A 56,182-nucleotide genomic window follows, 5' to 3' on the forward strand; every position below is an offset into this window, starting at 1 on the left:
TCGTACTCGGCGTGCAGATGCAGTCTGCCGGGCGCGCCCTCCTCGCAGGCGGCCAGCATGCGCTCCAGCCAGGCGTCGATCTGGACGCTCGTCGCCCGGTCCGGGTCCGGGTGCGGGCCGGCCGAGAACTGGTTGACCTCGTTGCCGAGGGTCATACCGAGGAAGTTGGGCCGGTCGGCGAGGGCGGCGGCGAGGGTGCGCAGGTAGGCGGCCTGGCCGTCGAGGACGGCCGGGTCGGTGAAGAGGTTGCGCCGATGCCAGGTGCGGGTCCAGGCGGGCAGGAAGTCGAAGCTGCTCAGGTGCCCCTGCAGACCGTCCACGTTGACGTCGAGTCCGCGTTCGGCGGCCGCGTCGACGAGTTGTGTCAACTGGTCCACGGCCCGGGGGCGGATCAGCGTCCGGTCGGGCTGGAAGTACGGCCACAGCGGGAAGACCCGGATGTGGTCCAGGCCCAGCGCGGCGATGGAGTCGAGATCGGCGCGTACGGAGTCGAGGTCGAAGTCGAGCCAGTGGTGGAACCACCTTTCGCTGGGGGTGTAGTTGACGCCGAAGCGCACGGCTGGAGGCATGCGGTGTCCTCGAGGATGAGTGGGGGTTCAGCCCTTGACCGCTCCCTCGCCGACCCCGCGGAAGAAGTACCGCTGCAGACAGGCGAAGAAGGCGATCAGGGGCGCCACGGCGATGACGGTGCCGGCGGCGACCAGGCGTTCGTCGTTGGCGAAGGTGCCGTGCAGGTAGTTCAGGCCGATGGTCAGGGTGAACCTGGACGGGTCGCTGAGCACGATGAGCGGCCACAGGAAGTCGTCCCAGGCGCCCATGAAGGCGAAGATCGCTACCACCGCGAGGGTGCCCTTCACCGAGGGCAGCGCGATCCGCAGAAACCGCTGCCAGACGTTGGCGCCGTCGACGAAGGCCGCCTCCTCGATCTCGTACGGCAGGTTGAGGAAGGCGTTGCGCATGAGCAGGACGTTCACCGCTCCGATGCAGCCTGGCAGCACCACGCCGATCAGGGTGTTGTTGAGGCCGAGTTCCCGCATGGTGGTGAACTGGGCGATGATGATGCCCTCGACCGGCACCAGCATGGCGAGGACGAAGGCGAGCGTCGCCACCCGGCGGCCCCGGTAGCGCAGGCGGGCGAGCGCGTAGCCGGCGAGGGCGGAACCGACGCAGTTGGTGACGACGTTGGCGGCGGCGACCTTCAGCGAGTTGAGGGCGTAGTCCCACACGGGAACGGTGTCGGCGACCCGCGCGTAGTTGTGCAGGGTGGGTTGGCCGGGCAGGAAGCTCGGCGGGGAGCTGTAGATGTCCTCGGTGGGGCCCTTGAGGGACGTGGACAGCTGCCACAGGAACGGGCCGACGGTCAAGGCGAGGACGGCGAGCAGCAGGGAGTACCGCAGGGCGAGTTCCCGGACCCGGACGCGGCGGCCGTGCTCGTCGGTGACCCGGGGTTCGCGGGCGACGGCCGGCTGCTGTTCGGGCCGTACCTTCTCCAGCACGCTCACGCCCGCTCCTCCTTCCGGTCGGCGCGCAGCACGAGCAGCATCAGCGCGACAGTCACGACGAAGACGACGACCGAGAGGGCGGAGGCGTAGCCGACGCGGCCGGTGAGGCCGGTGCCGGTGCGCTGGACCAGCATGACCAGGGTGGTGTCCTCGCCCGCCGGGCCGCCGCTGGGGCCCGCCATCAGGTACACCTCGGAGAACACCTTGAAGGCGGCGACGGAGGAGAGCGCGCCGACCAGGACCATGGTGGAGCGGACGGCGGGCACGGTGACCGTCAGGAAGCGGCGCACCGCGCCCGCGCCGTCCACCGCCGCGGCCTCGTGCAGTTCGCGCGGTACGCCGGCGAGCGCGGCCAGATAAATGATCATGTAGTAGCCGAGGCCCTTCCACACGGTGACGGCCATGGCGCTCAGCAGGAGCAGCCACTGGTCGCTGAGGAAGCCGACGCCGCCCACACCGACGGTCTCCAGCAGCGAGTTGACCAGGCCGCGTTCGTCGAGCAGCCACACCCAGACGAGTCCGACGACGACGATCGAGGCGACGACCGGGGTGTAGAACGCGGACCGGAAGAAGGTGATGCCGGGGATGTGCTTCTGCACCAGGAGCGCGAGCAGCAGCGGCAGCACCACGAGGGCGGGGACGACTACGACGACGTACAGCGCGCTGTTGCGCAGTCCGATCCAGAACATGTCGTCGTGGAGCATCTCGCGGTAGTTGGCGAGGCCCACGAACCGGCCGGGGATCAGGGTGCGGCGGTCGGTGAAGGAGTTGGCCAGCGTGGAGAGGAACGGGTAGAGCACGAAGACGCCGGCGATCAGGAGTCCCGGGGCGGCGAACAGCCAGGGGCTGGTGGGCAGTTGACGCCGTACGCGGGAGTCGGTGGAGAGGGTGGATCCTGCCATCGCGCTATCCCTGCTGCTGAAGCAGCGTGTCGCAGGCCTTGACAGCGTTGTCAAGAGCTTCCTTGGGGCTCTGCTTGCCCTGCAGCGCCTTGGCGACCTCGTTGCGCAGGGCGGTCTTCATCTGTTCGCTGAACAGGACCGGGGTGTAATTGACCGCGTCCTTCAGGGACTTGGCGGCGGCGACGCGGACGCGTGTCTCGTCGCTGCCGTCCTCCTTGGTGAAGTACGGGTCGTCCAGCGAGCCGGCGGTGCTCGGGAAGATGGCGACCTGCTTCGCGAACGACATCTGGTGCTCGGCGTCGGTGACGTGGTGCGCGAAGGCGACGGCGGCGGGCTTCTTCTTGCTCTGGGCGTTCACCATCACGCCCATCACGTACATGTTGACGTGGCCGGTGCTGGTGATCTGGTCGGTGATGCCGATGTTCTTGTAGAGGTTCGGCGCCTGCTTCTTGAAGTTGCCCAGGTCGAGCGCGCTGCCGGGGTTCATCGCGACGGCCCCGGTGAGGAACTTCTTTCCGGAGGACTCGGGGGTCGCGGTCAGCGCCTGCGGATCGAGGGCCTTGGCGTCGTACAACTCCTTGTACCTGGTGAGGAGTTCGACGCCCTTGCTGTCGTTGAAGCGGAAGGCGGTGCCCTGGTCGTTCATGAGGGGCACGCCGTAGCGGCCGAAGTCCTCGATGGTGGGCACGTTGGCGAGCGTGGCGACCTTCCCGTCGCTCTTCCGCGCCAGTTCCAGGGCATCGGCGAAGAGTTCGTCGTACGTCTTCGGCGGCTGGTCGGGGTCGAGTCCGGCCTCCGCGAAGAGCGACTTGTTGTAGAAGAGCGGCCCGGTGTTGAGGTACCAGGGGAAGGCGTACGTCCCTGTCATGCCCGGTATCCGATGGCTCGCCCAGGCTCCCTCCAGATACTCCTTCTCGTACTTTCCGGCGGCTTTGTCGAGGTCGAGGGCGAGCCCGGCCTTGGCGAGCGGGGCGACGAGGTCGGGCGAGACGTTGACGACGTCGGGCAGGGTGCCGCCGGCCGCGTCCGCGCTGATCTTGTCGGCGTAGCCCTCGGCGGGCTGGTCGATCCACTTCACGTGCGTGCCCGGGTACTCCTTCTCGAAGTCGGCGATCACGCCCTCGAAGTAGGACTTGAAGTTGGCGCGCAGGTTCCAGGTCTGGAAGGTGATGTCGCCCTCGACCTTGCCCGAGGCGTCGGCCGAGCCGCCGTCGTCGCTCCCGGAGCCGCAGGCGCTCAGCGGCAGGACACAGCAGACGGCGGCGGCGAGGGCTCTGCGGGAAATACGCACGGTGAAACGGCCTCCCATGGGGGTGGAGTTGGTCAACGACGCAGACCTTGCACGGCGGTTGACCGGCCCGTCAATGGAGCAAGCCCAGCTAATTTCATTAGTTACTTATGCGCATTAGGGTGGTTGAGCTGAAGCGCATTAGTGCATACTGGCCGGAAATTTCTCGCGGGAATGGGGAAACTCCTTGTCGGACAGGCGGTCACCGGCGCGTCGGCCCACCATGAAGGACATCGCGCAGCGCGCCGGTGTCTCCCAGAGCGCGGTCTCCTTCGCGCTCAACGGGCGTCCGGGAGTCTCGGAGGTCACCCGGGACCGGGTGCGCCGGGTCGCCGAGCAGCTGGGCTGGCGGCCCAGTACGGCGGCCCGCGCGCTGTCCGGGGAGGGCGCGGCCACGGTCGGCTTCGTGCTGGCCCGCCCGGCGGACACGCTCGGCGTGGACTCGTTCTTCCTCCAGCTCGTCTCGGGCATCCAGGAGGTGTTGGCGGAGCGGCACCTCGGCCTGCTGTTCCAGATCGCGCGGGACCTGCCCGACGAGTGCGCGGTGTACCGGCGCTGGTGGGCCGAGCACCGGGTGGACGGCGTCCTGGTCGTCGACCCCTGCACCGACGACCCCCGGCCCGAGCTCCTCGAGGAGCTCGGGCTGCCCGCGGTGGTGATCGGCGGCGCGCCCGACGAGCGGCACCCCGGCCTGTCGACGGTGTGGGCGGACGACGCGGGGGCGATGGCGTCGGTGGTGGACGAGCTGTACGCGCTCGGCCACCGGCGGATCGTGCACATCGCCGGTCTGCCGGACCTCGCCCACACCCAGCGCCGGATCCGTACCCTGCGCACCGAGGCGGAACGGCGCGGGCTGACCGAGGTGCGGTCGGTGCCGACCGACTACTCGGACACGGAGGGCGCGGCCGTGACCCGCCTGGTTCTGGGCGGCCCCACTCCCCCGACCGCGCTCATCTACGACAACGACGTGATGGCCGTGGCCGGCGTCGCGACAGCGGCCGAACTGGGCTTCGCCGTACCGGCCGACGTGTCCGTGGTGTCCTGGGAGGACTCGGCACTGTGCCGCATGGTCAAGCCGTGGCTGTCCGCGCTGTCCCGGGACAGCGTGGAGTTCGGACGCACGGCGGCGAGGGAACTGGTGGCGCTGCTGGACGGGGGGCCCGCGGGGACGGTACGCGTGCCGGTGCCGGGGCTGATCGTGCGCGGCAGCACCGGGGCGATACGGGAGAAGGGCTGACCCGCCCCGGTCGTCGCGGTGAACCACGCCGGTACGTCCACGCCGGGTACGCCCGCGACGGGTGGCCGCGTCCATGCGGGTGGCAAACGCGGTCGCGGCAAGCCGACTCCGGCATGAGCGGCGTTGTACAGAACATCTCCTCCGCCCCCTAGGGAAAGGCAGTCTCATGCGCCGTACCGCGCTGCTCGCCGTCTGTGCTCTCATCACCGCCGCCGCGACCGGGTTCCTCGCCACCACCGCGATCCGCAGCCGCTGACCGCCCAGCCCACTCATCCGACCGGTGTCGGCCCTTGCACCAGGGCCGGCACCGGCCTCCGAAAACCGGTTCCGGCATTGGCATAGACCTGACACGCCAGTCGGGGCTAGGCTCAGCCGGGCCACACCTGAGAGCGCTCTCACCCATCCGCTGTTCCACCCCACTCACTGGAACGACGAAGGGCTACTCCCATGAGACGCACGAGGCTCAAGCACTTCTGCCTGGCCACACTCCTGACACTGGCCGGACTCGGCGGCGCGGGCGCCCACCCCGCGGCGGCGAGCGGCACCGAGGCCCCGGCCTCCCCGGCGCCGGCCGCCGACTCCGCTCCCGCCTCCGCCGGACTGCTCCAAGCCATGCGAGAGGAGTTCGGGCTCACCGAGGACCAGGCGGAAGCCCGGCTCAAGGCCGAGCGGGAGGCCACCGCGATCGAACCGGCGGCGCGCCGCACGGCGGGCGCCGCGTACGCCGGGTCCTGGTTCGACGCCGCCGACGGGCGCCTCACGGTGGCCGTCACCTCGAACTCCTCGCAGCCCACACGCGCGGCGATCCGCGCCAAGGGGGCCGACGTACGGGTCGTCGAGCACAGCGCGCGGCAGCTCGACGCGGTGACGTCGCGCCTCGACAAGCTCTCCGCCCCCGCGGCGGTGGGCGGTTGGCACGTCGACCCGAAGGCGAACACCGTCGTGGTCTCGGTCGTCCGCGACCACCGTTCCGACAACGATGTCCAGAAGTTCCTGGCGCGGGCCCGGGCCACCGGACCGGTCAGCGTCGAGACCGTCGCCTCGACCCCGCGCACGTTCGCGGCGGGCACGGTGGGCGGCGACCCGTACTACACCGGCAACGTCCGCTGTTCGATCGGCTTCTCGGTCTACGGCGGGTTCATCACCGCCGGTCACTGCGGTCAGGCCGGGGCGAGCGTCCGGGGCTGGGACGGCACGTACGTCGGCAACTTCCAGGGCTCCTCGTTCCCGGACAACGACTACGCCTGGGTGAACGTGGGCAGCGGCTGGTGGACCGTTCCGGTCGTGCTCGGCTGGGGCACGGTGTCCGACCAGCTCGTACGCGGCTCGGCCGAGGCCCCGGTGGGCGCCTCGATCTGCCGCTCGGGGTCGACCACGCACTGGCACTGCGGCACCGTGCTGGCCAAGAACGAGACCGTCAACTACAGCCAGGGCGCGGTGTACCAGATGACGAAGACCAGCGTCTGCGCCGAAGGCGGCGACTCCGGCGGCTCGTTCATCAGCGGTGACCAGGCGCAGGGCGTCACCTCCGGCGGCTGGGGCAACTGCTCCAGCGGCGGCGAGACATGGTTCCAGCCGGTGAACGAGATCCTCAACCGCTACGGGCTCACCCTGCACACCTACTGACCGTCCACGGCCACACCGAGGGGTTCCGGACGCCCCGCGTCCGGAACCCCTCCCGCCACTCGGTGGTGCGCGGCTGGTGTGGGGCGGTGCGTGAACGAGACGAGGTCACAGGCGGGAGCGTCCGGGCCTCCCGCGGCCCTCACCCGTAGGCCGCCGTGTCCCACTCGCGGTCGAGGGGCGCTCCCGTCAGCCAGGTCGGGTCGGCCAGGCGGATCTCCAGGACGGCGGAGGGGACCCGGTCGGGGTTCCGCCACAGGTCGCGCCACGCGTCCAGGAACGCGTTCTGCCAGGCCGCGGCGTCGGCCGGGTCGAGGCCGCGGTTGCGCAGTTCGTCCTCGATCCGCCGCCGGGCGGCCTCTTCGTCGAAGGGCATGTTGCGCCGGCCGGTCACCGAGACGGCCGTGATGACCCGGTGGGCGTACCGGGCCAGTGCGTCCGGGTCCCAGTACGCTCCCTTCCCGGCCTCGCGGTCCAGCCGCTCCAGGTCGGTGTCGGCCAACAGCCGCATGGCGAAGGCGGCCGAACCGGACGGCTCCCCGGAGTCGGGGTGGATCGCCACCAGCGTCAGCTCGACGGTGTCGTCGGTCACGCGTGTCACGCGCACCCGCCACAGACTCGACAACGAACGTCCCTTCCTCGTTTCCACCCCTGCCCGCCACGCCGGGGCGGGCGGCCCGTCAGGTACCGATCTTGCCGGTGGCGATCAGGCGGGCCAGGGTGTTGAGCCGCGTGTTGCTGTCGATGCGCTCGGCGAAGCTGACCGCTCCGGTCTGCCGGCCCCGGCCCCGGCCCTGCCGCGGAGGACGGAAGGGCATCTGCCAGAACGTGTGGACCACCGACTCCTCGGGGCCCGTCGAGCCGTAGTGGTCCACCAGGCCCTGGAACTCGGCGCTGCGGCTGCCGCCGGCGCCGATCGACTGCAGGAAGCCGACGTCACCCGTGTCCCAGCGACGGCTTCCGGTGAGCTGCACCAGGTCCGGCAGGGTGATGGTGGCGGCCGGCACCGCCGCGCCGAGGTCGGTCGGCTGTTGGTCCTGGAAGTCGAACCGGGCCCCGGGGAAGTGGGACGTCCACTGGCCGGTCGCCGGGTCGTAGCGCTTGAGGTGGACCGTGAGGGAGTCGACGAAGTACGGGGCGAAGGACTGCTGGTACTGCGAGGTCCCGGACCTGGCCGTCGCGTAGTGCACGTCGACACCGAAGTAGACGTAGTGGAGCGGAGAGCCCGCCGGCAGCCGGCTGTTGGTGGCGTCGACCAAGTCCACGAGGTCCTTCAGCGGTCTTTCGACGATGACCTCGTACTGGCTGTTGTCCCGCTTGGACGCCGGGACCAGGTTTTCCTGCGTTCCGGGGCCGCCCGCCAGCTGGTTGATGAGGTGGAAGCGGATCCAGAAGTTGGTCAGACCGAGCTGGCGGATGTAGTCGTAGCCGGTGGGGTCGGCCGCCGGCGGTGTCCCGTACAGAGAACCGTCGGTCATCATCTCGATGGACGCCGTCCGGCGCAGGCCGTCGGGGAGGGCGCGGATGAAGGGACGTGTCGGAGCGGCGCGGGTGTTGTACACGACGCGCTGGACGTGCCGCTGCCGCCCGGGCACGTCGCTCGTGGCACGCTGCGCATGGCCGTTCGGGTGCGTCTCGGCGTGTTCGGTCTCCTCCTCGGCCCTCTTCTGGACGGGCACGGGCCCGGACATCACCCGGGCGGCATTCGTCTCGGCGGCCCGTTCGAAGCTGTCGCCGGGGTCGCTGACCCGCAGTCCGTCGCCGGTGTCGGCGCCCGCGACCGGGCCGCTGCGCTGCTGGATGACGTGGGTGAGTTCGTGGGCCAGGGTGTGTTTGTCGCCGCCGCCCTCGCCGATGACGACATGGCTGCCGGAGGTGTAGGCGCGGGCACCGAGCTGTGCGGCCGACTGACGGGCGGTGGTGTCGTCGTGGACCCGTACGTCGCTGAAGTCGGCGTCGAGGCGGGCCTCCATCTCCTGCCGCAGCGGTCCGGCCAGCGGACGGCCCGGGCTGCTCAGCACCGCGTCGACGTCGGTGGCCCGCTGCACGACGGGCGTGGCGGAGTGTCCGCAGCCCGGCCCGTGCTGGTGCCCTTCGTCCGCGACGAGTTGGGCCAGCGCCCGGTTTCCCAGCGTCCGCTGGAGGACCGCCAGGGCGGTGGCGGGCAGTCCACCGGTCCGACCCGCGGCGGCGGCAGCGGCAGCGGTGGTGGCGACGGGCGTCGGCCGGGTCGCCGGACGCCGGTGAGGCCCTTGCTGCGGGACTTGCCGCTGCCCGTCCTGCCCGCGCGCCTGCATCGCAGCTCCTTCACCCTCGGCCATGCACGTCCGCGGGACGACGCTTTCGCGCGCCCGGCGCGGACACCAGGGCGTTAGGGGCAGACATCAGGGCACCCTTGCGGTCCGGCGTGGGCAAAACCCGGATCTCCGCGGCGGGCTGCTCTCAGGAGGGGGAGAACTGGCGTACGAGTTCGTCGGCGACGGCGCGCACGGCCGGTGACCGCCAGCGTCTGCGCAGACGCACCAACTGCACCGGCACGTCCGGGATGCGGGGCCCGGCCACCTCCGCCAGGCTGCCCTCGCGGATCGCGCCCTCGACGGTGACGCGGGGCAGCAGGGTCAGGCCCAGGCCGGCGACCACGCAGGAGCGGGTGGCCTCGATGCTGCCGAACCGGGTCAGCCGGGGCCGTGCGCCGGGGACGGCCAGCAGGTGCCGGGCGAGGCGGTCACTGTAGGAGCATCCCTCTTCGTGGAGGAAGAAGTGCTCGTGGGCCAGCTCCGTCCAGTCGGCCGCGGGACTTCCTCCGGCGGTGAGGGGATGGTGGTGGGCGGCGACCAGGAGCAGGGGTTCGGCGGCGATGCGCTCGGCGGTGAGGTCGGCGTACTCGGCCTGTTCCTCCAGCAGCAGGGCGAGGTCCAGCCGTCCGGAGCGCAGGCCGTCGACCGCTTCCGCGGTACCTGTCGGGTGGAGGTGGATCTCCACCCCGGGATGGGTGCGGCGCAGGGCGGCGACCGCCCCGGGCAGCCGGGCGGCGCACAGGGTCTCGCCCGCGCCGATCACCACCCGGCCGGTGATCTCTCCGCCCCGGTTTCCGGTGGCCGTGGCCCGTAGCCGCTCCTCCGCCTCCAGCATGGCCTCGGCGTCGGCGAGCACGAGCCGCCCCGCGTCGGTGAGCACCGCCCCGCGCGGCAGCCGGTCGAAGAGCCGCGTGCCCAGGTCCTTCTCGAGTGTCCTGATGTGGACCGTCACGGTGGACTGGGCGAGATGCAGGTCGTCGGCCGTGGCGGTGAAGTTGCCCCTGCGGGCGAGGGTGACGAAGGTGCGCAGGATCCGGGTGTCCACGGGACCGACTCTAGCCGAGCGATCGGATTACTCGATCGACTTGTGCACGAATCATCATTTCCCTGCATGGCCTGGGGATGGCAGCGTAGAGCCCATGAACATCGAAACCAGCCTGGATGTCCTGCGCTACGCCGCGTTCACCCCCGTCCCTTCCCTCGGCGCCGGCCCGCGGAGCGGCAACCCGGCCGGCGTCGTCCTGGACGCGTCGGCCCTCGACGAAGCCGCGATGCAGGCCGTGGCCGCCGAGGTGGGGTACTCCGAGACGGCGTTCGTGACGGCCCGGGACGACGCGCAGAGGCGTTTCCGGTTGCGCTACTTCAGTCCGCTCGCCGAGGTGCCGTTCTGCGGCCACGTCACGATCGCCACCGCGGTGGCGCTGGCGGAGCGGATCGGCCCGGGCGAGCTGCTCTTCGACACCCCGGCGGGACAGATCCCCGTGTCGACGACCACCGGCGCCGACGGGGCGCTGCGGGCCACGCTCACCAGTGTGCCCACCCGCACCCGGCCGGCCCTCCCGGAGGAACTGGACGGCGCGCTCGCCGCCCTGGGCTGGTCGAGCGGTGACCTGGATCCCGGACTCCCGCCCCATGTCGCCTTCGGAGGGGTCCAGCACCTCGTCCTGGCCACCGCCGACCGGGCCCGGCTGGCGGACCTCGACTACGACTTCGACGCGCTCGCCGAGTTGATGCGACGGCATGACTGGACCACCCTGCAGCTGGTGTGGCGCGAGTCCGCCGACCGGTTCCACGCCCGTGACCCCTTCCCCGTCGGCGGGGTCGTGGAGGACCCGGCGACCGGCGCGGCGGCGGCCGCCTTCGGCGGATACCTGCGCGCGCTCGGCCTCGTGACGCGGCCGACGGCCATCACCATCCGGCAGGGGGAGGACATGGGCCGGCCGAGCGAACTGCTCGTCGACATCGATCCGGCGGACCCCCGGGTACGCGTCACCGGCCGGGCACACCCCATCGCCGAGGCGCGGTGACCCAGGTCAGCCCTGCGTGCGCGGGCCGGCGGCGAGCAGTTCGAGGGTGTCGATGACGCGGTGGGAGAAGCCCCACTCGTTGTCGTACCAGGCGACCACCTTGATGTGGCGGCCGTCGACGCGGGTGAGGGCCGAGTCGAAGATCGACGAGGCCGGGTTGCCCGTGATGTCGGACGACACCAGCGCGTCCTCCGAGTACTCGAGGATGCCCGCGAGGGGGCCCTCGGCGGCGGTGCGGTAAGCGGCGAGGACGTCGTCGCGGGTCACGTCGCGGGCGACGGTCGTGTTCAGCTCGACGATCGAGCCGACCGGGACGGGTACACGGATCGAGTCGCCCGACAGCTTGCCGTCGAGGTTCGGCAGCACGAGGCCGATCGCCTTGGCGGCGCCCGTGGTCGTCGGCACGATGTTGACGCCGGCGGCGCGGGCGCGGCGGGGGTCGCGGTGCGGGCCGTCCTGGAGGTTCTGTTCCTGCGTGTAGGCGTGCACCGTCGTCATGAAGCCGTGTTCGATGCCGGCCAGGTCGTCGAGGACCGCGGCCAGTGGCGCGAGCGCGTTGGTCGTGCACGAGGCGTTCGAGACGACCGTGTGCAGATCGGGGTCGTAGGCGTCGGTGTTGACCCCGTAGGCGAGCGTGACGTCGGCGCCGTCGGAGGGCGCGCTGACCAGCACCTTCTTCGCGCCCGCGTCGAGGTGGGCGCGGGCGGCCTTGGCGGAGGTGAAGCGGCCGGTCGCCTCCAGCACGATGTCGACGTCGAGCGCGGCCCACGGCAGCCGTGCCGGTTCGCGCTCGGCGAGCACCGTGATGCGGTGGCCGTCGACGACGAGGGCTCCGTCGTCCACGGTGACCGGGCGGCCCAGCCGGCCCGCCGTCGAGTCGAAGGCGAGCAGCCGCGCGAGGGCGGCGGGCTCCGTGAGGTCGTTGACGGCGACGATCTCGAGGTCGCTGTCGCGTTCGAGGAGCGCGCGCAGCACGTTGCGTCCGATGCGGCCGAATCCGTTGATGGCGATGCGAGTCATGAGTGGTGTCCCTTCCTGTTCGCCACCAGCCTCGCGTGCGGCGGCCCCTCATGGCCGAGGCGTGAGCGCCATGGTTCGCAAGGATCTCGCCAGGCGGCTCGGCCGGCTATTCGCCGCGGGTGAAGGTGCGCCGGTACTCGCTCGGGGTGGTGCCGAGGATCTGCTGGAAGTGCATCCGTAGATTGGCGCCCGTGCCGAGCCCGACGTCGCCCGCGATCTGCTCGACGCCGCGCTCGGAACGCTCCAGCAGCTCACGGGCCCTGTCGATCCGGGCGCGCATCACCCACTGCATGGGCGTGTATCCGGTGTCCTCGACGAAGCGGCGCGAGAAGGTGCGCGGCGAGACCGCCGCGTGCCGGGCGAGTATGTCGAGGGTGAGGGGTTCGTCGAGGCGGCGCAGGGCCCATTCGCGGGTGGCGGCGAACCGTTCGCCCAGCGGCTCCGGCACACTGCGCGGCACGTACTGGGCCTGACCGCCACTGCGGTAGGGGGCCGCGACCAGACGCCGGGCCGCGTGGTTGGAGGCGGCCACGCCGAGGTCGCCACGCAGGATGTGCAGGCACAGGTCGATGCCCGAGGCGGCGCCCGCCGAGGTCAGCACGGTGCCTTCGTCGACGAAGAGGACGTTCTCGTCGACCCGCAGGAGCGGGTGCTTCGCCGCCAGCGCCCGGGTGTAGTGCCAGTGCGTGGTGGCGCGTCTGCCGTCGAGCAGGCCCGTGGCGGCGAGTGCGAAGGCGCCCGTCGAGATGGCGGCCAGCCGGGCGCCCCGGGCGTGGGCGGCGAGCAGGGCGGCGACGACCCTCTGCGGCGGGTCCTCACGGTCCGGGGCACGGTAGCCGGGGATGAAGACGATGTCGGCCCACTCCAGCGCCTCCAGGCCGTGGGCCACGTGGTACGACAGACCGTCGCCGCCGGTCACCAGGCCGGGTGCCGCGCCGCACACCCGCACCTCGTAGGGCATGCTCGCTCGGGTCGTGAACACCTGTGCGGGGATGCCGACATCGAGCGGCTTGGCCCCTTCGAGCACGAGGACGGCGGCACGTCGGAGGCGGGAGGTCGGCACGGGGAAAGCGTACGGGGGTGGGCGGTACGGCTTGGGCCTCGGCAACGCGCGGCCCGGCTCCCGGGGGATCCGTGGAGCCGGGCCGGCCGAGCGGCCCCTGGCCGCGTGTTCCTCAGCCCTGGCGGGCCTTGAAGCGGGGGTTCTTCTTGTTGATGACGAAGGTCACGCCGCGTCGGCGGACCACCTGTGACCCGGGCTTGGCCTTCAGCGAGCGCAGGGACCTGCGGACCTTCATGGCGATGTCCTCCTTCGTACGTGTTCCGCCGGCGGGCGGGTGGTTCAGCGTTCCTCGCGGAACGCGACGTGGCGGCCGGCCACCGGGTCGTACTTGCGCAGGACGAGCCGGTCGGGATCGTTGAGACGGCTCTTGCGCGTCACGTAGGTGACACCGGTACCGGCCGTCGACTTCAGTCTGACGACAGGGCGTGTGGTGCTGCGTGCCATGACGTCCTCCCTTCGCTCGAGACTGACCCGAGCATGTCAGTCACGAGCTTCAACAACGCACCCCATCCCCGCATTCCCCGGCGAACGTCCTGGTCAGGGCGTCCGTGGGCGGAGCCGAAGGGTGAGGATCTGGAAGGGGCGCAGGGTCAGCCGGACTCCCCCGTCGGCGGCCTCGTGGCTCGCCGGGTCGTGCAGGGGGCGTTCCAGGAGGTCGGTGCTCCCGGCGGAGGCGAGGGGGAAGCCGGGGGTGAGGAGGGCGCGGGCGCGGACGCCGTGGGCCTCGTAGAGGCGGACCACCACGTCTCCGCTGCGGTCGTCGGCGAGTTTGACGGCTTCGATCACCACTCCCTCGTGGTCCACGGTGACCAGCGGGGCGACCAGTGTGCGGCCCCGGCGGACGCGTTCGGGGAGGTTGAGGCGGTAGCCCTCGCGGACGGCGTCGGGGAGGCCGACGCCGATCAGCAGGGCGTAGCGCAGCCGGTGGGTGCCCTGGTCCTGGTCCGGGTCGGGGAAGCGGGCGGACCGCAGCAGGGAGAGCCGGACCGTCGTGGTGGTACCGCCGTCGGGACGGACGTCCCGGGTGACGTCGTGGCCGTAGGTGGAGTCGTTGACCAGGGCAGCGCCCCAGTCGCGCTCGCCGACGTGGAGGAAGCGGTGGGCGCAGATCTCGAACTTGGCGGCGTCCCAACTGGTGTTGGTGTGGGTGGGGCGTTCGACGTGACCGAAGGGGATCTCGGCGGTGGAGTGCGCGGCGCGCACGTCCAAGGGGAAGGCGGCCTTGAGGAGCGTCTCGTGTTCGTGCCAGTCGACGACCGTGTCGACGAGCAGCCGCCGACCACCGGCGGGGAGGGTGAGCGTCTGCTCGACACGGGACGCACCCCACACCCGCACGATCCGTACGCCGCCCTCGACCGCCGTGACCGACTCGGCTTCGGTGAGGTCGCGGACGGTGTTGCGGTAGAAGGCGTCGATGTCCCAGGCGTCCCACTGGTTGGGGAAGTCCTGGTGGAGCTGGAGCAGGTTGGCGCGGGCGCCGGGGGCCACGGCCTCACGGTCGGCGGAGATGTCGTACGCGGAGGTGATCAGCCCGTCCGTGTCGATCGCGACCCGCACAAGGCCGTTGTCGAGGACGAAGCCGTCGTCGGTGTCCAGCGGGGGTACGGGAGCCGAGGGGTCCTCGGCGCGGGGGGCGGCGCCGAACGCGGGGACGCCGTCGCGGGCGTGCGGGGCGGCGTTGAACACCAGGCTGCCTTCGCCGGGGCCGGCCAGGGTCTCCTGCGCCGCGTCGATCAGCCGTTCCAGCTCCCGGGCGACGGCCGCGTAGGTGTCCTCCGCCTCTCGGTGCACCCAGGCGATGGACGTGCCGGGCAGGATGTCGTGGAACTGGTGGAGCAGGACCGTCTTCCACAGGCGGTCCAGGGCGTCGTACGGGTAGGGGTGCCCCCCGCGTACGGCGGCGGTGGCGGCCCACAACTCGGCCTCGCGCAGGAGGTGTTCGCTGCGCCGGTTGCCCTGCTTGGTGGCGAGCTGGCTGGTGAGGGTGCCGCGATGCAACTCCAGGTACAGCTCGCCGGACCACACGGGAGCACCGCCGGCCGCCTCGTACTCGGCGTGGGCGTGGGTGAAGAAGTCGGCGGGTTTCTCCATCGCGACGCGAGGAGAGCCCTCCAGGTCGGCGAGGCGGGCGGCGCGGGACAGCATCTCGCGGGTGGGTCCGCCACCGCCGTCGCCGTAGCCGAAGGGGATGAGGGAGCTGTTGGCGGCGGCCTTCTCCTGGAAGTTGCGGACGCTGTGCGCGATCTCGGCACCGGACAGCTCGCCGTTGTAGCTGTCGACGGGCGGGAAGTGGCTGAAGACGCGGGTGCCGTCGATGCCCTCCCACCAGAAGGTGTGGTGCGGGAACTTGTTGGTGGTGCTCCAGGAGATCTTCTGGGTGAGGAACCAGCGCACCCCGGCGAGCTTCATCAGCTGCGGCAGCGCGGCGTTGTAGCCGAAGGTGTCCGGCAGCCACATCTCCTCGGTCTCGACGCCGAACTCGTCGAGGAAGAACCGTTTGCCGTGGACGAACTGGCGGACCAGCGCCTCGCCGCCGATGAGGTTGGTGTCGGGCTCGACCCACAGGCTGCCGGCGGGCAGGAACTGCCCGGTCTTCGCCTTCTCCTGGGCGCGGGCGTACACGTCGGGCCGGTGCTCCTTGAGCCAGGCGAGCTGCTGCGCCTGGGACATCACGAACTTGAACTCCGGGTGTCCGTCCATCAGTTGGGTGACGTTGGAGACGGTGCGGGCGACCTTGCGGACGGTCTCACGCAGGGGCCACAGCCAGGCGGTGTCGATGTGGGCGTGCCCGACGGCGGAGACGCGGTGGGCACTGGCGTGTGCGGGGGCGGCGAGGGCGGGGGCCAGCTCGGCGCGGGCGGCCGCCGCGCTGCCGCCGATGTCCCGCAGGTCGACCGTGTCCAGGGCCCGTTCGACCGCGCGCAGGAGCTGCCAGCGGCGCGGGGAGTCGGGAGACAGTTCGGGCATGAGCTGGCCGAGGACTTCGAGGTCCTGGACGAGTTCGTAGACCTGCCGGTCGACCACCGCGAGATCCAACCGCCGTAGGCGGTAAAGAGGTTCGCCCGGATCGGCCGCCGGGTCGCCGAGCCAGGGGGCGCGTCCGCCGACCGAGGTGGGGCCGAAGGTGAGTTCGCCCGGCGCGGTGTGCATCACGACGGGGTTCGCGGCGGCCTCGACGTAGGCCGTGAACCGCTCGCCCCCGACGGCCGAGTCGGTCACCGGCACCCAGGTGTTGCGCGGGTTGAGCGCCTTGACGGCCGTCCCGTCGGCGCGGTGGACGAGGCCTTCGGCGGAGAAGCCGGCCGAGTGGGTGGCGAAGCCGAGATCGAGGACGGCCTCCACGGGGAGTCCGGCCCAGTCCGCGGGGACGGTGCCGGTGACCCTGAACCAGCTCGTCGACCAGGCCGGGCCCCACCGGTCGCCCACCCGCGCGGGCCGGTAGGGGGCGGCCAGACCCTCGTGCGCGGGAACGGGTTCGCCGGGGACGTCCCAGACCTCGACCGAGAGGGGGACCGACCGGCCGTGGACGGCGGGCCGTATGCGCTCGTTGAGCACCCGGTGCAGCCGCTGCTCGGTGAGTTCACGGTCGTTGTGCATGGATCTCTTCTCCGTGGGGGGTGAGAGCGGGCGGCACTCAGCCCTTGAGGGCGCCGCCGAGCGCGAAACCGCCGCCGAGCTTGCGGGACAGCAGCAGGTAGAGCATCACGACGGGCAGCGAGTAGAGGAGCGAGAAGGCGGAGAGCTGTCCGTACTGGGTCTGGTCGTGGGCGCTGAGGAAGGTGAACACGCTGACGGACGCGGGGAGTTTCTCCGGGGAGAGCAGCAGGATGAAGGGGACGAAGAAGTTCCCCCACATGCCGATGAAGGTGAAGATGGTGACCACGGTGACGCCTGGCCGCATCAGCGGCAGGACGACCCGCCACAGCACCTGCATGGAGTTCGCGCCGTCGATCCGGGCCGCCTCCTCCAGGACGATCGGCACGCCGTCCATGAAGTTCTTCATCAGCCAGATCCCGAACGGCAGCGCGGACGCGGCCAGGAACAGGGTCGTGCCGGGCATCGAGTCGATCAGGTCGACCTGTACGAACATGCTGTAGACGGGAATCATCACGGCGGTGATCGGAAGTCCCGTGGAGAACAGGATCGTGTAGAGGAACGGCCGGCGCAGCCGGGAGCGGTGACGGGAGAGCGGGTAGGCCGCCAGGACCGACACCGCGACGGTGATCAGGGTGGCGAAGCCGCACAGCAGCAGGCTGTTGAGCATCGGCCGGTAGGTGGTGTCGACGTCGAGCACCGCGTCGAAGTTGTCGAGAGTCAGCGCATCGGGCAGCTTCAGGCGGAAGCTGTTGAGGTCGCTGACCGAGGCCAGCACCATCCACAGCAGCGGCAGGACGTACGCCGACGACACGGCGAGCAGCACGAGGTCGACCCCGGCCCGGCCGAGGAGGGAGCGGCGCCGGCGGGACACGGACGTGGCGGCGACCCGGTCGTGTCGCGCGGAGCCGGTACGCGGTTTGACGGCGACGGCCATCACTCGTCCTCCAGTCGGAGCAGCCGGATGTACACGGCGGAGAACAGGGCGCCGACCACGAGCAGGACGAGCGCGATGGCGGTGCCGTAGCCGATGAGGCTGTTCTGGAACGCCTGCTGGTACATGAAGACGGGCAGGGTCTCGCTCTTGTTGCCGGGGCCGCCGCGGGTCATGGTGTAGATCAGGCCGAAGACGGAGAGCGTCTGGAGCGTGATGAGCATCAGGTTGGTGAGGATCGACCGCCGGATGACCGGAAGGGTGACCCGCCACAGCCGCTGCCAGGGGCCGGCGCCGTCCATCTCGGCGGCCTCGACGAGTTCCCTGGGGACGTCGTTGAGGGCCGCGGAGAAGACCATCATGGAGAACGCGGTGCCCCGCCAGACGTTGGCCAGGCAGACCGCGAAGATGGGCAGGGTGTAGAGCCAGTTCTGCTGCGGCAGGTGCAGGGCCCGCAGGATCGAGTTGAGGGAGCCCTGGTTGTAGAAGAAGGCGTACATCAGATAGCCGGCGACCACCTCGGGCAGGACCCAGGCGGCGATGACCACGCCGTTGGTGAGCGAGCGGACCGGCTTGGACGCCTTCTCCATCAGGACGGCGAGGGCCAGCCCGAGGGTGTTCTGGCCGACGACCGCGGAACCGACCACGAAGACCAGGGTGAGCCGTACGGCGTTGAGGAAGTCGGTGTCCCGGAAGGCGCGGGTGAAGTTGTCGAGGCCGGTGAAGTGGGTGCCGGTGGCGCCGGTGAGCTGCATGTCGGTGAACGCGTAGTACACGCAGTAGGCGATCGGGCCGGCGAGGAAGGCGACCAGCAGGACCACCGCCGGCAGGAGCGGCAGGGCGCGCAGCAGGCCGCGCAGGGGCGCGGGGGCCCCGTGGGACCGGCGGTGGCCGTCGGTCCCACGGGAGACTGGGGCGAGCGCGGTCACGAGCTGCCCTTGACCGTCTTGTCGTCGCCGACGGCGGCGGCCACGTCGCTGTCGTAGGTGGCGGCGGCCTTGTCGACCGAGGCCTGGCCGGTGGTCACGGACTCCATGGCCTTCTGGATGGCGGTGGAGACCTGGTTGTAGGCGGGCAGGCCGGGACGGTAGTGGGTGTCGGCGACCAGGGCGGTGAAGAACTCGTTGGTCGGGACGGCCTTCAGATAGGTCGGGTCGGTGGCGACGTCGGTGCGGGTGGCGATGGTGGCGTTGAGCGCGTTCCACTTGGCCGAGGTGGTCTTCGTCTGGATGGACTCCAGGAACTTCCAGGCGAGGTCGGGGTTGGACGCCTTGGCCGGGACGGACCAGGCCCAGCCGCCGGACATCGATGTCTTGCCGGGTGCCTGGCCGTTCTGGGTCGGCATGGCCGCCGTACCCATCGTGCTCTGCCACTCGCTCCACGGCTTGGCGCTGGTCGAGCTCCAGTTGTTGGGCATCCAGGAGCCGTCGATGTCGATGGCGAGCTTGCCCTCGGGGATCAGCTCGGTGCCCACGGTGGTGCCGAAGTTGGCGCCGAGTGCCTGGTCCACGGAGGGGCCGAGCTTCTCGCCGAAGACGGTGTGGACGAACGTCAGCGCGTCCTTGAAGCCCTGGCTGCCCACCACCCACTTCTTCTGGCCGGCGTCGTAGAGGGACTTGTCTCCGGCCGGGGTGCCGTACAGCAGCATCTCGAAGCCCTGCATGGAGGACGCCTCGCCGCCGGCGGTACCGGTGTAGAGGTTCAGCGGGGTGACGCCGGGCAGCTTCGCCTTGATCTTTCTGGCGGCGCTCAGCACGTCGTCCCAGGTCCTGGGCTGCCAGGGCACGGATATGCCGGCCTTGGCGAGCAGCTGCTTGTTGTACCAGATGCCGCGGGTGTCGGTGTTGTCCGGGACGCCGTACACCTTGCCGTCGGAGGCGCCGGTCACCGCGCCCTTGGCGGCGTCGGCGTACTTGGACCAGTCGGCCCACTTCGCGGTGTAGGTGTCGAGGGGCTTGAGGTAGCCGCCCGCGATGTCGGAGTTGATCAGCGCGGTGTCCTCGTAGATCAGGTCGGGGGCGGTCGACGGGGACCGCATCATGAGCTGGATCTTGGTGTAGTAGTCGTTCTCGGAGGCGGTGACCGGGACGAGGTCGACCTTGGTGCCGGGGTTGGCCTTGGTGAACTCCTTCACCATCGAGGCGAGGTAGTTCGCCTGCAGCTTGTTGGTGCTGTCGAGGTTCTGCCAGTAGACGACCTTGATCGATTTTGCGGAGCTCCCGGAGGAGCCCGATCCGCAGGCGGTGGCGGTCAGGGCGGTGGCGGCGGCGAGGGCCGCGGCGATGACGAGTTTCGAACGCACTTGGTTCCTCCGGAACGAAAAAACCTGTGGGAAGCCGCGATGGGACGCGGGGCGCGACGGCTCTTCAGGGGCCGCGACTCCCTATCGCGCCCCTGCGCGACCCGGTCCGTTCGACCCGGTGTGATGGCGGCTAGCTAAATCCAATGGATGGATGAAGTCAACGCTTCCGACATGTAAACTTCCGGCATACCGGGCGCCTGGGCGGGTGGGCGCGGCACGGCGACAAGGCGACGACGCCCCGGTGAGGACGCCAGGGCGGACACGGCACGGGGACAGGTGACGGACAGGTGACGACACTCGGCGGTACGAATCTGCCGCGGGTCGGCGGGTACAACCAGGCCGTCGTCCTGGACGCCATCCGCACGCGAGGCACGGTCAGCCGGGTCGAGTTGGCCGCCCTCACCGGCCTCACCAACCAGACCGTCTCGAACGTCGTTCGCAAACTGCTCGACGCCGGGCTCGTCACGGAGACCGGCCACGCCCCCTCCAGCGGCGGCAAGCGCCGCACCCTGCTCTCCCCGCGCCCCGACGGCGCCTACGCGATCGGGGTCCATCTCGACCCCGACTCGGCCGTGACCGTCCTGGTCGACCTGGCGGGCGAGGTGATCACCAGCCGCCGGCTCCGGCTCACCGCCCCGGACGACCCGGCCGACGTCGTGGAGCGGGTCGCCCGTGCGGCCCGGCGGCTGCTCGGCCGCTCCGCGGTGGACGCGTCCAGACTGCTCGGGCTGGGCATCGCCGCGCCCGGGCCGATCGACGGCGCCTCCGGCTGTGTCGTCTCACCGCCGAACCTCCCCGGATGGGGCCGTGTGCCGTTGGTCGACATGTTCGGCGCGGCGACCGGCCTGCCCGTCGCCCTGGACAACGACGCGACCGCCGCGGCGATCGGGGAGCGCTGGATCGGGGGCGAGTCCCGGGCCGGCAGCTTCCTGTTCATCTATCTGGGCACCGGCATCGGCGCCGGAATCGTCCTCGACAACACCGTCCTGCACGGCGACTCGGGCAACGCCGGGGAGTTCGGGCACATGCCCGTCGAACCGGGCGACCGCGTCTGCCACTGCGGTGCCACCGACTGCCTCGGCCCCTACTGCAGCCCGTCCGCGATCATCGACGACCTGCTACGACGGCACGGCCGGGCCGCCGCCGACCGCATCGGCCTGACCGGCGCCCCCGATTCCCTGCACGACGACTGGAAGGCGCTGCGCAGGGCCGCCCGCACCGGTGACCCCGCCGCCTGCGACGTGGTGCGGCGCGCCGCCCGCCGGATCGCCCAGGCCACCCGGGGCGCGGTCAGCCTGCTGGACGTCGGCCGCGTCGTCCTCGGCGGCGAGGCGCTGCGCGGCATCGAGCCCATTCTGCTCGAGGAGATCGACAGCGCCGTCAACCGCACCTCGGTGGCCCGCTCCATCCGGCCCGTCGCCATCGAGCAGAGCGTCATCGGGGACACCGTGGGAGCGATCGGCGCGGCATCCCTCGTCCTGCACGGCAACTACGCACCCGGCTGGCGCCTGCTCACCGACACCGCGAGCTGAGCGCGGCGGACGGGCTTGCCCGGGAGGGCGACACCGACGCCAAGGGCGCTCACGTCGACGCGAGCGCCTCGACGACCTTTTGGCGTACGGAAGTTGAACACTGGGCGGGAGGCCCGCGCGGCCGTCGGGGCGTCCTTACGCTGACGCGCGTGCGAGATCATCAGCAGGCGGCCGACGACCGCCACCGCAGTGCCCGCGAGCGATCCCCTCGGGCGAACCGGGTACCCCGGGCGGCCGGTGCGAGCGGCGGACCGAACCCCCTGCTGGGGCTTCAGCGGACCGCCGGCAACGCGGCCACCGTCGCCGCGCTGGGCGTGGCCGGCCCCTCCAGCGCCGGCCGTCGGCCCGTGCGGGTACCGGAGGCCGTCGCGGAGGTCGACGACAACGCCCTGGAACTCCCGCCGTATCTGCGGGACATGGACGCCGGAGGGCTGTCGACGGCGTACGGGCTCACCGGCCACGATTTCGTCACCACCACCCTGGCCGACGTGGTCGGGCGTCGCGACGGCGCCGTGGCCGAGATCGGCGCGGAACTCGCCGGGCGCCCCGAGTCGTTCTACGGGCGCGGCAGGGCCTTCGCCGTCACGGGGGCCCGAGGCGCGGACCACTACGACGTCACGGTGAGCCTCTCCCCCGCCGACGACGACCGGCCCGGCCTCTTCTCCCCCGCCGGCCTGGCTGCCGAGGGCGCGGCCACCAAGGTGGACGTGCAGCACAACACCGCCGCCACCGTCGCCAACAGCGCCGGCTCGTCCGCGTCGAAGGGCGCCGCGTTCACCGCGTTCGGCCTGGCTCCGGTGGCGCCCGGCGTCTGGCTCGGCGGGGCGGCCACCGTCAACGCCCAGCCGTTCCAGTCCTCCCGGGACTCCCGTAGCCAGCGGAACATGGCGGAGCCGCGGGTGCTGCGCAGCGACCAGGGGTCCGTTGAGGTGCCGCGCCGGGTGCGCTACCGCGTGCGGATCGCGAAGGGCGGCGAGCGTTCCGCGCAGCACTTCAGCGGGCCCGGCTCGCTCACCATGCGGGTGCCGGTGGAGCATCTGGTGCCGGTGACCGCCGGGGCGCCGGCGCGTCCGCGGCCGGTGCCGGCCGCGACCGCCCGGGCGGTGTCGCTGGCCGATTCCATGGCCCCGCTCGCCGTCTCGGACACCGCAGCACCGCATGAGGGCGGCGGCGGGCTGTTCGACGCCGTCGCCTCGGCGCTGCACCCGTCCCTGACCTGGCCCGGCGCTCCGGGCCGGGCCCGCCTGTACGAGGCAACCGCCACCGCCACCGTACTGGAGGACCTGCCCCGGCTGTTGCGCGACGGGATCGTCGGCGAGGATCTGACCAGCCGGGACGGCAGCACCACCGGCACCTACCGGATGCGTGCCACGATCACCGAGCTGGCTCCGGGCTGGAGCACCGGCAAGACGCAGCTGCGCACCCACCAGCAGGCCCAGCACACGGTGACGGACACCGCGGGCAAGGGCCGCGGCGGTGCCTTCGGGGTCGGACCGGCGGCGGGGTTCGGTGTCCTCGGCAACGCGGCCGCCGTCCGCGGCACGGTGATGCCGGTCGTCGGCGCGCGCAAGGCGCGGTTCACCGTGGCCGAGCAGACGGTGTCCGGCCGGCAGGGCGCGGAGGTACGCGGTGACAAGGTGCTCTATCTGGGCACGGTGCTGTTCGTCGTCGAGGGCAGCGGCCCGGCCTCGCCCCTGACCCGGGCGCGCGGCGGCGGTCGTACGGCACACCACTCGATGCGGGTCTGGATCACCCTGCGCGCCGACGAGGCCCGGGAGCTGGGGCTGCCGCTGCCGGCGGGCGTGACGGCCGGGGAGTTCGTCGAGCGGCCGACGAAGCCCAAAACGGACGCCGAGGACGCGGTCGCGGAGGAGGGCAAGGGGAAGGCCCGGGCGACCGGGCGGGACGCGGCCGAGGACCAGGCGCCCGAGCACGTCGTACGGCATCTGCCCTTCGGGGCGATGGGCTCCGGCGTGGCGATCAGCCGGCTGGACACCGCGCCGATGACACGGGCCGTGCTGCGGCTGTTCGCCACCGATCCCCGGCTCGCCGGCTATCTGCCCGCCTTCGGCGACGAGGAGCGGCCGCCCCGCGATCCCGGCCCCGAGGAGGCCGAGGTCCAGCGGCGCAACTACCGTGAGCTGGTCACCGTCCTGTCGGAGTCCAACCTGCGGGTCAACAAGGACCAGCTGCTGTCGACGGGCATGCGGGTGCGGCTGCGCCGCAAGTCCCGCTTCCACACCCACGACGTGCAGCTGAAAGTCACCGGCTCGCTGCGGGAGACCGGCTATCTCGGCGACACCGGGGACTGGCTCGTGCGCAGCCACTCGGGTGTCACCAGCAACGTCCAGAGCGGGCGCGCCAGTTCGCGTTCCGTGGGCGGGATGGCGCTCGGCCAGTTCCGGCTGATCCCCGGCGCCCTGACCTTGTCGGCGCGCGGCGAGAAGGGCCGTACGACGACCCGGCGCGGCCAGGGCGGGCCGACGGTGCGCACCGACGTCCTCACCAACGGCTCCGAGACCGCGAGCGTGTTCGGCGGGGCGCTGAGCCTCAGTGTCGGCGTCACCATGACGACCCGGCAGCGCAAGGCCGCCCGCTCGCTCACCCCGGGTGCGCCGGGCCGCGACGTGCCCACGGCCGAGCGCCTCGGGACGCTGCCCCTGGACGCGCAGGACGTACGGCTGCTCACCCCCACCGCGTTCACCCTGGACGACGCCGCCAAGCAGCGGCTGGACGCCGCGACCACCGCGCGCCGCGCGGGCCACCACGACGTGCGCACCGAGTTCGCGGCGGCGGGCATCGGCGACCTGGCCGGCCTCACCCCGCGGCAGCTGGGGGGCCGGGGCGTGAGGGACTGGACGCTGGTGGAGACCGTCGGCGACGGGCAGCCGGTGCGGGACCTGGCGTTCGAGCTGCTGGCGCGGGCGGCCGCCCGCAACAAGGAGGCGCGCGAGGACCGGGCGCTGCAGGCGGAGGGGCTCGCGCCGCGGCTCGCGATCGAGGAGCGGTTCGCTCCGCGGGCCGTGACGGCGGCGCTGCGACAGGCCGTATCGGCGGGCTGGGTGGTGCAGAACCTGCGGTACGCGCGGCGGCTCGCCGCACTGAACGGCGCGGTCGGCACCCGCTTCGCGCTCACCGCCCCGCGGGTCGTGCACCAGGGCACCGGAGCGGGCACCGAGACGTTCGTCCTGGGCGGACACCAGGTCACCGGGCAGGAGGGCACGAGTCACAGCGCCTCGGTGCAGGGCGGCCTGACGGGCGCCGAGAACGGCACCGAGTGGCGCGTCGCCGAGGGCGTCACGGCCGGCCGGGCCCTGGGCAGCGGCGACACCACGGCGTCCACACTGGCCGGCACCGTGGAGCGCAACGCGCACACCTCGCGCAAGAGTCCGCTGTATCTGGTCCAGTGCGACCTGGTGGTGCGGATGGTCGCCGAGGTCGTGGTGAACGGCGGCGGCCCGTACGTGGCGCGGGGCGGCCGTACGGTGCCGGCGGCGGTCGCCGTATGGCTGACGGAGCGGCAGCTTCGGGCGGCGGGACTGAAGGTGCCGGGCGAGGAGAAACGCGGGGACGCGGCCTCCGGTTCGGGCGCGAAGGCGACGGAGAACGGGGAGAGCTCGCGGGCCGCTCACTCGGGCCGGGCCGCAGGGGAGGTCGCGGGGGCCTCCGGCGGGGCGCCGAAGAGCGGGCCGCTGCTGGCGCCGGCCACCGTCCCCGACCTGCCCCAGGGTGTCCCGCTCGGCTTCGGCATGATCGAGGACCTGCCCGACTTCGTGCCGCTGCTGGAGCGGATCCGCGGCAGGCTCGGTGCCCCGCTCGCGGACGACCTGTTGCCGCGTACCCGTCTGAAGGACCGCAACGACAATGTGCGGCGACTGCTGCGGGTGCTCGACCGGGACGGCTCGGCGGGCCTGCTGTCGAGCGCGATGGACGGGGGCGTGGCCGTCGAACTGTTCGACGGGCGCAGGCGGCCGTACCGGGCGGTGTTCAGCGTCCGCAGGACGGGGCGGGGCAGTTATGTGGAGACCGCCTCCGACGGCCGGGACATGGAGTACATCACCTCCGCCGCCGCCCAGCGGGCCGCCGCCCACGACGAGAGCGACACGCGGGGCGTCGAGGGCGTTCTCGCCGGTTCCGGGAAACCCGACGGCGGCACCGGTCAGCTGAGGAGCGCAGGCGCGGCCGCCGGTCTCGGCCTCTCGGCGAGCGACTCGCGCCGCTCGGTGAGCGTGGGGCGGGCCCAGTTGGGGGTGAAGACCGTCGCCGAGGCGTCGTCCGCGCCGTCGGCCCGGATGCACCTGCCCATCGAGGCGAGTCTGGAGGTGTTCTCGGGCAACCGCAGGGTGGCTCTCGACAGGATGAAGGGCCTGAGCCTGACCCATCGGGTCCTGGCCGGCGATCTGCGCGCCCTCTCGCAGCTCGCCCCCGTGCCGCCGCAGCAGGTCGGCCGGCGCGCGGTCCCCACCGAGGAGGGCGGTGCCGACCGGCTCGGCCCGTGGCGGGCCTCGGGGGTGCGGCTGCCCATGGAGGCCCAGGTCAACGGGTTCCAGGGGACGCCCAGGGTGCGGCAGGCGGTGGACGACGCCGTCGAGCGGGCGGGCGGGAGCGCGCGGTTCCGTACCGGCGGCGAGGCGGCCTTCCATCTGCTGCGTGAGGCCGTCTCCACGGAGTGGCTGATCGCGGCACTGCCCCTGCTGACCGCCGCGGGCGTGGACCTGCCGCCGGTGCACGCGACCGGTGCGTCCGGACAGGACCTGCGCGCCTCCCTGCACGCCCGGCTGCGCGGCGGCCGGGTGCTGGGCGTGGGCGACAAGATGACCTTCGAGACGGTCGCGCAGAGCGGCCTGGACGCACCGCGCCCGACGGGTACGGACGGCCAGCAGGCGAACGAGCACGGCAGCTCGGCGCGCGGCCTGTTCGGCGCGGGCGTGCTCAACGCCGACGAGTTCCGGATGAACCAGCTCCTCGGTGTCATAGACGGTTCCGGCAGTGCCACCGACACGGCCGCGAACGCCGCCGGCTCGATGCCGCTGCACAAGCCCAAGTTCGAGTCGGTGCTGGTGCAGTTCACGCTGGACGTGCGGGTGGTGGCGGAGGTGACCGACCGGGTGACGGGGCGGCGGTCGACGGCCGTGCGGGAGGTGACGCTCCCGGAGCCGGTGGTGGTGCGGATGCCCGCGCCCTCGGTCCGCCGCATGCTGACCGACCCGGCCGATCCCGAGCTGCTGCGGGACCCCCAGGACCATCTGAGGCTGCGCGCCCGGGCGGACTCCTCCTGACGCCCCGGGCCGTCCCGGGGGCCGGCTCGTGGGTCACGGTCCCCGCGGACCGGCTCCTCTGGTCGGCGGCGGCCGGGGATGCGACGCTGGAGGTGAGAGGCGTCCTAGTGCCGCGGCAGGCGACGTTCGCCCCGTCGCGACGCCCGGCACGCCCTCTCGCCGCACCGGGCACAACCCCGAGTACGTCCAGTACGAGGGCTTGCGCCCGGCACGCCGAGAGCACGCTCCCCCACTCTCGGCTTCGCTCGAGCGGGAGGGACCCCACGACGCCGCTCCTTGACGGGCAAACGTTGCCTGCCGCGGCACTAGGAGAAGCCGGGAGGACCCATGGGGCGCGATGTCCCGGCGATGGTCTTCACGCGCGAGGACCGCCGCCGATACCGGATCAAGATGCACGAGTGCCTCGACGTCCTCGCCCGGATGCTGCGGGAGGACCGGTTCGAGTCCGGGCGGCCGCGGGTGGGGCTGGAGATCGAGCTGAACCTCGTCGACGGCCGGGCCGAGCCGGCGATGCGCAACAGCGAGGTGCTGGAGGCCATCGCGGACTCCGCCTGGTCCACCGAGCTGGGCCGCTTCAACCTGGAGATCAACCTGGCGCCCCGCCGGCTGACGGAGGGCGGTCCCGACGCCTGGGAGTCCGAGATCCGCTCCGCGCTCAATCACGCCGAGGAGCGCGCCCGGTCGGTCGGCGCCCATCTGATCATGGTCGGTATCCTGCCCTCGCTGCGGCAGGAACACGTCGGCGAGGGCGCCCTGTCGGAGAACGCCCGCTACCGGCTGCTGAACGACCAGGTCTTCGCGGCACGCGGTGAGGATCTGCGGATCGAGCTGGACGGTGTCGACCGGCTGCGGACCTACGCCGACACGATCACTCCGGAGGCGGCCTGCACCAGCACCCAGTTCCATCTCCAGGTCTCCCCGCAGGAGTTCGCCGGGTACTGGAACGCGGCGCAGGCCATCGCCGGGGTGCAGGTCGCCCTCGCGGCCAACTCGCCGTTCCTGTTCGGCAGGGAACTGTGGCACGAAACCCGTATCCCGCTCTTCGAGCAGGCCACCGACACCCGCCCGCAGGAGATCAAGGTGCAGGGGGTACGGCCGCGGGTGTGGTTCGGGGAGCGGTGGATCACCAGCGTCTTCGACCTGTTCGAGGAGAACCTGCGCTACTTCCCGGCGCTGCTGCCCCTGTGCGACGAGCAGGACCCGGCCCAGGCCCTGGACCAGGGCGACATCCCCGAGCTGGGTGAGCTCACCCTGCACAACGGCACCATCTACCGCTGGAACCGCCCGGTCTACGCCGTCGCCGACGGCCGACCGCATGTCCGGGTGGAGAACCGCTGTCTGCCCGCCGGGCCGACCGTCGCGGACACGCTCGCCAACGGTGCCTTCTACTACGGGCTCACCCGCGCGCTGGTGGAGGAGGAGCGGCCGGTGTGGTCGCGGATGTCGTTCCAGGCCGCCGAGGACAATCTGCACACGGCGGCCCGGCAGGGCATGGACGCGCTGCTGTACTGGCCGGGGACGGGCGAGGTGCCGGTGCCCGAACTGGTCCTGCGGCGACTGCTGCCGCTGGCGCACCGGGGGCTGGAGCACTCCGGCATGGACGAGGCCTGGCGGGAGCCGCTGCTCGGGATCATCGAGCAGCGGTGCGTGACCGCGCGCAACGGGGCCGTCTGGCAGAAGGAGACCTTCCACCGCATCGCCGGCTCCACCCACTCCGGCCGCCATGAGGCCCTGCGGCGGATGACGCAGCAGTACATCGACTACATGCATCTCAACGCGCCCGTCCACACCTGGCCGGTGGACTGACCGCGCTGGTCTACCGGAATCCGGTCGCCCGCCAGCCACCCACCAGGCACCAGAAGCCCGGCACGCCGAACGCGGCGTACAGCAGCCACTCCCAGAAGCCCGAAACCCCGAACAGCACTCCATAGGTGACACCGACGGCGGAGAGCGTCAGCAGCAGCCACCCTCCGGCGAAGAAGGGCAGGAAGGACCGGGGGAACACCAGTGCGGTCAACGCCGCGCCCAGCAGGAGCCAGGTGCCGGCCAGTCGCCACAGCAACGAACTCTCGGCGGGGGCCAGGTACTTCTCGGTGTGGCCGGCGACCTCCATGCGCACCACGGCACCGTCCCACAGGCGCAGGTCGGCCCGGTCCCCGCGGTCGACGTCGTCGTAGGTCTCCTCCTCGACGTCCAGGGAGACGGTGCCCCGCGCGTGCCGGACGTCGAGGCTGTAGTAGGTGGTACAGGACTGCAGGCCGTTGCTGTCCGTGGTGCACGACCGGCTGGTGCCCATGTCGACGACCCGTGCCGTCGTCCGCTCAATGCAGTCGTCCGCCGTGTCGCCCGGTTCGTGCCCGGCCGGGCACAAGGAGGCGTTCCGGTAGACCACCGTGGCGCGATACCGCTCCTCGATCCAGGACGGGCAGTGGACCAGGCCGTAGACCGCGACGCCGAGGACGAGCACCCGAAGCACGACGAGCAGCACCCTCAGGCGGCGCTCCGCCCGCTGGTCGAACCGCCGTGCACGCAGCCTCCGCAGCGCCCCCATCGTCGGCTCCTCCCCCGGCCGCCGCAACCACGCCGTTGTCCAGGATAGGAACCGGCCCCGCCGGGCGGCAGCCGCTTTCCCGCACGCGCCGACCTGGCGCATGCGCATCTGCCCGACCGCCGCTTCCCGGTCCGCGGCGCCAGTCAATGTTGTGCATTTTCTTGACGCCAATCATCATAGAGCCTAACTTCACGGTGTCCTTCCCCCCGGTCAAGGGAGACCGCGATGTCCCCGTCCCCCGCACAAACCCGGCAGTTGCGCCGGGTCGCCCTCTCCGGGCTGCTCGGCACCGCCGTCGAGTTCTACGACTTCCTCGTCTACGGAACCGTCGCCGCCCTCGTCTTCGGCGAACTGTTCTTCCCCGGCGCCGATCCCGCCGTCGGTACCATCGCCGCGTTCGGCACCTTCGCCGCCGGCTATGTCGCCCGTCCGCTCGGCGGCATCCTCTTCGGCCACTTCGGCGACCGGCTCGGTCGCAAGTCCATGCTGCTGCTCACCATGGGCCTGATGGGCGGCGCCAGCTTCCTCATCGGCCTCCTGCCCACCTACGACGCCATCGGCGTCTGGGCACCGGTGCTGCTGATCACCCTGCGTGTCGTGCAGGGCATCGCCATCGGCGGTGAGTGGGGCGGTGCCACGCTGATGGTCGTCGAGCACGCCGGGGAACGGCGGCGCGGCCTGTGGTCGAGCTTCACGCAGATGGGAGCACCGCTCGGCTCCCTGATCTCCGCCGCCGTCGTCGCGCTCGTCGTCACCCTCCCCAAGGACGAGTTCGCGGCGTGGGGCTGGCGCGTGCCGTTCCTGCTCAGCGTGCTGCTGCTCGCCGTCGGCCTCTTCGTACGGCTGAAGGTGGTGGAGAGTCCGCTCTTCGCCGAGGTGAGGAAGCAGCGCTCGGAGGCGCGGCTGCCGATCCTCGACGTGCTGCGGCACCCGCGCCCGGTGCTGCTGGCCTGCTGCGTCGGCATCGGCGCCTTCACCGCCCAGTCGCTGCTGACCAGCTACCTGATCGCGTACGCCACCGGCATCGGGTACGCGCGGCCGCAGGTGCTCACCGCGCTCACGGTCTCCGCCGCCGTCGCCTTCGTCGTACTGCCCTGTGTCTCCGCGCTCTCCGACCGGGTCGGCCGCCGCCCGGTCGTCCTGACCGGTGCCCTCGCCTCGGCGGCGCTCGCCTTCCCCGTCCTCGCGCTGGTCGACTCCAGGTCGCCGGGCCTGCTGATCCTCGCCGTCGTCCTCGGGCACGGCATCGCCCAGTCCGCGATGTACGGCCCGCTCGGCGCCCTGTTCAGCGAGATGTTCGGCACCCGGGTCCGCTACACGGGCGCCTCCCTCGGCTACCAGGGCGCCACGCTCATCGGCGCCGGCTTCTCCCCCATGATCGCCGGAAGCCTCGTCGCCGGGAGCCACAGCGGCACCCCCGTCGCCCTGCTGATCTGCGGCGGCTCCCTCATCACCGCGCTGACCGTCTGCTTCGTGCGCGAGACCAGCCGCTCGTCCCTCGCCGACAGCACGGAAAGCCCCGCCACCACCCACGCCCAGGAGATCTCCGCGTGACCGCCGGCACCCGCACCGCGCGTCGCACGGCCCGTGGCGCGCAGGCCCTGCCGCGGCAGGCGTACACCGACAGCGCCGGGCACCGCACATTCCGCTCCGCCGACGGCCGATGACCTGGTACGACCGCCCGTCGCGCTGTCGGCGGGCGGCCGTACCCTTTCCCCGTGGAGGACAACGACATCCTGGACACCTCGGACGGCGACATCTCGGACGGCCCGCAGCCGCGTCCGCAGTCGCTCATGCTCGCCTTCTTCGGCAACCATGTGCTGGGGGAGGGTCGGTTGTGCGTTTATTCGGGCAGCATCATCGACGTCCTGGGCCGCGTCGGGGTCGGTGAGCAGGCCGTACGGTCCACGCTGACCCGCATGGTCAACCGGGGGCTGCTCCAGCGCCAGCGGGAGGGCCGCAAGATGTACTTCGGCCTGACGCCGCAGGCGACGCGCATCCTCAACGACGGCCGCACCCGCATCTGGAAGCAGGGCGCGGTCAACGACGACTGGGGCGGTGACTGGACGCTGCTCGGTTTCTCCCTCCCCGACGCCTGGAAACGCCAGCGCCACGACCTGCGCTCACGGCTGACCTGGTCCGGGTTCGGCGCGCTGTACAGCGGGCTGTGGATCGCTCCGGGGGACGTCGACGTGTCCTCGGTCGTCTCCGAGCTCGGGCTCTCCGACCACGTCAAGATCTTCCACGCCCGGGCCGACCAGGCCACCGACATCGAGCTGATGATCCGCGACACCTGGGACCTGGAGCGCATCGCCGCCCGGTACGTCACCTTCGACAAACGCTGGACCGTCCACCTGGGCACGGGCTCCGGGGAGGATCCGATCGGGACCCGGCTGCGGCTGGTCAGTGAATGGCTGTGGACCATCCGTACGGACCCCCGGCTCCCCGCCCGGCACCTGCCCCCGGCCTGGCCGGCCCGCGCCGCCCAGGAGACCTTCCGGCACGTGGCCCGGCAGACCGAGGCGCCCGCACTGCGCATGGCCCGCGAACTCCTGGAGACCACTCCCCTGCGCTAGGCGGCGCCCGTCGCGCGGAGGCCGAGGTCGCGCGGGGCGGGCGGCGTGTGCACAAGCGGAAGGACTCGTCCGAGTAGTGCGGATGTCGCCGAGCAGCGCGACGACTCGGGTCTGTGCGGGCCCGTCCTCAGCGGTGTCACATGCCCGGCGACTGTTCGAAACCACAGGAAACGTGAACTGGTGTACGTAAGCGGGTCGTTGGGACGTAAGTTGTGCGGTGACTGATCCACTCCTCGACCGGAAGACGGACGCTCCTCATGACCGACCACGTGACAACGCCCGGAGCGGCGGCACACCAGAAGATCGACACGTCGGTGCCGCACTCGGCCCGGATCTGGAACTACTGGCTGGGCGGGAAGGACAACTACCCCGTCGACGAGGAGGCCGGAGACGCGTACACCGCCGTCTTTCCCGGCATCGTGACCATCGCGCGCAGCAGCCGTGCCTTCCTGCAGCGCAACATCACCTATCTGGTCGCCGAGGCCGGCATCCGGCAGTTCCTGGACATCGGGACGGGTCTGCCGACCGCCGACAACACCCACGAGGTCGCGCAGCGGATCGCCCCCGAGACCCGGATCGTCTACGTCGACAACGACCCGATGGTGCTGGCCCACGCGCGCGCCCTGCTCTACTCCACCCCTGAGGGGGCGACGGCCTACGTCGACGCCAACGTGCTGGACCCGGACCGGATCCTGGAGGCCGCCGCCGAGACACTGGACTTCTCCCGGCCCACCGCGCTCATCCTCAGCAACATCCTGGGCCACGTCGCCGACTACGACCAGGCCCGCGCCCTCGTCAGCCGTCTGATGGGCGCACTGCCGTCCGGCAGCTATCTCTCCATCAACGACGGCTCGCTGGGCATCGACCCCGTCTTCGAGCAGGCCCAGAACGCCTACAACGAGAGCGGGGCCGTCCCGTACAACCTGCGTACCCCCGAGCAGATCACCTCCTTCTTCGAGGGGCTGGAGCTGCTCGAGCCGGGCGTGGTGTCGGTCTCCCAGTGGCGCCCGGACGCCGCTTCCCCCGCCCCCCAGGTCGTCGCGGAGCACGGCGGACTCGCCCGCAAGCCGTGAGACGAGCCGGTGGTGCCGGTCTCCGCGGAACGGGCGGAGACCGGCGGCCCGACGGCTATTCCCCCGTGTCGAGGTAGTCGGCGACCAGGGCGGCGAACTCGTCCGGGGTGGCGAGGCGTATGTCCAGGGTCTCGGCCTTGGCCCGCTTGGAGCCGGCGCCTTCCCCGGCGACGACCAGTGAGGTCTTCTTGGAGACGCTGGAGGAGGCCCGGCCGCCCGCCCGCTCGACGAGCTCGTTCATCTGGTTGCGGCTGAGCTTCTCCAGCGGTCCGGTCATCGCGCCGGTGACCACCACGGCCATACCGGCGAGCGGACCGGCGGCGGGCTGTGGAGTGGCGTCCTCGGCGTCGGATCCGGTCCCCGCCGGGGGCGGCGGTGTGGCGCCGGGCTCGGTCATGTTGACGCCCGCCGCGGCGAGCTTGTCGATGAGCGGGGCGAGTTCGGCGAGTTCCGCGACGATGGACGGGGCCTTCTCGGTGCCGATGCCCTCGACCTGCTGGACCGCCACGGCGTCGGCGGCGCGCAGGGCGTCCATGGTGGCGAAGTGCCGGGCGATCCGGCGGGACATGGAGCGGCCGGTGCCGCGGACGCCGAGGGCGCACAGAACCCGCGACAGCGGTTGGCCCTTGGCTCTGGTGAGCGCGGTCAGGAGGTTGTCGGTGCTGGTCTCCCCCATGCGCTCCAGGCCGAGGAGCTGGTCGCGGGTGAGGGTGAACAGGTCGGCGAGATCGGTGACCAGCCCGGCCTCGACGAGCTGCACCACGCGGGTGTGGCCGAGGCCTTCGATGTCGAGCTGGTCGCGGCCGGCGGCGTAGGAGAGGGAGGCGACGAGGTGGCAGTTGCGGCCGTTCTCGCAGCGCCAGCGCTGCTCGCTGCTGTCGATGCCGGCGCCGCACCGGGGGCAGGACTCGGGGAAGGCGATGGGCTGTTCCTCGCCGGTGCGCAGATGGGCGACGGGGGCCTCGATGCGGGGGATGACGTCGCCGGCGCGGTGGACCATGACGTGGTCGCCCAGGCGCAGGTCGCGCCGGGTGATGTCGGCCGGGTTGTGGAGGGTGGCGTAGCTGATGGTGGAGCCGTCGATCTCGACCGGTTCGAGGACGCCGCGCGGGGCGATGATGCCGGTGCGGCCCACGTTCCACTCCACGGCGAGCAGTCGGGTGATCTTCTCCACGGCCGGCAGCTTGTAGGCGATGGCCCAGCGCGGGGCGCGTGAGCCGGAGCCGGCGGCCCGCTGGTCGGCGGCGAGGTCGGCCTTGACGACGATCCCGTCGATCCCGAAGGGCAGTCGGGCACGCAGGGCGGCGATCTCCTGGACGCGGGCCAGGACCTCCTCGGCGGTCGCGGCCGTGGTGCCGGGCACGTCGGTGGTGGCGGTGGTGTTCACGCCGTAGGCGCCGCTGAGCGTCATGAGGTCGCTGTGCGCGCCGTCGGTCAGGGAGGCGGCGAGGATCGGCTCGGTGCCGGGCAGGGGCAGCAGGCCGTAGCCGAAGAACGTCATGGGCACGGTGTAGGCACGGTCCTTGGCGCGCAGGGTGCCCGCGGCGGCGTTGCGGGGGTTGGCGAACGGCTGTCCGCCGTGGGCGGTGCGCACCTCGTTGGCGTGCTCGAACTGGGCGGTCGTCATGAGGACTTCGCCGCGTACCTCCACCGTGACGGGTTCGGTCAGCCGGTCCGGCAGGCCCTCTATGGTGCCGACGGCGTGCGAGACGTCCTCCCCGGCCGTCCCGTCGCCGCGCGTGATCAGCCGGGTCAGGCGGCCCTCGGTGTAGCGGGCCGCGATCGCGAGACCGTCGAGCTTGGGCTCCACGCTGAAGCGGGTGACGTCGTATCCGACGCGCCGGGCCAGTGAGGCGGTCCACGCGGTGAACTCCTGCGCCGAGAACACGTTGTCCAGGCTGAGCATCGCCACCGTGTGGGGCACGTCCCCCTCCACGGCGCCGCCGGCGACCTTTCCGGTCGGCGAGTCGGGCAGCACCTGCTCCGGGTGTTCGGCCTCCCACTCGGCGATGGAGCGCACCAGCCGGTCGTAGGCGTCGTCGTCCAGTGCCGACGTACCGCCCGCGTAGTAGGCGGCGGCCGCCCGCACGGCCTCCTCGACCGCCTGCGCGTAGGCGACGGCGTCCGCAATCACTGCACCAGGTGTTGTCATACCTGTCATCCTGCCTGCCACCACTGACAACGCCCTGCGGTGACCGGCGCCGGCCCGGGAGCGGGCCCCTCGACGAGCGGGGCGCGTCCGATCACGGTCTGCCCGGCGTCCGGGGCGAGCATCCCGACGAGGGGCCGACCCCGGCCGCCGTGGCGCCGGCCCTCGTCCCCGGCGCCGGCCCGCCGCACGCGGACGCCCGAGGGCGGAACTCCCGCACCGACGCGCGGCCGGAGACCCTGCCCCTGTCGCCCGACGACACCAGCGCGGAACGGCTGGGAGTCTCACGCCGCGCGGCGCAGGCCGTCCCGCACGGCGCGCAGAGGGGGTGCGGCCGGGACGCGCGCGGGGGCGGGCGGGACGCGCACCGGGCGGACCCGGTAGGTGGTCCTGGTGGGGTCGGTGACGGGTTCGCCGAGGGATATCCGGCCCGCCGCCTTCAGGCCGTCGCACTCGGCGGTGGGCAGAGCCACATAGCAGCCTCCCCTGCCGGTGGCGGAGTCCAGCGGCCGCCAATAGCTGTATCTGCGCCGCCCGTTCGCGTGCACGGTGACGTACACGGGGTGGCGCGCGTCGCAGATGATCCGCAGGACGTCGGCTTCGGCGCGGGTCAGCGGAGCGCGGACGGGTGACGGGGCGGCGGGCGGCATCGGCGGTGACCTCTTTCAGGGACGGCGGGCTCACCACCGTTTACCCCGTGCGGACGTAGTTGATCTCTATGCCGCGCATTCTTCAACACGACGGTGACAATCCAAACGGTTTTGCGATCGATCAGCCGGTCGTGTCGTCGCGGGGGCACGGGGGGTAGAAGGGCGCCAGGCCCGCGTTCGGGAAGGCGACCGGGCCGCCGCTGTCGCCCGCCTCCGTGTCGATCTCGGTGTAGTCCCTGGTGTCGGGGCCGAGGCCGCGGGCGCGCTCCCCGAATTGGGCCTGTGTCGCGAACACGCCGTCGCCGATGTACGTGTACGCCGCGAGGTCGGGGTAGAGGTCGTGGTCGAAGTCGGCGACGGCGATGTTCTGCGTCGCCCCCAGGTCGAGCGGGAGGATCTGCTGAGCCCGGCCGGAGTTGGAGAAGGGCCCCAGCCTCAGCTCGGCGATCTTGGGCGGGATCGGATCGTCGCCGCCCTGTTTCCTTCCGGCCACGACGACGAGGTCGCTCCACCCGTCACGGTCGAAGTCCGCCACGGCGGCCCGCACGTACTCCTGGTGCTCCCCGGCATGGTCGGCCAGGTCACGGGGGCCGGACGTCGTCTCGTGGACCGAGCCGACGCCGAAGGTGATGGTCAGTTCGGCTCCGTAGCCCGAGGGGTCCGCGACGCGGTCGGGGAGGCCGTCGTCGTTCACGTCGGCGATCAGTTCCTCGTCCACCGTGACACAGGCCGTGACGGCGGACGGACCGTCCGGCGGCGGGGGCGGCGCTCCCAGGGAGTCCTCGCATCCGGTGAACAGCAGGAGTCCGGACACCACGAGGAGAGCTGCGTTCCTGAGCCTTCTTCCGCTCTCGGTCAGGTTCGGCCGGCCGTAGGCCACGGAGATCATGGCATCCCACTATCGCACAACGGTTCGTTCGCTCATCCTGGATCGCTGGGGGAACGGTGCAACCGCACTGGCCGAAAAGCATGTCTCAGGAGCCGTGGTCCGACGTTCCCGGGGCCATGGAGGAGCGGGGCGCGCCGGCAAGGGGGATGGCGATGAGCACATGGGCCGTACCGGGGTACTCCGAGTCACTGGAGCTCGGTTCCGGAGCGAGTGGGCGGGTGGTGCTCGCCCTGCACGAGCCGACCGGTCTGCCGGTGGCCGTGAAGTACCTCAGCGAATCGCTGCGCGGCCGGCCGGGTTTCGTACGGGGCTTCCGCGCCGAGGCGGAGTTGCTGGGCGGTCTGGAGAGCCCGTACGTGGCGGGCTTCTACGAGTACGTGGAGGCGCCGGAGGGCGCGGCCATCGTGATGGAACTGGTGGACGGCGTCTCCCTGCGGGCCCTGCTCGCCCGGCAGAGTCCCCTCTCCCCGGAGTCCGCGCTGGCCGTGCTGAAGGGTTCGCTGCTCGGGCTGGCCGACGCGCACCGGGCCGGTGTCGTCCACCGCGACTACAAGCCCGCGAACGTCCTGGTCACCCCGGAGGGTGGGTCAAAGCTCGTCGACTTCGGCATCGCGGTGGACGCAGGTATCAGGGCGGGCGTGGCGGGCACCCCGGCCTACATGGCGCCGGAGCAGTGGACGGGGGCGCCGGCCTCGCCCGCCGGGGACGTGTACGCGGCCACCGCCACGTTCTTCGAGTGCCTGACGGGCCGTAAGCCCTACGCGGGTGAGAATCTGGCCCAGTTGGCGCTGCAGCACACGGAGGAGCCGGTCCCGGTCGATGAGGTGCCCGAGGCCGTGCGCGCGTTGGTCCGCCGGGGGCTGGCCAAGAGGCCGGCGGAACGTCCCACGGACGCGGCGGCCTTCGTGACGGACCTGGAGCGGGCCGCCGTGGCGCATTACGGAGCCGACTGGGAGGAGCGCGGCCGGGGCCGGCTGGCCGCTCTGGTGGCGCTGTCGCTCTTCCTGCTCCCCTCCGGCCGTACGGCTTCCGGGGCCACCACCGACGCGGCGCGTACCGTGCTGGGCCCGGACGCCGCCGGGCGGCTGCACCCCTGGCGGCCCACGTGGCCGGGGGTGGCCGTGGCGGCGGCCGGCGTGCTCGTCGCGCTCCTTCTCGGCCAGGGCATCGGTCAGGGCGCCGGAGCGGACGTCGGGCTGGAGGCGCGGGCGCGGGCCACCACCAGCCCCACGCCGCCGACCGCCGCGGGCCCGCTCCCCCCGGCCACCGCATCGGACACGCCGTCGGCCACCACCGGCTCCCCGGCCCCGAGCGCCTCGCCCTCGGGCTCCGCCACGGACGAACCCTCGTCACCGCCATCGGTGAGCACCGACCCGGCCCCCTCACCGGACGCCTCGGCAAGCACGCCCACCCCGACGGGCTCCCCCGGTTCGACGGGCGGCGCCTCCCCGTCCCCGGCCGCCTCCACCGCCGTCAAGGAGGTCTCGGTGTCCGCCTTCCGTCAGACGGGCCCCACCACGGCCGGCACGACGGTCACCCTCACCACCGACGGCACCGGCCCCGTCTCCGTCACCCTCGCCTGGTTCACCGGCGACAGCGCCGGACAGGCGGGGGCCGCGGACGGTGCGCCGGTGTCGTACCGGCGCAGTGGTGCCACGCAGTACACGGTGACCGTCGAGCACACCTTCCAGGGGACCGGCTGCTACTGGACCGTGCAGGCTTCGACCACCCCCGCCTCGGCGGACGGCGGCGCGTCCCAGCAGATCCTGACGCGGGGGTGCGAGCTCCGATGACCATTCCTCACGACCGCCGGTCCCCGGCCGAGGAACGCGACGACTACAGCGCCACGGTGCTGGACAGTCACTGGGTCGTGCGTCCCGACGACGGCACGACGGTGCTGGACACCTCCGGCCCGACCGCGTCCCCCGAGCACACCGACGGGACGGTCCTGCGCTTCGGCCCCGGCGTCACCGCCGCCAGGTCGTACGGCGTGCACCCGACGGCCGTTCTGCCCACGCCGCCGGCCCGTCCGCACCGCCGGCTGCGGCGGCACACGCTGCCCGCGCTGGTGCTGCTCGCCGCCGTCCTGTTCCTGCTGTGGCGGCAGCACGACGGGCCCGGTCCCACGGTGCGGGAGGTCACCGCGGCGGCCGCCCTGCGCAGCACCGGCTGCGACGGGACGGCGGACGTCGTCGGTGTCGTACGGACCGACGGGCGCCGGGGTGAGCTGTCCTACCGCTGGGTCCGCAACGACGGCACCGCCTCCGACGTCCTGCACGCGACGGTCGCCGAGGGCCGGCGGGTGGTGCGCCTGCATCTGCTGTGGACCTTCCAGGGACACGGCCGCTACACCGCCGTGGCGGAGTTGCGTGTGCTGTCCGCGGGGGGCGGGGCGGCGAAGGCCGAGTTCACGTACGCCTGTCCCTGAGGGCTCAGCGCGCGGGCCCCGTGGCGCGGCTGGGCCGGCGTCTCGCCCTGCCCCACCGTGCAGACGACACCCCGGTGGCGCAGTCCCCGGCGCCCTTCCGTGGCGCGGTCGGGTTCCGCGTCCGTGGCGCGGGCGCGGTCCGCCGGTCCGAGTGCGGCCCCGCCCAGGAAGCGGGCCCGGCTGATCCCTTCGGTCTTCTCCATGCCTCCACCGTGGCGGGGCTTGGGCGCGTGCGGCGCAGTCGGCCGATGGTCGGTGGCGGTGCGACGAAGGTGTGCGCGGTGGGTCACCCAAGTCGGCGTGCGCCCCGGTGGCCGCCGTAGGGCGTGGGTGTCCGCCACCCGCCGCGCCTCGCGGGCCCACCGCTCGACGACGGAGCGTGTCCAGGCCGCCAGGGCGGGCCGGCCGTCGGGCAGCGTCAGCTGACGGGGCACGGTGACGGCTTCTCCCTCACTCATGGTGCCCCCCGTCATCGGATCGGGCCGGCGTCAGGAGAAGAACGACCTCTGCGCGGGGAGCCCGGGGGTGAGCGAGGGCCCGCTGCTCATGACACGGTCCAGGTCGCGTTTGATGCGTTCGGCCTCGCCGCGCACCTGGGCGGGCACATCACCGCGTTCGGTGACGAGGCGGTGGTAGATCGGCGTGTCGTCGAAGACGGAGAACACGGCAGGAGCTCTGCTTTCGTGGCGGTCGGGCGGATGAGCGCTGCCGTGACGTCGCCTGACGGCCCCGCAGCGAAACCGGTGTCGTCGACATCATCGCATTGTCCCCGGTCCGGTCGTCGGCGATGACCATCTGTGACAAGTCGGAGGCAGGACCTCCGGTTCCTGACACACCGACACAGTGACCATGCGTTAAGCTAAGGCCACAGCTGAAGGGCGGGACTCCCGCACCTCGGCGACGCGTTGGTGGTCCAAGGAAAGACGCCCCGCTTCCTGCGGGGAAATGCAGGTGCAAGGCCTGCCCGGCGCTCGGATGCGGACCCCGTACCCCTTCTGGTGGTGCGGGGTCCGTCCGCTGTCGGGCCTCAGACCTCGAGTTCGGCCTCCAGCGCCTTGAGCCGGTGGCGGGCCAGGGCGAGGTTGCCGCGGCTCCGGTCCAGCGCGAGGTACAGGAAGAGCGCGCCGCGCGCCCTGGCCAGCGGCCTGATCAGGTGGTACTGCTGGCCGAGGGTGATCAGGACGTCCTCGATCTCCTCCTGCAGCCCGAGCGACTTCAGGGTGCGCTGCTTCGCCCGGACGACCTCCGTATTACCGGCGGCGGCCAGCTCCAGGTCCAGCTGAGGGCCTCCACCCAGCACCCCGAGCGACATTCCGCTTTCGTAGTCGACGAGGGCCACCCCCAGGGCACCCTCGATGCTCATCGCTTCCTTGAGCGTGCTCTCAATGTTCACGCCGGTGCCCTCATTCCCTTACGACCGACCGAAGTTGATCATTTACAACGACAACCATGGTTATTTCTGATGTCGTTGATTTCGACCGAGCTCATCTTTGGCCAGTATTGCGATGGTTGGCAAATAAAGTACTGTGCTCGACAGGGCAACCGAAGGGGCAACCGATGGCTTTACTCGAGGCCGCCCTCACCCGCGTTCTGCAGACGCCCGGCATCGTCGGCGCGGCTGTGGTGGACTCCGTGACGGGCCTCTCCTACGCCTCGCTGGGCGAGGCGGGCGCGAGCCAGGACGCCCACGACGTCGTCGGCATCGCCGACACCCATCTGCGGCAGGCCGGATGCACCGACGAGTTGGAGAGCATCGTCGTCACCACACCGAGCACGCACCATGTGACCCTGAGCGTCGGCCACGGCGGCGATCCCGTCCTGCTGTGCGCGACCGTGGACCGGAACCGGACGAACCTCGCCTGGGCCCTGCAGGACCTCACACGGCACGCGGACGCCCTGCTGGCATGAGCCGGAACGACTCCGAGACCCCGGCCGCCGCCCGCAACCTCCCCTCACTCCTGTCCGGCCTGCACGCCGAGCGCCGGTCCTGCACGGTCGCCGTCTCCGGAACTCCGGGCGGCACCCTCCACGTGCGCGACGGGCTCGTGGTCGCCCTGGAGACACCGGGCGCCCCCGGGGTCGAGGCCATCCTGCTGAAGTCCGGCCGTCTCACGGAGGAGGCGTGGACCTCCGTGCGTGCCACCGACACCACGCATGAGCGCCTGGCGCGGGAACTCGTCTCCGGCGGACTGCTCGGCGCCGGGGAACTGGAGGTCGTCAGCCTCGCTGCGCTCTTCGACGCGGCCTTCGCGCTCTCCCTCAACAGGCCGACGAACTGGGAGGTCGGCGAGCCCGTCCCCGTGCTGTACGGCGGCACCGGCGTGCCCCCCGAGCGGCTGGTGGCCGAGACCACGCGCCGCTTCGGCCTGCTGGCCGCGGAGCCCGGCTCGATCGCCCGGTCGGCCCGGGACCGGGTGCACCCGACGTCCGCCGCCGCGCTGCCGGAATCCACCGCCGGGCTGCCCCCACGCCACCAGGCACTCCTGTCCGCCGCAGACGGGCGCCGCACCCCCCGGGATCTCGCTTTCGCGCTGGGCCGCGGTCTCTTCGCCGTCCTGCTCGACCTCCGGCATCTGCTCGCCCTGGAGCTCGTCCAGTACACGGCGCCGGCGGGTGCCGCGGTACGGCCGAGCACCGCGCCCCGTACGCCCGGCTCCGACGCCCCGCCCGCCCCCGCGACGACCGCGCTGCCCCGGCGCCTGCCGCGCCGCACCGGCCACCAGCCGGCCGCCGCGGACTCCCCCGAACGCCGTCCCTGACCGGCCCACCAGGCCCCCGTCGCTCCCCTGCCGTCCCCACCCAGACCGCTCACCAGGAAGAAGGCGCCATGAGCGACCCCGTGAACGACATCCTCATCTCCCTACGGGACAAGGTGATGGGTGTCACCGAAAGCACGCTCGCGACCGTCGACGGGCTGGTGGTGGCCAGTGACGCCGGCAAGACGCATCCGGAGTCCATGGCCGCCGTCGCCGCGGCCACGCTGTCCCTCGGGCGCCGACTCGCCGACCAGGGCGCCACCGGAACCCTGCGGGAGATGAGCGCCCGGTGCAGCGCCGGGCATGTGATCGTCACGGCGGTCGGGGAGCGCGCCCTGCTCGCCGTCGTGACCGACGAGGGGCTGGACCTCGCCGCGTTCCGTCGGGAGATGCCCGCGTTCGTGGCGGAACTCGGCGGCATCCTCGACAGCGACGCCCCGGACTGAACCCCTCACCCGTCACCCTCGTCGACCGCCTCCGGGCGCGCGAGCGGCCGCAGCACGACGAGGCGCTGCACCTCGTACGACATCTCGCTGGTCCCCGGGTCGGGCGGCGGGTGGTAGCGGCCCGCGCACACCGAGAGGTTGACGATCAGATACGCGTGCCAGTCGCGCCCCACTCCCTGCCCGTCGGCGAACACCTGGCCGCCGTTCACCCACCAGACCACGGACCCGCCGCCGAACTCGACGCGCAGATCGATCCACGCGCCCGGTCCGATCGCCGGGTCGCGGTGGTAGAGGCTGCCGCCTCGGACGTGGTTGCTCAGTTCCAGGAGGTCGGGGTTGTCGGGGTGGTACTCGAAGACGTCGATCTCCTGGTCGCCGTCCCGCCAGGTCCAGATGGCCGGCCAGGCCCCGGTCTCGCGCGGCAGCCGGACCCGTGCCTCGAGCACGTCCCCCGTGCGGACCTCGAAGGCCTCCTCACTCCCCTCCGTGGTGAGCAGACCGGTGTTCCACCGCCCGTCCGGCCGGCGGGTGGCCCGGAAGGTTCCCGAGCGGCAGTAGGCGGGATCCGCCACGAGATGGTCCAGTTTGTTGTCGTCGGGATTGACGGGGCCACCGTTCGGATACGCCCATGACCGCCCCGCCACCCATTGGCGGGTGGAGGTGAAGTCCGCGGTGAAGACGGCCTCGGTGCCGTACCGGCCCGCCGCGGACGGGGGCGGGCTGTCGGATGCGGTTTGCTCCATGGGCGGATGCTGCTCCGCGGATGACCCGGGAATGCGGGGGCCCGGTGAATCCGCCGCGAGGACAACCCGCGCGGGTGAACCGCCCCGCTCCCGGCGGCCTGGCCCGCCTCAGGCGATGCCGCCGTTGGCGAACAGCACCTGTCCGTTGACCCAGCGTCCGGGACCGGCGAGGAACGCCACCGTCTCGGCGATGTCCTCCGGGGTGCCCAGACGCTCCAGCGGGGCCTGGGCGGCGAGGCGGGCGATCGCCTCCTCGTCCTTGCCCTCGAGGAAGAGCGGGGTGGCGGTGGGCCCGGGCGCCACCGCGTTCACGGTGATGTCACGGCCGCGCAGCTCACGGGCCAGCACCGGCGTCATGGCCTCCACGGCGCCCTTGCTCGCCGCGTAGGCGGCATAGCCGGGGAAGGACAGGCGGGTCACCGAGGTGGAGAAGGTGACGATGGCGCCGCCGCCGCGCACGCGCCGGGCCGCCTGCTGGGCCACCACGAAGGTGCCGCGCACATTGGTCCGCGTCAATCGGTCGAAAGCGTCCAGGTCGTAGTCGGCGACCGGCCCCAGGACCATGACCCCCGCGGTGTGGACCACGACGTCGGTCCCGCCGAAGGCCCGCTCCAGCGCATCGAAGGCCTCGGCCATCGCACCCTCGTCGGCGACGTCTCCGGCGACCGCGATCGCCCTCCCCCCGCCGGCCACGATGGCGGCGACGGTCTCATCCGCCGCCGCCTTGTTTCCGGCATAGTGCACACCGACGGCCATGCCGTCGGCCGCGAGCCGCTGGGCGACGGCCCGGCCGATGCCCCCGGAAGCACCGGTGACCAGGGCGACCCGTGCGGCCCGCGTGCTCTCTGTGTTCTCGGACATGATGCTGCCTCCGCTTCTTCCTGGGCGCTTCTTTATGAACGCCACGTTCATATAATCACGTTGTGGACGTCGCGTCCATATGCCAGGGTGAGGCCGGTCGGACAACAGTGACGGGACCAGGGAGGTCGGCGCATGCCGGAACGGCCGGAAGGCGGAGCAGCAGCCGCACGGGTACGGAGGGGCCGTGGTCGGCGCCCCGCGGACGAGGTGCGCGCCGACGCGCTGGACGCGGCCGGCGCCCTGCTGCTCGACCGCGGCATGGGCGCGTTCACCATCGAGGCGGTCGCCGACCGGGCGGGCATCAGCAAGACGACGATCTACAAGTGGTGGCCGTCGAAGGGGGCGCTCGCCCTCGACGGCTACTTCCACGCCGTGGAGTCCGCGCTGGCCTTCCCGGACAGCGGTGACCTGGAGGCCGATCTGACGGCGCAGCTGCACGCCTTCGTCCAGCTGCTCACGAGGACCCCCGCCGGGAGGGTGATCGCCGAGCTGATCGGCCAGGCGCAGACCGACCCCGACCTGGCCGCCGCTCTCGCGCAACGCTATTCCGCCCCCCGGCGTGAGCTGGCGGTCCGGCGGATGCTGCGGGCGCGCGAGCAGGGGCAGCTGCGCGCCGACGTCGATCCCGAGATCGTCGTGGACCAGCTCTGGGGGGCCTGCTACCACCGGCTGCTGCTGCCCGACCTGCCCGTCACCGAGGAGTTCGCGACCGGCCTGGTCGCCCATCTGATGCGGGGCATCCGGGCCTGACCGCGGGGCGGGGTCCGGGCCCGATCAGGACGGTGGTCATGGCGCCCTGCGGGGCAGGCGGTCGAGCCGCAGGCTCCGGCGCTCACCGGCCGTCATCGCACCCCACACCCCGTCGCTCTCGCCGTGCCGCAGGGCCCAGGCGCCGCAGGCTCTCATCACCGGGCAGCGGTGACAGACGGCCCGCGCCTGCTCGATCTGCCGCAGCGACGGGCCGTCCTCGCCGAGCGGGAAGAAGAGTTCGGGGTCCTCGAAGCGGCAGGCCGCCGCCTCGCGCCAGTTCGTCGAGAGGAAGGACGTCATGGATACCTCCGGCGATCATTTCGCCGACTCCGTCGGGGCAGCACGGATCCGCGATGCTGGTCGCATCGCCCGACCCGGCAGAGGTACAAAGAAATATAAGCACTTTCAACCGTTTCGGCCATGGCTGAGGTTCGAGTGACGAGGGAGCCACATCCGGCCGGGAGGAGGGCACGGCACCCATGAGACTCACCGAAGCGGTCGGCCGCGGCCCCAGGGAGCGTCTGGGCCAGGGTCTCTTCGCCCGGGTCGCCGGGCCGGACGGCGTCCGTCGGCGGGCCCGCATCCACGGCACTCCCGGCCCGCGCTGGTTCGGGCCGGAGCGGCCGGTCCGCCGGGTGCACGGGGATGCCTCCATGTTCATCGGCGGGCTGTCCGCCCTGCTGCTGCAGTCGCTGCATCCGCGCGCCATGGCGGCCGTGGCCGCCCACTCGGGCTACCGGGGCGACCCGTGGGGCCGGCTCCAGCGCACGAGCCTCTTCCTGGCCACCACCACCTACGGCACCGCGGTCGACGCCGAGCAGGCGTGTGCCCGGGTACGGGCGGTGCACGAGCGGGTGCGGGGTCTGACCGAACGCGGTGAGCCGTACCACGCCTCGGATCCGCATCTGCTCGGATGGGTGCACATCACCGAGACGGACAGTTTCCTCCGCGCCCACCAGCGGTTCGGCGCGCATCCGCTGTCCGACGACGGGTACGACGGCTATGTCGAGGACATGGCGCGTGTCGCCGTCGAACTGGGCGTCCCCGATCCGCCCCGCAGCAGGGCCGAGCTCACCGAGCGGCTGGCCGCCTACCGCCCTGAGCTCACGGTCACCACGCAGGCACTGGAGGCCTCCCGCTTCCTGCTGCTGCACCCTCCCCTTCCGCTTGCCGCCCGGCTCCCCTACGGGGTGCTCGCCGCCAACGCCGTGGCACTGCTCCCGCGGTGGGCCGCGGAGGAGCTGCGGCTGCCCAGGGTGCCGGCGGTCGAGGAGGCGTGCCTGCTGCCGCTCGGCCGCGCCGCCACCGCGACGATCCGCTGGGCGATGGCCCCGGCCCGGCAGCGGGTGACGACGGCCGTCGGCTGACCCCCTGACCGCATCGCAACGCCCCCCGTCGGCAACGTAGTTCTTCCCGCCTATGGCCCCGGCGGCCTGCCCGGCGGTATACAAACTCCGGCGAACAGTACGGCGGCCGCACGGGACGCCGTAGCCGGCCCTGGCGGGCTCGGGGGGAGGAGCGCGATGCCGCGCGAGACACGCACGGGAGCATCGGTCGGTCTGCACGGAAAAGGGGTCAGGTTCCTGGCGGCGCTGGGCGGTTGTGCTCTCGTGGCGGCGTCCCCGGCGCCCGCGGCGGCACACGGTGGCGGCGAGGCCAGGGCGAAGGAATACGTGGCACTCGGGGACTCCTACACCTCCGGGCCCCTCATACCCCGACAGATCGACGCCGATTGCGCCCGGTCCGACCACAACTACCCGTCGATCGTGGCCACGCGGCTCGGCGTGACCCCCTTCAAGGACGTCAGCTGCGCCGGCGCGACGACCGAGAACATGTGGAAGACGCAGGGGACCAACGGACCCCAACTGGACGCTCTGCGGCGGGACACGGACCTGGTGACCGTGCAGATCGGCGGCAACGACTTCGGCTTCGGAACCGTCATCGCCACCTGCGCCCGGCTGGCCTCGCAGGATCCGGCGGGCAACCCGTGCCGTCGCTACTACGGGGCGTCCGGAGTCGACCAGTTGACCGTGGCCGTCGCCCGGACCGCGCCCAAGGTCGCGCGGGTGCTGCGGGACGTGCACGCCCGCGCGCCGCACGCGCGCGTGCTCCTCGTCGGCTATCCGGACCTCCTGCCGGACGACGGCAGCGGCTGCGCCCCCTCGGTGCCGTTCGCGACGGGCGACTTCCCCTACCTCCGCGACACGGGCAAGCGCCTCAACCTGATGCTGCGGCTGGTGGCGGGCTGGAACCGCGCGGAGTACGTGGACACCTACGGAGCGACCGTCGGCCACGACATGTGCAAGTCCCCGGCGGACCGCTGGATCGAGCCGATGCAGCCCGCCTCCCCGGCGGCCCCGGCCCACCCCAACGCCAGGGGCGAGGCCGCCATGGCCGACGCCGTGCTGCGGCGCCTGACCAGGGGAGGACGGGGCCACTGAACCACGGCGACGGTCAGCGCAGAACGCTCCGGGCGTACGGCACCAGGCGGACCGGGCCCACCAGGCCGTAATCCTGACGGGCGACGGCTCCGAACACGGCGGGCCGGACCACCCGGAGCCGGTTGACGAGCGGCGTCGCGACCTCCACCTCGATCACGTTGGGCCCGGACCTGAGCAGCGCGCCGATCTCGACGACGGGGTGGAGCCGGTCGACGGCCGCCGCGCGTGTTCCGTTGACGGTCACCCGGACGGTGTCGCCGACCTGGCCGAGCTCCAGACGGGTGTCATACGCCGACGTCCAGTCGCGCGGCAGGGTGACCGTCGTCCGGTACCGGCCGACGCCCGCGGAGTCGGCCAGCTCCTGAATGCGCGACCAGGGCAGCAGGGTGTCGAGCGTCAGCGTGCGGCGCACGTGTTCGGTGCGGGTCGGACCGGATCCGGGGTACCAGTCCTCGACCTCCAGGTCCCACCGGGCCGGGGTGACCGGCGCGGGGACCGAGTCGACGGTGGTGGTGACGGTACGTCCGGTGGAGAGCAGGGTGGTGTACGTGCCGGGGGCCGCCGCACGGACGGTCAGGCCGCGGTCCGTGTAGAGGACCTCGGAGGCGTCGGTGGCGACGGCGTGGGGACGTGTTCCGTGGCGGTCCCCGAAGAGGCCGGGGCGGCCGAGCGCCACAATCGTCGCCTGTCCGGGCTGGAGGGTGACGCGCAGGGTGACGTCGTCGCCGTCCTCGGTGTAGCGGGCGATCCGCACGGCCTCGCCGGTCCAGGGGTCGAGCAGGTAGGGCACCGTAGTGCCGCCCCGGGTGCGGCGCAGGGTCACGTCGTGGTCGATCGGGGCCACGGGCGGCTTGACCGTCTCCGCGTGCTTGCCGTTGCACAGGTAGTAGAAGTCGGCGTCCCGGGTGACACGGTGGGCGTTGAGCAGGGTGGAGGCGGTGGCGTGGCGGACGTCGGCGGTGACGCCCAGACGGGCGAGGGCGTCGCCGACGGCCGCCTTGTCCGTGACCCGGGCGACGGTGGGCACGGCGAGCAGCCGGGCGAGGACGTCCCGCAGCCGGCCGGTCTCCCCCTCGTCGGACACGCCCGGGGTCAGCGCCTGGTCGAAGGCGCCCAGCAGGACCATGGGCAGTCCGGCCCGGGCCAGTCGCAGCAGTCTGCGGGCGTCGTCCAGGGCGAGGGTGGGCGTGGAGCCGTGGAAGAAGTCGCCTTCGACGAAGAGGGCCTTGTACGCCGGCCCGTCCGGGGCCAAACGGCCGTGCGACACGGTGGCGTTCGGCAGGTCCAGGAGCGGGCCGCTGAGGAACTGGTGGGTCCAGCCGAGCGGGACGCCGGTGGCGGTGAACCAGGAGGCGCCGATGCCGGTGGCGGTGTAGCCGGTCTGGCGGAAGATCGCGACGTCCGCGCGGGCCGTGCCGGACTGGAGGACGGTGTGGACGCGGCCCAGGTAGTCGGCGATGTCGTTCATGTGGCGCCAGGTCGGCTGGCGCGGTCCCCAGGACTCGCCGTAGCCGGGCCCGCCGTTGTAGGGGCTGAAGGCGGCGAACCCGGGCCACTCGGCGCCGGGAGCGGTGGCGTAGGAGAAGCCGTGGACGACGGTCTGGTTGACGCCCGCCGCGTAGGCGCCGCCCATGGTCCGCAGGAACCGGTCCCAGGTGGTGCTGTAGGCGGACCCGTTGTAGGCGCCCGCCTCGCAGGACAGCACCGTGTGCCCGGCCATGTCCCTGCCGCCGGCCAGACAGCGGTAGTCGTCGAGGTTCTTGAAGCCCAGGGACTCGCCCTCGGGGATGTCGAGGATCGCGGCGGAGGCGATGGCGTCGGTCTGCAGGCCGTAGGGCTGGGCGCGCAGGGTCATACCGAGCGAGTGGGCCCAGTCCCGCAGGGCGCGGACGTGGTGACGGTTGAACAGATGGGAGACGGTCTCCCAGAAGTCGTGCCGGACCTGCCGGGTCAGCTGCGCCTCGAACGTGAACACCTGGTTGCCGTCGTCCAGGATCACGGCGGGCAGGAACGGCAGCAGGGGCCGTCCGGTGTGCTTCTCGAAGGCCTCGGGCAGCGCGGGGGTCCAGGTCAGACCGTCTGTCTCCAGCTCCACGGAGTCCTCGAAGAACGCACCGCCGGCCACCTTCAGCAGGCCCCGCAGGGACGGCGTCAGCAGCTCCCGCTCCCAGAAGCCGGTGACGGCGGCGGTGCCCGCGGCACTGAGGTGGTCGACGACATGGGCGGCGGGCACGGAGTGGGGTCCGGACTCGGGCTGCTGGCCCGTGCCGCGCGCCCAGTAGGCGATCAGCACCCAGTCCCCGTCCTCCGGCGCCGTCCACGTCAGTGTGCCGTCGGTGACGGCCGCGGTGAGGTCGTGGACACTGGACGCGTCGAGGCCGGTCTCCTTGCGGGTGGAGTGCGCGGGCTCGAGCCGGGCGGCCTGCACGGCGACGAGGCTCTGCCCGCTCACTCCGGTCGCGGGGGCGTGGCCGGGCGGCGGCACCGGGCCCCGATAGGTGGCTCCTCCGGCCAACGACGCCCGTCCGAGAACGAGTTCACGGGCGGCGGCCTCGTCGTCCGGGGCCAGGCCGGGGACGGCGACGGGCCAGCTGGGGCCGAGGGTCAGATCGATCGTGAGCCCCCGGCGCGCGGCGCGGCGCAGGGCCGCCTCGACTCCCTCGCGCCACGGCCGGCTCGCCCAGCCGTGGTGCGCGGTGTCCAGGGCCGACTTGTCCTTGAGGCTGTGGTGTACGGCGGCGATCTCGGCGCCGCCGAAACCCGCGTCGGCGATCCGGTCGACCTCCCGGGCGATCTCGTCGGCGTCCACCAGCCCGTCCGGCCACCACCAGCGGAACCTCGGCCGCCTGCCACCGGCGGGGGCGGCGAACCAGTCGGCGGTCGGACCACGGCCCTCGGCGGCTGACGGCCCGGCTGCGGCGACGGGGCCCCCTGCCCCGACGGCCGCGACGATCCCGGCCGTGACTCCGGCGGCGAGGACGGTACGGCGGGTCAGGCTGCCGCGCGACGAGACGCTTTCGGACAAAGAGACGCTCCCCAGGTGGTCACCGCGATTGAATCGTTTCAACCCCGCTCACAAACGCCCGAACGGTAAGCCGCGTGTTCCGGCGGGGTCAAGTGCCTTGCACGGAGGCCGTGTTGCCAGGTGGGCGTCACCCGCGTGAGATCGGCGCCGAGCCGCGCACCGGTCACCGTCAGGTCGTCCTGGTGGGCCTCCCAGCGGGCGACCGCTCCGCGGCGGCCTCGGCGAAGGCGGCCGGAACACCCGTCGGCGGCTCGCCCGGCCGATCTGCCGCGTCTCCGGCTCCCACCCCCACGCGCGCGGCCGGGGCGGACGTCGGCGCTCCGCCCCGGCCAGGGGTGTGCCGGAAGACAGGCGCGCCGCGGGGTCGAGCAGGTCGTCGAGCGCTCCGTGCCCGCCGGCCCGGGCGCGGGCGTGGTCGGCGAGGGTGCACGGGATCTTGTTGCAGGCGTCGAAGGACGGCTTGAGGGGCGACACCCGGCCGGCCGGGCCCGTCGGCGGGAACGGGGTGAACAGGTGCCACCTGGTCGTTGTCGGGTCAGGCTCCCGGGGGGCCCACACCGCCCTTGAGGCGCTCCAGGTCCGAGGGGCGTACCTGGATCACGACGACGGCGATCAGGGCGGCGATGACGGTGAAGATCGCGGCCATGATGAAGGCGGCGGAGACGCCCGCCGTGAGGACCTCGTCGGACCAGGGCGCGGGGAGGTCGCCGGTGCGCTGGAAGCGCAGGCGTTCGGCGGGGGTGGCCTGCGCGAGGAAGGCTGGGACCTGCTGGTCCGCCTCGTTGCGGCTGGCCGTGCCGAACATGGTGACCAGGATCGACAGGCCGAGCGAACCGCCCACCTGCTGGGTGGCGTTGAGGAGCCCGGAGGCCGCGCCGGTCTCGGGCGTGGGCACGTCGGACAGCGCCATCAGGGTGAGCGACACGAACTCCATGCCCATGCCGAGGCTGAAGACCAGCATCGGCCCGAGGATGCTGCCCGCGTACGTGGAGTGGACGTCCGTGAGCGTCAGCCAGGCCAGGCCCGCCGCGGCCAGGATCGCGCCCACCACCATGAAGGGTTTGGGGCCGTACGTCGGCAGGAACCGTGAGGCCAGGCCCGCGCCCACCGCGATCAACGCGCTGACCGGGAGGAAGGCGAGTCCGGCGGCCAGCGGACTGAAGTCGAGCACGTTCTGGACGAAGAGCGTGAGGAAGAAGAACATGCCGAAGATCGCGGCGGCCAGGCACAGCATGATGCCGTAGGTGCCCGCGCGGTTGCGGTCGGCGAACATGTGCAGGGGCGTGATCGGCTGCCTGGAGCGCCGTTCGACCAGGACGAAGAGGGCGAGCACCACGACGGCCGCGCCGAACGAGGCCAGGGTGAGCGGGTCGCGCCAGCCGTCCTGCGCGGCCCGGATGAAGCCGTACACCAGCAGCACCATGCCGACGGTCGAGGTCAGCGCGCCCGTGAGGTCGAAGCGGCCGGGATGGCGCTCGGACTCCCTGATGTAGCGGGGGGTGGCCAGTGCGATGAGCAGGCCGATGGGCACGTTGACGAAGAGCACCCACCGCCAGTTCAGCCACTCGACGAGGATGCCGCCGGCGAGCAGTCCGATCGCGCCGCCACCAGCCGAGACGGCTGCGAACACACCGAAGGCCCGGTTGCGTTCGGGTCCCTCGCGAAAGGTGGTGCTGATCAGGGCGAGAGAGGTCGGGGAGGCGATGGCTCCGCCGATGCCCTGCAGGGCGCGTGCGGCGAGGAGTTGGCCCTCGTTCTGGGAGAGACCGCCGAGCAGGGAGGCCAGCACGAACAGCAGGACGCCCACGATGAACACACGCCGTCTGCCGAGGATGTCGCCGGCCCTGCCGCCGAGCAGCAGCAGTCCGCCGAAGGTGAGCGTGTAGGCGTTGACGACCCACGACAGGCTGGTGGTGGAGAAGTCCAGGGAGCGCTGGATGTCGGGCAGCGCGATGTTCACGATGGTGATGTCCAGGACCACCATCAACTGGCAGGACGCGATGACCAGCAGCGCCATCGCGTTGCCCCCGCCGCCCTGTTGCCGGGCGGAGGTCTGTGTCGCGGAGGTGGGCTCGGAAGCTCTGCTCATGACGTGATCGCCCGCTCGGAGTGCGGGCCCCTTGGAGATGACCGGCGCACGGTGGCGTGCGCTGCCGTGTCCACCGTTCGACCGTACGCCCCCGGCGGGACCGTCACCACTCGGGTATCCGTCGGCCGCGCGGGCCCGCCGGACCAGGACTCCCCCGTGGTCCTGGCCCGGCACCGGCGCCCGGGGCACTCCGTGCCCCGGTGATCACCAGGATGCGGCAGAGGCGGGTGGTGTGTCGTTGGCGGAGGGTCCACAACCGGTTGGCACTGCGTCCACAGAGCCCGCCCTGCCGTCGGCGATCCGTGCCCGTTCGCGCGAGACCAGTGCCCTTTCGCGCAGTTCGCTGGGCGGGACGCCGTAGGCGGTGCGGAAGGCGCGGGTGAACTCGGCGGCGCGGGGGAAGCCCCAGCGGACGGCGACGGCGTGGATCGGCTCGGTGCGCAGATCCGGGTCGCTGAGGTCACGACGGGCGTGCTCCAGCCGCTGGTCGCGGATGTAGGCGGCGATACCGAGGCCCTCGTCCCGGAAGAGGCGGTACAGGTAGCTGCGTGAGATGTGGTGGGCGGCGGCGATGCGGTCGGGCGTGAGGTCCGGGTCGCCCAGGTGGCGGCGGACGTAGCTCTTGACGTGCAGGACGAGCGTGCGGCTGCGGGTCTCCGGCGGCAGACTCCGGTCGTCGTCCACGGCGTGCGCGAAAGCGGCCGTGACCAGGTCGGCGACGACCGTGCCGAGCCGGGGAGCATCGGAGGGCCGGTAGGGCCTGGTGTCCGAGATCAGCTGGCGGAGGATCTGCGCCAGCAGCGCGCCGGTGCCCTCGCGGCCCGATATCAGGCCCCCCAGGACCCGGTCGACACGGTGTCCGGGCACGGGCACGAGGGCGCGCGGGAGTTCGACGCCGACGATCGTGACGGGGTCGGAGCCGGTGGCCACCTCCCACGACCGTGACGAGGAGTTGGTGTGGAAGTCGTTGATCCGGTAGGTCGCCTGCCGTCTGCCCCAGACGGCCGCCCCCTCGCCCTTCAGCAGGAGCGACAGGTGATAGGTCTCGGGGTCGGACTGCCGGACGAGTTTCGCCGTGCGGTGGAACTTCAGGGGGTCGAAGGTCGCCGGCCACACGGTCACCTCGCCCAGCACGATCACCCGCTGGTGGCCGCGGTAGTCCGCGGTGTGGTCGGTGCTGAGCCGCATGGGGGCGTGGGTGCTCCCCATCCGCTGAACCCAGGCGTCGAAGCGGTCGCTCGGCGGCAGATCCATCGTCCGGAAGACCGACTCTTGCAACATTCGCGCAGTCAACCACACAGGTCGCGCGGCCTGTTGTGGTGGTGCGTTCACGGCAAGTGCGCGGTGTCGACGACCGCGGAATCTCCCTTCCAGGCGGTGAGGGTGATGCAGCCGGGGTCGCCGTTCCCCTCCAGACAGCGGACGACGTACTGGATGCGACGGCGACCCGGCGCAGTGGGTGATCGACGACGGCGGCGCGGCAGCCGGCCGCCGTGGGCGGCTCGGACGAGTTCCACTCGGCCGGCCCGCCGCCGGTCGGCGCCAGGGAACTCCCCCGGACGTGGATGGCGCCGGTGCCGCTGTCGGCGACCACGGGCGGGGTGTGGGCGAAGTCGTAGCGCGAGCAGTGCTTGCGTGACCGGCGTCGCGGTGTCCTCCGGGTTTCCTCCTGAGGTGCGCCCGGTGTCACCGACATCGGGGGTCCTGCATGACAGGAGGAGCGCGCCGGCGAGGCGCGACGCACCGATCCGCTGGTGCCGCAAACCGGCCGCGGAAGATCGTTCGCGGATCACCTTTCACCCAAAGCCGGTGAACGTATACGCGCTGTCATATTACTGAAACGTAACCTACCGGGCAGTACCCGCGGTAACCCAGCGGTCGGTACGGTCCTGACAGTTCGTCTAAGAACGGTACGGGGCCGCGGTTGGGACGACCGGCGCTCCGTGCCGTCCCCCCACCCGAGCCGCAGACGAAGGCTCGGGCCTCCCTTCTCCTCCGGAGGTCCGCCATGCCCACCCCCACCCGCCTGCTGGCAGCGGCCGTGACCGCGGCCGCCTGCCTCGGCACGACGGCCGTCCCGGCCGCCGCAGCCACCGACACGGATGCCGTGATCTCGCGCGGTGTCACCATCCCGGCGTTCTACGACCCACCCGCCACCCTCCCGGCGGCCGACGGCGCGCTGGTGCGCAGCGAACCCCTCCCGCTCGCACTGAGCCTGCCGGGCCTCGACGGGCCGCTGCCCGGCCGGGCGACCCGGCTGATGTACAAGTCCACGGACTCCGCCGGACAGCCGGTCGCGGTGACCGGCGCCTACATCGAGCCGACGGCCTCCTGGCGGGGCAGCGGGGCGCGTCCGCTGGTCGCGGTGGCGCCGGGCACCATGGGACAGGGCGACCAGTGCGCGGCCTCCCTCGGTCTGGAGCATCCGCTCCTGGTCAACTGGGAGACCCTGTCGGTCGGCTACGAGGACCTGGCGATCTACCGACTGCTCGCGCGGGGCATCGCCGTCGTGGTCACCGACTACGCCGGGCTCGGCGCGACGGACCGGCTGCACACCTACGTCAACCGGGTCGACGAGGCCCACGCGGTCCTGGACGCCGTCCGCGCGGCCCGTTCCCTCGACGGTACGTCGGTCACGGCCGCCTCCCGGGTGGGGCTGTACGGCTACAGCGAGGGCGGCGGGGCCACGGCGGCCGCCGCGGAACTCCAGCCCTCCTATGCCCCCGACGTCACCCTGGCCGGGACCTACAGCGGGGCCCCGCCGGCGGACCTGGTCGCCGTCACCGAGGCCATCGACGGCAGCGACCTCGCCGGGGCGCTGGGCTGGTCGGTCAACGGGTTCGTGCAGTCGGACCCCGAGCTGAAGCCGATCGCGGACGCGCACCTGAACGCGGCCGGCAAGGCGGCCCTGAAGGATCTGTCGACCATGTGCGTGGGCGACGCCCTGCTGGCCTACAGCTCGGCCAGCAGCACGTCCTGGACCACCGACGGGCGCTCGCTCAGCGACATCGTGCAGTCGGAGCCGACGCTCAGGGCGTTCCTCGCCGACCAGCGCATCGGCAATCTCGAGCCGGCGTCGCCGGTGCGCCTGGCGACCGGCACCGCCGACGACCTCGTACCGCACGCGCAGGCACGTTCGCTCGCCGTCGCCTGGTGCGCGAAGGGCGCCGACGTCACGTACAAGCCGGTGGTGCTGCCCGGCCTGGGCCGGGCTCTGCTCAACCACGTGACGCCGTTGCTCACCGACCAGGGCGACGCCCTCTCCTGGCTGACCGACCGGCTGAACGGCAGGCCGGCGACCTCCAACTGCGCCGCGATGCCCCTGCTGCCCTGAGGTGGCCCCGCTCCTCGCAGGAAACGGGACGGGGGCCGCCGCTCCCGTCCCCTCCGCCTTGCGATCGCACGCACCAGGCACCGCCGGGCCCGCCCTCCGGGCGGACGACGCTACTTTCACAACACGCCCTAGGGTGGGGCCCATGACCGAGGTCGAGGTGGTGGAGTTGCTGGTGTCGCCCGTGCATCGGTTCGCGGGGCGTCCCGCGGACGGGCCGGCGGGCGGGCCCGAGGACGAGCCGGTGCGGCGGGTGGAGGTGCGGCGCGGCCTCGGGCTGGTCGGCGACCGCTACTTCGGCCGTCCGGCACACCGGGACGCGGCGGTGACGATCATGGCGGCGGAGAATCTGCCGGTGCGCCTCGACGCCTCCGTCGGGCTGCCGCAGACCCGGCGCAACATCCTGCTGCGGGGCGTCGACATCGACTCCCTCGTCGGTTCGACGATCGTGCTCGACACCGGGGCGGGTCCCGTGGGGTTCGCCGTGAACCGCCCGGCGCGGCCCTGCGCGTGGATGGACGTGACGGTCGGCCCGGGTGCGCAGCGCGCCCTGCGCGGCAAGGGCGGGGTGCGGTGCACACCGCTGTCCGACGGGGTGCTGTCCGTAGGGCGGGCGGCCTTCGCCGTGGTCGACGTGTTTCCCGAGCCGGCCTAGCCAGTGCCGTGACCGGATCGCCGTACGTCCGACAGACCGAGGTGGGCGACGATCCGTTTGCCGACCGGTTCCCGTACGGCGTCGACTCGCTGTGCCACGGCCCGCACGATCTCCAGCCCGTGCTGGCCCACCCGGGTCGGGTCGGACGCGCGGGGCACCGGGAGGACCG

Annotated in this window: 49 protein-coding genes (2 of these 49 cut by a window edge); 20 read left to right on the top strand and 29 right to left on the bottom strand. The window is 72.2% G+C overall.

From position 1 onward, the window contains the following. The 4 genes in view from ACIBVL_RS37125 to ACIBVL_RS37140 are tightly spaced (at most 27 nt apart) and all read right to left on the bottom strand, a layout consistent with a single transcriptional unit that may run on beyond the window. On the bottom strand, positions 1-569 hold the 5' end (the start) of the coding sequence (locus ACIBVL_RS37125) for a glycosyl hydrolase (RefSeq protein WP_399104554.1). 688 nt of this gene lie to the left of the window's left edge; 569 of the gene's 1,257 nt are visible here — the first part of the coding sequence; the start codon lies at positions 567-569; its stop codon lies off the left edge, out of view. A 27-nt stretch (positions 570-596) separates the two neighbouring features. Beyond that, positions 597-1,502 (bottom strand): carbohydrate ABC transporter permease, encoded by a 906-nt coding sequence (locus ACIBVL_RS37130; protein WP_399104556.1) that lies wholly within the window; start codon positions 1,500-1,502, stop codon positions 597-599. Next, the gene (locus ACIBVL_RS37135; protein WP_399104558.1) at positions 1,499-2,404 is read right to left on the bottom strand and encodes a carbohydrate ABC transporter permease; all 906 of its coding nucleotides are present in this window, start codon (positions 2,402-2,404) and stop codon (positions 1,499-1,501) included. Before ACIBVL_RS37135 ends, ACIBVL_RS37130 begins: the two co-directional genes overlap by 4 nt. A gap of 4 nt (positions 2,405-2,408) precedes the next feature. Continuing rightward, positions 2,409-3,695, bottom strand: a complete 1,287-nt coding sequence (locus ACIBVL_RS37140) for an ABC transporter substrate-binding protein (protein ID WP_399104560.1) — start codon at positions 3,693-3,695, stop codon at positions 2,409-2,411. A gap of 184 nt (positions 3,696-3,879) precedes the next feature. Here ACIBVL_RS37140 and ACIBVL_RS37145 point away from each other — a divergent pair, with 184 nt between their 5' ends. Together ACIBVL_RS37145 and ACIBVL_RS37150 are read left to right on the top strand one after the other, a co-directional pair. Next, positions 3,880-4,929, top strand: coding sequence for a LacI family DNA-binding transcriptional regulator (locus tag ACIBVL_RS37145; protein WP_399104562.1), 1,050 nt, complete (start codon positions 3,880-3,882; stop codon positions 4,927-4,929). Positions 4,930-5,376: 447 nt separating this feature from the next. Next, positions 5,377-6,555: a S1 family peptidase gene (locus ACIBVL_RS37150; RefSeq protein WP_399104564.1), complete on the top strand. Its 1,179-nt coding sequence runs from the start codon at positions 5,377-5,379 to the stop codon at positions 6,553-6,555. Positions 6,556-6,694: 139 nt separating this feature from the next. Here the strand turns inward: ACIBVL_RS37150 and ACIBVL_RS37155 are convergent, their stop codons facing one another. The 3 genes from ACIBVL_RS37155 to ACIBVL_RS37165 all read right to left on the bottom strand — a co-directional run bounded on the left by ACIBVL_RS37155 (position 6,695) and on the right by ACIBVL_RS37165 (position 9,894). Then, positions 6,695-7,159 carry a hypothetical protein gene (locus tag ACIBVL_RS37155; RefSeq protein ID WP_399104566.1) on the bottom strand — a complete coding sequence of 155 codons (465 nt, stop codon included), beginning with the start codon at positions 7,157-7,159 and terminating at the stop codon, positions 6,695-6,697. Between the two features lie 73 nt (positions 7,160-7,232). After that, positions 7,233-8,849, bottom strand: a complete 1,617-nt coding sequence (locus ACIBVL_RS37160; RefSeq protein WP_399104568.1) for a DUF4157 domain-containing protein — start codon at positions 8,847-8,849, stop codon at positions 7,233-7,235. Between the two features lie 145 nt (positions 8,850-8,994). Then, the gene (locus ACIBVL_RS37165; RefSeq protein WP_399104570.1) at positions 8,995-9,894 is read right to left on the bottom strand and encodes a LysR family transcriptional regulator; all 900 of its coding nucleotides are present in this window, start codon (positions 9,892-9,894) and stop codon (positions 8,995-8,997) included. A gap of 94 nt (positions 9,895-9,988) precedes the next feature. On the opposite strand from ACIBVL_RS37165, the gene ACIBVL_RS37170 reads away from it, so the two are divergent. Next, a complete protein-coding gene (locus tag ACIBVL_RS37170) occupies positions 9,989-10,876 on the top strand; it encodes a PhzF family phenazine biosynthesis isomerase (protein WP_399104572.1) in 888 nt (295 codons plus the stop codon). 6 nt (positions 10,877-10,882) lie between these two features. Here ACIBVL_RS37170 and gap read toward each other — a convergent pair whose 3' ends face one another. The 8 genes from gap to ACIBVL_RS37210 all read right to left on the bottom strand — a co-directional run bounded on the left by gap (position 10,883) and on the right by ACIBVL_RS37210 (position 19,789). After that, positions 10,883-11,896: a type I glyceraldehyde-3-phosphate dehydrogenase gene (gene gap, locus ACIBVL_RS37175; protein WP_399104574.1), complete on the bottom strand. Its 1,014-nt coding sequence runs from the start codon at positions 11,894-11,896 to the stop codon at positions 10,883-10,885. 106 nt (positions 11,897-12,002) lie between these two features. Next, complete coding sequence (locus tag ACIBVL_RS37180; protein ID WP_399104576.1) at positions 12,003-12,959, bottom strand: GlxA family transcriptional regulator; 957 nt, start codon at positions 12,957-12,959, stop codon at positions 12,003-12,005. 112 nt (positions 12,960-13,071) lie between these two features. Next, positions 13,072-13,194, bottom strand: coding sequence for a type B 50S ribosomal protein L36 (ykgO, locus tag ACIBVL_RS37185; protein ID WP_399104578.1), 123 nt, complete (start codon positions 13,192-13,194; stop codon positions 13,072-13,074). A gap of 44 nt (positions 13,195-13,238) precedes the next feature. Next, positions 13,239-13,403, bottom strand: a complete 165-nt coding sequence (rpmG, locus tag ACIBVL_RS37190) for a 50S ribosomal protein L33 (protein WP_390661542.1) — start codon at positions 13,401-13,403, stop codon at positions 13,239-13,241. Positions 13,404-13,496: 93 nt separating this feature from the next. Further along, positions 13,497-16,556 (bottom strand): alpha-mannosidase, encoded by a 3,060-nt coding sequence (locus ACIBVL_RS37195; protein ID WP_399104580.1) that lies wholly within the window; start codon positions 16,554-16,556, stop codon positions 13,497-13,499. 37 nt (positions 16,557-16,593) lie between these two features. Next, positions 16,594-17,490: a carbohydrate ABC transporter permease gene (locus ACIBVL_RS37200; RefSeq protein ID WP_399104582.1), complete on the bottom strand. Its 897-nt coding sequence runs from the start codon at positions 17,488-17,490 to the stop codon at positions 16,594-16,596. Then, the gene (locus tag ACIBVL_RS37205; protein WP_399104584.1) at positions 17,490-18,416 is read right to left on the bottom strand and encodes a carbohydrate ABC transporter permease; all 927 of its coding nucleotides are present in this window, start codon (positions 18,414-18,416) and stop codon (positions 17,490-17,492) included. The genes ACIBVL_RS37200 and ACIBVL_RS37205 overlap by 1 nt, the downstream gene beginning before the upstream one ends. Beyond that, positions 18,413-19,789, bottom strand: a complete 1,377-nt coding sequence (locus ACIBVL_RS37210) for an extracellular solute-binding protein (protein WP_399104586.1) — start codon at positions 19,787-19,789, stop codon at positions 18,413-18,415. The genes ACIBVL_RS37205 and ACIBVL_RS37210 overlap by 4 nt, the downstream gene beginning before the upstream one ends. A gap of 287 nt (positions 19,790-20,076) precedes the next feature. Here ACIBVL_RS37210 and ACIBVL_RS37215 point away from each other — a divergent pair, with 287 nt between their 5' ends. The 3 genes from ACIBVL_RS37215 to ACIBVL_RS37225 all read left to right on the top strand — a co-directional run bounded on the left by ACIBVL_RS37215 (position 20,077) and on the right by ACIBVL_RS37225 (position 28,406). Then, positions 20,077-21,321, top strand: a complete 1,245-nt coding sequence (locus tag ACIBVL_RS37215; RefSeq protein WP_399104588.1) for an ROK family protein — start codon at positions 20,077-20,079, stop codon at positions 21,319-21,321. A gap of 149 nt (positions 21,322-21,470) precedes the next feature. Next, positions 21,471-26,600, top strand: coding sequence for a hypothetical protein (locus ACIBVL_RS37220; RefSeq protein ID WP_399104590.1), 5,130 nt, complete (start codon positions 21,471-21,473; stop codon positions 26,598-26,600). Between the two features lie 327 nt (positions 26,601-26,927). Then, positions 26,928-28,406, top strand: a complete 1,479-nt coding sequence (locus tag ACIBVL_RS37225; protein ID WP_399104592.1) for a glutamate--cysteine ligase — start codon at positions 26,928-26,930, stop codon at positions 28,404-28,406. A gap of 10 nt (positions 28,407-28,416) precedes the next feature. On the opposite strand, the gene ACIBVL_RS37230 is transcribed toward ACIBVL_RS37225, so the two are convergent. Then, positions 28,417-29,151 (bottom strand): hypothetical protein, encoded by a 735-nt coding sequence (locus ACIBVL_RS37230; protein WP_399104594.1) that lies wholly within the window; start codon positions 29,149-29,151, stop codon positions 28,417-28,419. A gap of 225 nt (positions 29,152-29,376) precedes the next feature. Here ACIBVL_RS37230 and ACIBVL_RS37235 point away from each other — a divergent pair, with 225 nt between their 5' ends. The 3 genes from ACIBVL_RS37235 (at position 29,377) to ACIBVL_RS37245 (ending at position 32,800) form a co-directional block, all read left to right on the top strand. Beyond that, positions 29,377-30,705 (top strand): MFS transporter, encoded by a 1,329-nt coding sequence (locus ACIBVL_RS37235; RefSeq protein ID WP_399104596.1) that lies wholly within the window; start codon positions 29,377-29,379, stop codon positions 30,703-30,705. 164 nt (positions 30,706-30,869) lie between these two features. Next, on the top strand, positions 30,870-31,727 hold the full coding sequence (locus ACIBVL_RS37240; protein ID WP_399104597.1) for a PaaX family transcriptional regulator C-terminal domain-containing protein: 858 nt from the start codon (positions 30,870-30,872) through the stop codon (positions 31,725-31,727). 257 nt (positions 31,728-31,984) lie between these two features. After that, the gene (locus ACIBVL_RS37245) at positions 31,985-32,800 is read left to right on the top strand and encodes an SAM-dependent methyltransferase (protein WP_399104599.1); all 816 of its coding nucleotides are present in this window, start codon (positions 31,985-31,987) and stop codon (positions 32,798-32,800) included. A 55-nt stretch (positions 32,801-32,855) separates the two neighbouring features. On the opposite strand, the gene ligA is transcribed toward ACIBVL_RS37245, so the two are convergent. The 3 genes from ligA to ACIBVL_RS37260 form a co-directional block, all read right to left on the bottom strand. Continuing rightward, positions 32,856-34,952 (bottom strand): NAD-dependent DNA ligase LigA, encoded by a 2,097-nt coding sequence (gene ligA / locus ACIBVL_RS37250; protein WP_399104601.1) that lies wholly within the window; start codon positions 34,950-34,952, stop codon positions 32,856-32,858. A 281-nt stretch (positions 34,953-35,233) separates the two neighbouring features. Beyond that, positions 35,234-35,599, bottom strand: a complete 366-nt coding sequence (locus ACIBVL_RS37255; RefSeq protein WP_399104603.1) for a hypothetical protein — start codon at positions 35,597-35,599, stop codon at positions 35,234-35,236. Between the two features lie 121 nt (positions 35,600-35,720). Further along, complete coding sequence (locus tag ACIBVL_RS37260; RefSeq protein ID WP_399104608.1) at positions 35,721-36,488, bottom strand: FG-GAP-like repeat-containing protein; 768 nt, start codon at positions 36,486-36,488, stop codon at positions 35,721-35,723. Positions 36,489-36,640: 152 nt separating this feature from the next. Here ACIBVL_RS37260 and ACIBVL_RS37265 point away from each other — a divergent pair, with 152 nt between their 5' ends. Beyond that, positions 36,641-38,281, top strand: coding sequence for a protein kinase (locus tag ACIBVL_RS37265; protein ID WP_399104610.1), 1,641 nt, complete (start codon positions 36,641-36,643; stop codon positions 38,279-38,281). After that, a complete protein-coding gene (locus ACIBVL_RS37270; protein ID WP_399104612.1) occupies positions 38,278-38,916 on the top strand; it encodes a hypothetical protein in 639 nt (212 codons plus the stop codon). The genes ACIBVL_RS37265 and ACIBVL_RS37270 overlap by 4 nt, the downstream gene beginning before the upstream one ends. Here the strand turns inward: ACIBVL_RS37270 and ACIBVL_RS37275 are convergent. The 3 genes from ACIBVL_RS37275 to ACIBVL_RS37285 form a co-directional block, all read right to left on the bottom strand. Next, positions 38,835-39,374, bottom strand: coding sequence for a hypothetical protein (locus ACIBVL_RS37275; RefSeq protein ID WP_399104614.1), 540 nt, complete (start codon positions 39,372-39,374; stop codon positions 38,835-38,837). The genes ACIBVL_RS37270 and ACIBVL_RS37275 overlap by 82 nt on opposite strands. A gap of 30 nt (positions 39,375-39,404) precedes the next feature. Next, positions 39,405-39,581, bottom strand: a complete 177-nt coding sequence (locus ACIBVL_RS37280) for a hypothetical protein (protein WP_399104616.1) — start codon at positions 39,579-39,581, stop codon at positions 39,405-39,407. Positions 39,582-39,943: 362 nt separating this feature from the next. After that, positions 39,944-40,309, bottom strand: coding sequence for a hypothetical protein (locus tag ACIBVL_RS37285; protein ID WP_399104618.1), 366 nt, complete (start codon positions 40,307-40,309; stop codon positions 39,944-39,946). Positions 40,310-40,473: 164 nt separating this feature from the next. Here ACIBVL_RS37285 and ACIBVL_RS37290 point away from each other — a divergent pair, with 164 nt between their 5' ends. The 3 genes from ACIBVL_RS37290 to ACIBVL_RS37300 all read left to right on the top strand — a co-directional run bounded on the left by ACIBVL_RS37290 (position 40,474) and on the right by ACIBVL_RS37300 (position 42,118). Then, positions 40,474-40,824 carry a hypothetical protein gene (locus tag ACIBVL_RS37290; RefSeq protein WP_399104620.1) on the top strand — a complete coding sequence of 117 codons (351 nt, stop codon included), beginning with the start codon at positions 40,474-40,476 and terminating at the stop codon, positions 40,822-40,824. Next, on the top strand, positions 40,821-41,675 hold the full coding sequence (locus ACIBVL_RS37295) for a hypothetical protein (protein WP_399104622.1): 855 nt from the start codon (positions 40,821-40,823) through the stop codon (positions 41,673-41,675). The genes ACIBVL_RS37290 and ACIBVL_RS37295 overlap by 4 nt, the downstream gene beginning before the upstream one ends. Before the next feature lie 68 nt (positions 41,676-41,743). Then, positions 41,744-42,118, top strand: coding sequence for a roadblock/LC7 domain-containing protein (locus ACIBVL_RS37300; protein WP_399104624.1), 375 nt, complete (start codon positions 41,744-41,746; stop codon positions 42,116-42,118). A gap of 5 nt (positions 42,119-42,123) precedes the next feature. Here ACIBVL_RS37300 and ACIBVL_RS37305 read toward each other — a convergent pair whose 3' ends face one another. Both ACIBVL_RS37305 and ACIBVL_RS37310 read right to left on the bottom strand, forming a co-directional pair. Continuing rightward, a complete protein-coding gene (locus ACIBVL_RS37305; RefSeq protein WP_399104626.1) occupies positions 42,124-42,861 on the bottom strand; it encodes a beta-glucanase in 738 nt (245 codons plus the stop codon). Between the two features lie 108 nt (positions 42,862-42,969). Beyond that, positions 42,970-43,722 carry an SDR family oxidoreductase gene (locus tag ACIBVL_RS37310; RefSeq protein ID WP_399104628.1) on the bottom strand — a complete coding sequence of 251 codons (753 nt, stop codon included), beginning with the start codon at positions 43,720-43,722 and terminating at the stop codon, positions 42,970-42,972. 132 nt (positions 43,723-43,854) lie between these two features. Here ACIBVL_RS37310 and ACIBVL_RS37315 point away from each other — a divergent pair, with 132 nt between their 5' ends. Beyond that, positions 43,855-44,472 (top strand): TetR/AcrR family transcriptional regulator, encoded by a 618-nt coding sequence (locus ACIBVL_RS37315; protein WP_399104630.1) that lies wholly within the window; start codon positions 43,855-43,857, stop codon positions 44,470-44,472. A gap of 36 nt (positions 44,473-44,508) precedes the next feature. On the opposite strand, the gene ACIBVL_RS37320 is transcribed toward ACIBVL_RS37315, so the two are convergent. Then, positions 44,509-44,772 carry a WhiB family transcriptional regulator gene (locus ACIBVL_RS37320; RefSeq protein ID WP_399104632.1) on the bottom strand — a complete coding sequence of 88 codons (264 nt, stop codon included), beginning with the start codon at positions 44,770-44,772 and terminating at the stop codon, positions 44,509-44,511. Between the two features lie 179 nt (positions 44,773-44,951). On the opposite strand from ACIBVL_RS37320, the gene ACIBVL_RS37325 reads away from it, so the two are divergent. Next, the gene (locus tag ACIBVL_RS37325; protein ID WP_399104634.1) at positions 44,952-45,839 is read left to right on the top strand and encodes an oxygenase MpaB family protein; all 888 of its coding nucleotides are present in this window, start codon (positions 44,952-44,954) and stop codon (positions 45,837-45,839) included. A 156-nt stretch (positions 45,840-45,995) separates the two neighbouring features. Then, positions 45,996-46,913: an SGNH/GDSL hydrolase family protein gene (locus ACIBVL_RS37330; protein ID WP_399104636.1), complete on the top strand. Its 918-nt coding sequence runs from the start codon at positions 45,996-45,998 to the stop codon at positions 46,911-46,913. Between the two features lie 13 nt (positions 46,914-46,926). Here the strand turns inward: ACIBVL_RS37330 and ACIBVL_RS37335 are convergent, their stop codons facing one another. The 3 genes from ACIBVL_RS37335 to ACIBVL_RS37345 all read right to left on the bottom strand — a co-directional run bounded on the left by ACIBVL_RS37335 (position 46,927) and on the right by ACIBVL_RS37345 (position 53,308). Further along, on the bottom strand, positions 46,927-49,938 hold the full coding sequence (locus ACIBVL_RS37335; protein ID WP_399104637.1) for a glycosyl hydrolase: 3,012 nt from the start codon (positions 49,936-49,938) through the stop codon (positions 46,927-46,929). Positions 49,939-50,473: 535 nt separating this feature from the next. Continuing rightward, entirely contained in the window at positions 50,474-51,955 is a 1,482-nt protein-coding gene (locus ACIBVL_RS37340) for an MFS transporter (RefSeq protein WP_399104681.1), read from the bottom strand. A 276-nt stretch (positions 51,956-52,231) separates the two neighbouring features. Continuing rightward, a complete protein-coding gene (locus ACIBVL_RS37345; protein WP_399104639.1) occupies positions 52,232-53,308 on the bottom strand; it encodes a helix-turn-helix domain-containing protein in 1,077 nt (358 codons plus the stop codon). A gap of 212 nt (positions 53,309-53,520) precedes the next feature. On the opposite strand from ACIBVL_RS37345, the gene ACIBVL_RS37350 reads away from it, so the two are divergent. The 3 genes from ACIBVL_RS37350 (at position 53,521) to ACIBVL_RS37360 (ending at position 56,013) form a co-directional block, all read left to right on the top strand. Further along, entirely contained in the window at positions 53,521-53,646 is a 126-nt protein-coding gene (locus ACIBVL_RS37350; RefSeq protein WP_399104641.1) for a hypothetical protein, read from the top strand. 389 nt (positions 53,647-54,035) lie between these two features. After that, positions 54,036-55,361 (top strand): lipase family protein, encoded by a 1,326-nt coding sequence (locus ACIBVL_RS37355; RefSeq protein WP_399104643.1) that lies wholly within the window; start codon positions 54,036-54,038, stop codon positions 55,359-55,361. 142 nt (positions 55,362-55,503) lie between these two features. Beyond that, positions 55,504-56,013 carry a molybdenum cofactor biosysynthesis protein gene (locus ACIBVL_RS37360; protein ID WP_399104645.1) on the top strand — a complete coding sequence of 170 codons (510 nt, stop codon included), beginning with the start codon at positions 55,504-55,506 and terminating at the stop codon, positions 56,011-56,013. Here the strand turns inward: ACIBVL_RS37360 and ACIBVL_RS37365 are convergent. Then, positions 56,010-56,182, bottom strand: the 3' portion of a protein-coding gene (locus ACIBVL_RS37365) for an ATP-binding protein (protein ID WP_399104647.1). The gene runs 298 nt beyond the window's last position; the window shows 173 of its 471 coding nt (coding positions 299-471); the start codon falls outside the window, past its right edge; its stop codon occupies positions 56,010-56,012. The genes ACIBVL_RS37360 and ACIBVL_RS37365 overlap by 4 nt on opposite strands.

Origin of the sequence: Streptomyces sp. NPDC049687, from assembly GCF_044465285.1 — a bacterium.
Lineage (GTDB): Bacteria > Actinomycetota > Actinomycetes > Streptomycetales > Streptomycetaceae > Streptomyces.

Excerpts from the sequence above, each read along its gene's own strand:
- ACIBVL_RS37135 (WP_399104558.1), bottom strand. The coding sequence starts at position 2,404 with ATGGCAGGATCCACCCTCTCCACCGACTCCCGCGTACGGCGTCAACTG.
- ACIBVL_RS37150 (WP_399104564.1), top strand. The coding sequence starts at position 5,377 with ATGAGACGCACGAGGCTCAAGCACTTCTGCCTGGCCACACTCCTGACA.
- ACIBVL_RS37160 (WP_399104568.1), bottom strand. The coding sequence starts at position 8,849 with ATGCAGGCGCGCGGGCAGGACGGGCAGCGGCAAGTCCCGCAGCAAGGG.
- ACIBVL_RS37170 (WP_399104572.1), top strand. The coding sequence starts at position 9,989 with ATGAACATCGAAACCAGCCTGGATGTCCTGCGCTACGCCGCGTTCACC.
- gap (WP_399104574.1), bottom strand. The coding sequence starts at position 11,896 with ATGACTCGCATCGCCATCAACGGATTCGGCCGCATCGGACGCAACGTG.
- ykgO (WP_399104578.1), bottom strand. The coding sequence starts at position 13,194 with ATGAAGGTCCGCAGGTCCCTGCGCTCGCTGAAGGCCAAGCCCGGGTCA.
- rpmG (WP_390661542.1), bottom strand. The coding sequence starts at position 13,403 with ATGGCACGCAGCACCACACGCCCTGTCGTCAGACTGAAGTCGACGGCC.
- ACIBVL_RS37195 (WP_399104580.1), bottom strand. The coding sequence starts at position 16,556 with ATGCACAACGACCGTGAACTCACCGAGCAGCGGCTGCACCGGGTGCTC.
- ACIBVL_RS37200 (WP_399104582.1), bottom strand. The coding sequence starts at position 17,490 with ATGGCCGTCGCCGTCAAACCGCGTACCGGCTCCGCGCGACACGACCGG.
- ACIBVL_RS37225 (WP_399104592.1), top strand. The coding sequence starts at position 26,928 with ATGGGGCGCGATGTCCCGGCGATGGTCTTCACGCGCGAGGACCGCCGC.
- ACIBVL_RS37230 (WP_399104594.1), bottom strand. The coding sequence starts at position 29,151 with ATGGGGGCGCTGCGGAGGCTGCGTGCACGGCGGTTCGACCAGCGGGCG.
- ACIBVL_RS37235 (WP_399104596.1), top strand. The coding sequence starts at position 29,377 with ATGTCCCCGTCCCCCGCACAAACCCGGCAGTTGCGCCGGGTCGCCCTC.
- ACIBVL_RS37245 (WP_399104599.1), top strand. The coding sequence starts at position 31,985 with ATGACCGACCACGTGACAACGCCCGGAGCGGCGGCACACCAGAAGATC.
- ligA (WP_399104601.1), bottom strand. The coding sequence starts at position 34,952 with ATGACAACACCTGGTGCAGTGATTGCGGACGCCGTCGCCTACGCGCAG.
- ACIBVL_RS37255 (WP_399104603.1), bottom strand. The coding sequence starts at position 35,599 with ATGCCGCCCGCCGCCCCGTCACCCGTCCGCGCTCCGCTGACCCGCGCC.
- ACIBVL_RS37260 (WP_399104608.1), bottom strand. The coding sequence starts at position 36,488 with ATGATCTCCGTGGCCTACGGCCGGCCGAACCTGACCGAGAGCGGAAGA.
- ACIBVL_RS37265 (WP_399104610.1), top strand. The coding sequence starts at position 36,641 with ATGAGCACATGGGCCGTACCGGGGTACTCCGAGTCACTGGAGCTCGGT.
- ACIBVL_RS37270 (WP_399104612.1), top strand. The coding sequence starts at position 38,278 with ATGACCATTCCTCACGACCGCCGGTCCCCGGCCGAGGAACGCGACGAC.
- ACIBVL_RS37275 (WP_399104614.1), bottom strand. The coding sequence starts at position 39,374 with ATGAGTGAGGGAGAAGCCGTCACCGTGCCCCGTCAGCTGACGCTGCCC.
- ACIBVL_RS37290 (WP_399104620.1), top strand. The coding sequence starts at position 40,474 with ATGGCTTTACTCGAGGCCGCCCTCACCCGCGTTCTGCAGACGCCCGGC.
- ACIBVL_RS37295 (WP_399104622.1), top strand. The coding sequence starts at position 40,821 with ATGAGCCGGAACGACTCCGAGACCCCGGCCGCCGCCCGCAACCTCCCC.
- ACIBVL_RS37300 (WP_399104624.1), top strand. The coding sequence starts at position 41,744 with ATGAGCGACCCCGTGAACGACATCCTCATCTCCCTACGGGACAAGGTG.
- ACIBVL_RS37305 (WP_399104626.1), bottom strand. The coding sequence starts at position 42,861 with ATGGAGCAAACCGCATCCGACAGCCCGCCCCCGTCCGCGGCGGGCCGG.
- ACIBVL_RS37310 (WP_399104628.1), bottom strand. The coding sequence starts at position 43,722 with ATGTCCGAGAACACAGAGAGCACGCGGGCCGCACGGGTCGCCCTGGTC.
- ACIBVL_RS37315 (WP_399104630.1), top strand. The coding sequence starts at position 43,855 with ATGCCGGAACGGCCGGAAGGCGGAGCAGCAGCCGCACGGGTACGGAGG.
- ACIBVL_RS37320 (WP_399104632.1), bottom strand. The coding sequence starts at position 44,772 with ATGACGTCCTTCCTCTCGACGAACTGGCGCGAGGCGGCGGCCTGCCGC.
- ACIBVL_RS37325 (WP_399104634.1), top strand. The coding sequence starts at position 44,952 with ATGAGACTCACCGAAGCGGTCGGCCGCGGCCCCAGGGAGCGTCTGGGC.
- ACIBVL_RS37330 (WP_399104636.1), top strand. The coding sequence starts at position 45,996 with ATGCCGCGCGAGACACGCACGGGAGCATCGGTCGGTCTGCACGGAAAA.
- ACIBVL_RS37340 (WP_399104681.1), bottom strand. The coding sequence starts at position 51,955 with ATGGCGCTGCTGGTCATCGCGTCCTGCCAGTTGATGGTGGTCCTGGAC.
- ACIBVL_RS37345 (WP_399104639.1), bottom strand. The coding sequence starts at position 53,308 with ATGTTGCAAGAGTCGGTCTTCCGGACGATGGATCTGCCGCCGAGCGAC.
- ACIBVL_RS37355 (WP_399104643.1), top strand. The coding sequence starts at position 54,036 with ATGCCCACCCCCACCCGCCTGCTGGCAGCGGCCGTGACCGCGGCCGCC.
- ACIBVL_RS37360 (WP_399104645.1), top strand. The coding sequence starts at position 55,504 with ATGACCGAGGTCGAGGTGGTGGAGTTGCTGGTGTCGCCCGTGCATCGG.